This is a genomic window from Streptomyces sp. S.PNR 29 (assembly GCF_030386795.1).
GTDB lineage: Bacteria > Actinomycetota > Actinomycetes > Streptomycetales > Streptomycetaceae > Streptomyces.
Genome location: NZ_JANUQM010000001.1, coordinates 1 through 55825, shown reverse-complemented (window position 1 = coordinate 55825; position 55825 = coordinate 1). Strand labels below are relative to the sequence as shown.

General features: G+C 71.3%; 56 protein-coding genes, 1 rRNA gene and 1 pseudogene (1 of these 58 cut by a window edge). 17 read left to right on the top strand and 41 right to left on the bottom strand.

The genetic code is table 11. From position 1 onward, the window contains the following. The 8 genes from NW895_RS00295 to NW895_RS00260 all read right to left on the bottom strand — a co-directional run. Positions 1 to 855: the 5' portion of an FAD-binding protein gene (locus tag NW895_RS00295; RefSeq protein WP_289932922.1), read on the bottom strand. The gene continues 582 nt to the left of window position 1, outside the view; 855 of the gene's 1437 nt are visible here — the first part of the coding sequence; it begins with the start codon at positions 853 to 855; its stop codon lies off the left edge, out of view. Positions 856 to 925: 70 nt separating this feature from the next. Continuing rightward, complete coding sequence (locus NW895_RS00290; protein WP_289932920.1) at positions 926 to 1516, bottom strand: YciI family protein; 591 nt, start codon at positions 1514 to 1516, stop codon at positions 926 to 928. 262 nt (positions 1517 to 1778) lie between these two features. After that, positions 1779 to 2759 carry a nitronate monooxygenase gene (locus NW895_RS00285; protein ID WP_289932919.1) on the bottom strand — a complete coding sequence of 327 codons (981 nt, stop codon included), beginning with the start codon at positions 2757 to 2759 and terminating at the stop codon, positions 1779 to 1781. 320 nt (positions 2760 to 3079) lie between these two features. Then, on the bottom strand, positions 3080 to 4108 hold the full coding sequence (locus tag NW895_RS00280) for a LysR family transcriptional regulator (RefSeq protein ID WP_289932918.1): 1029 nt from the start codon (positions 4106 to 4108) through the stop codon (positions 3080 to 3082). A gap of 145 nt (positions 4109 to 4253) precedes the next feature. Beyond that, positions 4254 to 4865, bottom strand: a complete 612-nt coding sequence (locus NW895_RS00275) for a TetR/AcrR family transcriptional regulator (protein WP_289932917.1) — start codon at positions 4863 to 4865, stop codon at positions 4254 to 4256. Between the two features lie 83 nt (positions 4866 to 4948). Further along, the gene (locus NW895_RS00270) at positions 4949 to 5779 is read right to left on the bottom strand and encodes an HAD-IB family phosphatase (RefSeq protein ID WP_289932916.1); all 831 of its coding nucleotides are present in this window, start codon (positions 5777 to 5779) and stop codon (positions 4949 to 4951) included. Beyond that, positions 5776 to 6906: an oxidoreductase gene (locus NW895_RS00265; RefSeq protein WP_289932914.1), complete on the bottom strand. Its 1131-nt coding sequence runs from the start codon at positions 6904 to 6906 to the stop codon at positions 5776 to 5778. The genes NW895_RS00270 and NW895_RS00265 overlap by 4 nt, the downstream gene beginning before the upstream one ends. Further along, positions 6900 to 7904, bottom strand: coding sequence for a ScbA/BarX family gamma-butyrolactone biosynthesis protein (locus tag NW895_RS00260; protein WP_289932913.1), 1005 nt, complete (start codon positions 7902 to 7904; stop codon positions 6900 to 6902). The genes NW895_RS00265 and NW895_RS00260 overlap by 7 nt, the downstream gene beginning before the upstream one ends. 208 nt (positions 7905 to 8112) lie before the next feature. On the opposite strand from NW895_RS00260, the gene NW895_RS00255 reads away from it, so the two are divergent. Continuing rightward, entirely contained in the window at positions 8113 to 8766 is a 654-nt protein-coding gene (locus NW895_RS00255; RefSeq protein ID WP_289932912.1) for a ScbR family autoregulator-binding transcription factor, read from the top strand. Between the two features lie 375 nt (positions 8767 to 9141). Here NW895_RS00255 and NW895_RS00250 read toward each other — a convergent pair whose 3' ends face one another. Continuing rightward, on the bottom strand, positions 9142 to 10419 hold the full coding sequence (locus NW895_RS00250) for an MFS transporter (protein WP_289932911.1): 1278 nt from the start codon (positions 10417 to 10419) through the stop codon (positions 9142 to 9144). A gap of 97 nt (positions 10420 to 10516) precedes the next feature. Between NW895_RS00250 and NW895_RS00245 the strand changes: the two genes are divergently transcribed. Continuing rightward, positions 10517 to 10897, top strand: coding sequence for an ArsR family transcriptional regulator (locus NW895_RS00245; protein WP_289932910.1), 381 nt, complete (start codon positions 10517 to 10519; stop codon positions 10895 to 10897). 323 nt (positions 10898 to 11220) lie between these two features. On the opposite strand, the gene NW895_RS00235 is transcribed toward NW895_RS00245, so the two are convergent. The 7 genes from NW895_RS00235 to NW895_RS00205 form a co-directional block, all read right to left on the bottom strand. Then, on the bottom strand, positions 11221 to 11562 hold the full coding sequence (locus tag NW895_RS00235; RefSeq protein WP_289932909.1) for a hypothetical protein: 342 nt from the start codon (positions 11560 to 11562) through the stop codon (positions 11221 to 11223). Continuing rightward, positions 11549 to 12988, bottom strand: coding sequence for a HAMP domain-containing sensor histidine kinase (locus NW895_RS00230; protein ID WP_289933893.1), 1440 nt, complete (start codon positions 12986 to 12988; stop codon positions 11549 to 11551). Before NW895_RS00230 ends, NW895_RS00235 begins: the two co-directional genes overlap by 14 nt. Positions 12989 to 12994: 6 nt before the next feature. Beyond that, complete coding sequence (locus tag NW895_RS00225) at positions 12995 to 13720, bottom strand: response regulator transcription factor (protein WP_289932908.1); 726 nt, start codon at positions 13718 to 13720, stop codon at positions 12995 to 12997. A gap of 359 nt (positions 13721 to 14079) precedes the next feature. Next, positions 14080 to 15168, bottom strand: a complete 1089-nt coding sequence (locus NW895_RS00220) for an LLM class flavin-dependent oxidoreductase (protein WP_289932907.1) — start codon at positions 15166 to 15168, stop codon at positions 14080 to 14082. Positions 15169 to 15231: 63 nt separating this feature from the next. Beyond that, complete coding sequence (locus tag NW895_RS00215; RefSeq protein WP_289932906.1) at positions 15232 to 15450, bottom strand: hypothetical protein; 219 nt, start codon at positions 15448 to 15450, stop codon at positions 15232 to 15234. Next, positions 15420 to 16388: an MFS transporter gene (locus NW895_RS00210; RefSeq protein WP_289933890.1), complete on the bottom strand. Its 969-nt coding sequence runs from the start codon at positions 16386 to 16388 to the stop codon at positions 15420 to 15422. Before NW895_RS00210 ends, NW895_RS00215 begins: the two co-directional genes overlap by 31 nt. A 255-nt stretch (positions 16389 to 16643) precedes the next feature. After that, positions 16644 to 17117, bottom strand: coding sequence for a MarR family winged helix-turn-helix transcriptional regulator (locus tag NW895_RS00205; protein WP_289932905.1), 474 nt, complete (start codon positions 17115 to 17117; stop codon positions 16644 to 16646). Between the two features lie 189 nt (positions 17118 to 17306). Between NW895_RS00205 and NW895_RS00200 the strand changes: the two genes are divergently transcribed. Beyond that, complete coding sequence (locus tag NW895_RS00200; RefSeq protein WP_289932904.1) at positions 17307 to 17642, top strand: YnfA family protein; 336 nt, start codon at positions 17307 to 17309, stop codon at positions 17640 to 17642. 129 nt (positions 17643 to 17771) lie between these two features. On the opposite strand, the gene NW895_RS00195 is transcribed toward NW895_RS00200, so the two are convergent. After that, positions 17772 to 18209, bottom strand: a complete 438-nt coding sequence (locus NW895_RS00195; protein WP_289932903.1) for an SgcJ/EcaC family oxidoreductase — start codon at positions 18207 to 18209, stop codon at positions 17772 to 17774. A 139-nt stretch (positions 18210 to 18348) separates the two neighbouring features. Between NW895_RS00195 and NW895_RS00190 the strand changes: the two genes are divergently transcribed. Continuing rightward, positions 18349 to 19116 carry an SDR family NAD(P)-dependent oxidoreductase gene (locus NW895_RS00190; RefSeq protein ID WP_289932902.1) on the top strand — a complete coding sequence of 256 codons (768 nt, stop codon included), beginning with the start codon at positions 18349 to 18351 and terminating at the stop codon, positions 19114 to 19116. Beyond that, on the top strand, positions 19116 to 19259 hold the full coding sequence (locus tag NW895_RS00185) for a hypothetical protein (protein WP_289932901.1): 144 nt from the start codon (positions 19116 to 19118) through the stop codon (positions 19257 to 19259). The genes NW895_RS00190 and NW895_RS00185 overlap by 1 nt, the downstream gene beginning before the upstream one ends. Positions 19260 to 19320: 61 nt before the next feature. Here the strand turns inward: NW895_RS00185 and NW895_RS00180 are convergent, their stop codons facing one another. After that, positions 19321 to 20514 carry an RtcB family protein gene (locus NW895_RS00180; protein WP_289932900.1) on the bottom strand — a complete coding sequence of 398 codons (1194 nt, stop codon included), beginning with the start codon at positions 20512 to 20514 and terminating at the stop codon, positions 19321 to 19323. A gap of 171 nt (positions 20515 to 20685) precedes the next feature. Between NW895_RS00180 and NW895_RS00175 the strand changes: the two genes are divergently transcribed. The 3 genes from NW895_RS00175 (at position 20686) to NW895_RS00165 (ending at position 23961) form a co-directional block, all read left to right on the top strand. Further along, a complete protein-coding gene (locus NW895_RS00175; protein WP_289932899.1) occupies positions 20686 to 21516 on the top strand; it encodes a DUF3558 domain-containing protein in 831 nt (276 codons plus the stop codon). A 107-nt stretch (positions 21517 to 21623) separates the two neighbouring features. Beyond that, on the top strand, positions 21624 to 22538 hold the full coding sequence (locus tag NW895_RS00170; protein ID WP_289932898.1) for a DUF3558 family protein: 915 nt from the start codon (positions 21624 to 21626) through the stop codon (positions 22536 to 22538). Positions 22539 to 22668: 130 nt separating this feature from the next. Continuing rightward, complete coding sequence (locus NW895_RS00165) at positions 22669 to 23961, top strand: DUF2637 domain-containing protein (RefSeq protein ID WP_289932897.1); 1293 nt, start codon at positions 22669 to 22671, stop codon at positions 23959 to 23961. Positions 23962 to 24014: 53 nt separating this feature from the next. Here the strand turns inward: NW895_RS00165 and lysS are convergent, their stop codons facing one another. Beyond that, entirely contained in the window at positions 24015 to 25769 is a 1755-nt protein-coding gene (gene lysS / locus NW895_RS00160; RefSeq protein WP_289932896.1) for a lysine--tRNA ligase, read from the bottom strand. A gap of 129 nt (positions 25770 to 25898) precedes the next feature. Between lysS and argS the strand changes: the two genes are divergently transcribed. Continuing rightward, entirely contained in the window at positions 25899 to 27671 is a 1773-nt protein-coding gene (argS, locus tag NW895_RS00155) for an arginine--tRNA ligase (protein ID WP_289932894.1), read from the top strand. Positions 27672 to 27745: 74 nt separating this feature from the next. On the opposite strand, the gene NW895_RS00150 is transcribed toward argS, so the two are convergent. The 4 genes and pseudogenes from NW895_RS00150 to NW895_RS00135 form a co-directional block, all read right to left on the bottom strand. Then, positions 27746 to 28318: an isochorismatase family cysteine hydrolase gene (locus NW895_RS00150; protein WP_289932893.1), complete on the bottom strand. Its 573-nt coding sequence runs from the start codon at positions 28316 to 28318 to the stop codon at positions 27746 to 27748. A gap of 125 nt (positions 28319 to 28443) precedes the next feature. Beyond that, entirely contained in the window at positions 28444 to 29553 is a 1110-nt protein-coding gene (locus tag NW895_RS00145; RefSeq protein ID WP_289932892.1) for a serine hydrolase domain-containing protein, read from the bottom strand. Between the two features lie 146 nt (positions 29554 to 29699). After that, positions 29700 to 30326 carry an NAD(P)-binding domain-containing protein gene (locus tag NW895_RS00140; protein ID WP_289932891.1) on the bottom strand — a complete coding sequence of 209 codons (627 nt, stop codon included), beginning with the start codon at positions 30324 to 30326 and terminating at the stop codon, positions 29700 to 29702. 94 nt (positions 30327 to 30420) lie between these two features. Further along, positions 30421 to 30580, bottom strand: a pseudogene (locus NW895_RS00135) (ATP-binding protein); the annotation flags it as partial. A 127-nt stretch (positions 30581 to 30707) separates the two neighbouring features. Between NW895_RS00135 and NW895_RS00130 the strand changes: the two are divergent. Next, positions 30708 to 30908 carry a DUF397 domain-containing protein gene (locus NW895_RS00130; RefSeq protein ID WP_289932890.1) on the top strand — a complete coding sequence of 67 codons (201 nt, stop codon included), beginning with the start codon at positions 30708 to 30710 and terminating at the stop codon, positions 30906 to 30908. Here NW895_RS00130 and NW895_RS00125 read toward each other — a convergent pair. After that, entirely contained in the window at positions 30899 to 31849 is a 951-nt protein-coding gene (locus NW895_RS00125; RefSeq protein ID WP_289932889.1) for a hypothetical protein, read from the bottom strand. The two genes, NW895_RS00130 and NW895_RS00125, sit on opposite strands and share 10 nt — an antisense overlap. A gap of 120 nt (positions 31850 to 31969) precedes the next feature. On the opposite strand from NW895_RS00125, the gene NW895_RS00120 reads away from it, so the two are divergent. Beyond that, positions 31970 to 32758 carry a DUF4253 domain-containing protein gene (locus tag NW895_RS00120; protein ID WP_289932888.1) on the top strand — a complete coding sequence of 263 codons (789 nt, stop codon included), beginning with the start codon at positions 31970 to 31972 and terminating at the stop codon, positions 32756 to 32758. 12 nt (positions 32759 to 32770) lie between these two features. Here NW895_RS00120 and NW895_RS00115 read toward each other — a convergent pair whose 3' ends face one another. Together NW895_RS00115 and NW895_RS00110 are read right to left on the bottom strand one after the other, a co-directional pair. After that, complete coding sequence (locus NW895_RS00115) at positions 32771 to 33610, bottom strand: arylamine N-acetyltransferase (RefSeq protein ID WP_289932886.1); 840 nt, start codon at positions 33608 to 33610, stop codon at positions 32771 to 32773. A gap of 92 nt (positions 33611 to 33702) precedes the next feature. Next, a complete protein-coding gene (locus NW895_RS00110) occupies positions 33703 to 34908 on the bottom strand; it encodes a PLP-dependent aminotransferase family protein (protein ID WP_289932885.1) in 1206 nt (401 codons plus the stop codon). Positions 34909 to 35223: 315 nt separating this feature from the next. Here NW895_RS00110 and NW895_RS00105 point away from each other — a divergent pair, with 315 nt between their 5' ends. Next, positions 35224 to 35886 (top strand): YceI family protein, encoded by a 663-nt coding sequence (locus tag NW895_RS00105; protein ID WP_289932884.1) that lies wholly within the window; start codon positions 35224 to 35226, stop codon positions 35884 to 35886. 21 nt (positions 35887 to 35907) lie between these two features. Here the strand turns inward: NW895_RS00105 and hemB are convergent, their stop codons facing one another. Beyond that, complete coding sequence (gene hemB, locus NW895_RS00100) at positions 35908 to 36900, bottom strand: porphobilinogen synthase (protein ID WP_289932882.1); 993 nt, start codon at positions 36898 to 36900, stop codon at positions 35908 to 35910. A 222-nt stretch (positions 36901 to 37122) separates the two neighbouring features. Here hemB and NW895_RS00095 point away from each other — a divergent pair, with 222 nt between their 5' ends. Further along, entirely contained in the window at positions 37123 to 38508 is a 1386-nt protein-coding gene (locus NW895_RS00095) for an FAD-binding oxidoreductase (protein WP_289932881.1), read from the top strand. 70 nt (positions 38509 to 38578) lie between these two features. Here NW895_RS00095 and NW895_RS00090 read toward each other — a convergent pair whose 3' ends face one another. The 5 genes from NW895_RS00090 to NW895_RS00070 all read right to left on the bottom strand — a co-directional run bounded on the left by NW895_RS00090 (position 38579) and on the right by NW895_RS00070 (position 44253). Beyond that, a complete protein-coding gene (locus NW895_RS00090; protein WP_289932880.1) occupies positions 38579 to 40276 on the bottom strand; it encodes a bifunctional uroporphyrinogen-III C-methyltransferase/uroporphyrinogen-III synthase in 1698 nt (565 codons plus the stop codon). Continuing rightward, complete coding sequence (gene hemC / locus NW895_RS00085) at positions 40273 to 41247, bottom strand: hydroxymethylbilane synthase (protein WP_289932879.1); 975 nt, start codon at positions 41245 to 41247, stop codon at positions 40273 to 40275. The genes NW895_RS00090 and hemC overlap by 4 nt, the downstream gene beginning before the upstream one ends. Next, a complete protein-coding gene (locus NW895_RS00080) occupies positions 41244 to 42956 on the bottom strand; it encodes a glutamyl-tRNA reductase (protein WP_289932878.1) in 1713 nt (570 codons plus the stop codon). The genes hemC and NW895_RS00080 overlap by 4 nt, the downstream gene beginning before the upstream one ends. Beyond that, positions 42953 to 43711, bottom strand: a complete 759-nt coding sequence (locus NW895_RS00075) for a redox-sensing transcriptional repressor Rex (RefSeq protein WP_289932876.1) — start codon at positions 43709 to 43711, stop codon at positions 42953 to 42955. The genes NW895_RS00080 and NW895_RS00075 overlap by 4 nt, the downstream gene beginning before the upstream one ends. 257 nt (positions 43712 to 43968) lie before the next feature. Beyond that, on the bottom strand, positions 43969 to 44253 hold the full coding sequence (locus NW895_RS00070; protein WP_289932875.1) for a glutaredoxin family protein: 285 nt from the start codon (positions 44251 to 44253) through the stop codon (positions 43969 to 43971). Between the two features lie 185 nt (positions 44254 to 44438). On the opposite strand from NW895_RS00070, the gene NW895_RS00065 reads away from it, so the two are divergent. The 3 genes from NW895_RS00065 to NW895_RS00055 all read left to right on the top strand — a co-directional run bounded on the left by NW895_RS00065 (position 44439) and on the right by NW895_RS00055 (position 48010). After that, positions 44439 to 45368 carry an HAD-IB family hydrolase gene (locus tag NW895_RS00065; protein ID WP_289932874.1) on the top strand — a complete coding sequence of 310 codons (930 nt, stop codon included), beginning with the start codon at positions 44439 to 44441 and terminating at the stop codon, positions 45366 to 45368. A gap of 409 nt (positions 45369 to 45777) precedes the next feature. After that, a complete protein-coding gene (locus NW895_RS00060) occupies positions 45778 to 46551 on the top strand; it encodes an ECF subfamily RNA polymerase sigma factor, BldN family (protein WP_289932872.1) in 774 nt (257 codons plus the stop codon). Positions 46552 to 46786: 235 nt separating this feature from the next. Then, on the top strand, positions 46787 to 48010 hold the full coding sequence (locus NW895_RS00055) for a DUF5667 domain-containing protein (protein ID WP_289932871.1): 1224 nt from the start codon (positions 46787 to 46789) through the stop codon (positions 48008 to 48010). A gap of 69 nt (positions 48011 to 48079) precedes the next feature. On the opposite strand, the gene NW895_RS00050 is transcribed toward NW895_RS00055, so the two are convergent. The 5 genes from NW895_RS00050 to NW895_RS00030 all read right to left on the bottom strand — a co-directional run bounded on the left by NW895_RS00050 (position 48080) and on the right by NW895_RS00030 (position 51863). Next, positions 48080 to 49132 (bottom strand): lysophospholipid acyltransferase family protein, encoded by a 1053-nt coding sequence (locus NW895_RS00050; protein WP_289932870.1) that lies wholly within the window; start codon positions 49130 to 49132, stop codon positions 48080 to 48082. 13 nt (positions 49133 to 49145) lie between these two features. After that, positions 49146 to 50207 carry an NAD-dependent epimerase/dehydratase family protein gene (locus NW895_RS00045; RefSeq protein ID WP_289932869.1) on the bottom strand — a complete coding sequence of 354 codons (1062 nt, stop codon included), beginning with the start codon at positions 50205 to 50207 and terminating at the stop codon, positions 49146 to 49148. Between the two features lie 245 nt (positions 50208 to 50452). Continuing rightward, positions 50453 to 50551, bottom strand: coding sequence for an AURKAIP1/COX24 domain-containing protein (locus NW895_RS00040; protein ID WP_003948845.1), 99 nt, complete (start codon positions 50549 to 50551; stop codon positions 50453 to 50455). Between the two features lie 154 nt (positions 50552 to 50705). Continuing rightward, the gene (locus tag NW895_RS00035; RefSeq protein WP_004984898.1) at positions 50706 to 50918 is read right to left on the bottom strand and encodes a helix-turn-helix domain-containing protein; all 213 of its coding nucleotides are present in this window, start codon (positions 50916 to 50918) and stop codon (positions 50706 to 50708) included. A 129-nt stretch (positions 50919 to 51047) separates the two neighbouring features. Next, positions 51048 to 51863 carry a phosphatase gene (locus tag NW895_RS00030; RefSeq protein ID WP_289932868.1) on the bottom strand — a complete coding sequence of 272 codons (816 nt, stop codon included), beginning with the start codon at positions 51861 to 51863 and terminating at the stop codon, positions 51048 to 51050. Between the two features lie 230 nt (positions 51864 to 52093). On the opposite strand from NW895_RS00030, the gene NW895_RS00025 reads away from it, so the two are divergent. Beyond that, positions 52094 to 52519, top strand: coding sequence for a spore-associated protein A (locus NW895_RS00025; protein WP_289932867.1), 426 nt, complete (start codon positions 52094 to 52096; stop codon positions 52517 to 52519). 88 nt (positions 52520 to 52607) lie between these two features. Here the strand turns inward: NW895_RS00025 and NW895_RS00020 are convergent, their stop codons facing one another. The 4 genes from NW895_RS00020 to rrf form a co-directional block, all read right to left on the bottom strand. After that, positions 52608 to 53789, bottom strand: coding sequence for an acetoin utilization protein AcuC (locus NW895_RS00020; RefSeq protein WP_289932866.1), 1182 nt, complete (start codon positions 53787 to 53789; stop codon positions 52608 to 52610). Further along, positions 53740 to 54954, bottom strand: coding sequence for an MFS transporter (locus tag NW895_RS00015; protein ID WP_289932865.1), 1215 nt, complete (start codon positions 54952 to 54954; stop codon positions 53740 to 53742). The genes NW895_RS00020 and NW895_RS00015 overlap by 50 nt, the downstream gene beginning before the upstream one ends. An 80-nt stretch (positions 54955 to 55034) precedes the next feature. Continuing rightward, positions 55035 to 55679: an HAD family hydrolase gene (locus NW895_RS00010; RefSeq protein WP_289932864.1), complete on the bottom strand. Its 645-nt coding sequence runs from the start codon at positions 55677 to 55679 to the stop codon at positions 55035 to 55037. 61 nt (positions 55680 to 55740) lie between these two features. Beyond that, positions 55741 to 55825 (bottom strand): 5S ribosomal RNA (gene rrf, locus NW895_RS00005); the annotation flags it as partial.

The window sequence follows — 55825 nt, the reverse complement described above, 5'->3', positions numbered from 1 at the left end:
CCGCTGCATGCGGCCGTTGACGAAGATGCCGCAGCTGAAGCCGTACAGCACCGCGTCGGCCTTGCGCGTGCGGCGGTCGACCGGCTCGGCGTGGATGCCGTCGAACTGGCCGGACGTGTCCGCGCCGAGTTCGAGGGCCATGCGCAGGGCGTCGCCGCGGTTGTTGGCGATGCCCGGCGCGATCAGCGGCAGGTCGCAGGCGCGGTCGCCGACGTACCGGGTGAGCATCTCGGTGTTGCCCTGGAAACCGCCGCAGGCCAGCACCACCGCGCGGCCGTTCAGCCGCCGGGTGCGGCCGTCGGGGCCGCGGACCACGACGCCGTCGACGGCACCGTCCTCGCCGGTGGTCAGGCGCAGCGCCTCCGTCTCGTAGTGGATGTCGACGCGGGGGTCCTGCTCCAGGGCCGCGCCCAGGTGCTCGACGATCGAGGCACCGCCGCCCTGCGGGCTGGCGGGCGGGGTCATGGAGGGGACGCCGCCGTCGAAGGTGTGCGGCAGCGGGAAGTCCGCGTAGGCGATCTCGACGCCGTGCTTCTCCACGAAGGCGAGCGTCTGCGGGGCCTCCCGCTCCACCGTGCGGCAGTACTCGACGTCGGCGAGTCCGCCCGAGACGCGGCTGACGTGCTCGGCCCAGTCGGTGTCGAGCCTGCGGTCCTGGTCGACGCGGAGGAAGGCGCCGGTCCAGCGGGTGGCGCCGCCGCGCTCCTCCTCGGTGGACCGTTCGAGGATCGCTATCCGGGTGGGCGTGTCGCGTCCTTCGGTGGCCTCGGCGAAGGACAGGGCGGCCGACAGGCCTGCGGCGCCGAATCCTACGACGACGAGGTCGTACTCGGCCGGCGTGGTCGAGACGGACATGGTTGCTCCTTACGGGTGTTGCGGGGTGTGGCGGTGGGTGCGGCGTGCGGCGTGCGGGGCGGGGCTGGGGTCAGCGGTTCGGGGTGATGACCCGGCTGGTGCGGTAGAGGCGGTACTTGGCGCCGGTCACGGTCTGCGCGAAGGCCTGGTAGCGGCTGGTGAACCCGGGGTCGTCGAAGATGGCGTTGAACCGCTTCTCGTCGGTCCAGGCCGCGAGGTTGATCACCGCGTCGCCGTCGACGCTGGTGAGCAGGCGGGAGCCGCGGAAGCCGTCCGCGGTGGCGGCGACGTGCTCGACGGCGGAGGCCAGCGCGTCCACCGTGGCGGGCGCGTCCTCGGTGGTGGCCACGTTGATGAGCAGGACGCTGTCGTCCGGTTCGGCCGCGGTGACGACGCCGGGGCTGGCGTTCTTCCCTTCGAAGGCGATCCGCTCGTACGCCGCGATGCCGAGCTTGTGCCACGGGTCGCTCTCGATGAGTTCGGCGACCGTGGCCTCGTCGAGGTCGGCCGTGACGATGACCGCTCCGCCGTCCGGCCGGGGCCCGCTCAGCAGGATGCGGCCCTGGTCGGCGTGCTCGCGCAGCCATGCCTTGTGCTCGGGCAGGTGCGCGGTGACGGTCTCGCGCGGCTGGAGGTAGGTGAGGGTGAGGATGTGGATCACGAGTGTTCTCCGGTTGTACGCAGGGGATACGGCTGAGGGTGCTCAGCTCGGACAGGGGGGTTGGGGGCGGAAACCCCAGCGGGGAGCGGGACACCGGGGACACCGGAGGCTCCAGCGACTCCGGGGACACCGGAGGCTCCAGCGACTCCGGGAGGCCCCAGCAACTCCGGGGGCTTCAGCGACTCCGGGGGGCCGGAGCTCCGGGGCTTCAGCGACTCCGGGGGTCCGGGGCTCCGGGAATCCCGGAAAATGCTCCGCGGGCTCAGGGCGTGACGCGTCCCGCCAGGCCGCGCAGGATCGCCTCGGCCTCGGCAACCGTGTCGCGCACGACGCTCGCCGCGGGCCGGACGTCCTGTACCAGGTCGAGGACCTCGCCGGCGAACAGCGCGCGCCGGCTCGTGTCGTCGCGGGCGACCGCCGCGGCCCACTCGGGCTCGATCTCGGCGCGCCGGGCCGCGAGTTCGGCGTCGCGGCCGGTCCAGGCGCGGGTGAAGGCGTTGCTCACCGACCGCGCCTGGTAGACCTCGTCCCAGGGGATGCCCCGGACGACGTCGAAGGCCCGGGTGTCGACCAGGTCCGCCGTGGACCCGGACACCAGCGAGGTCTTGAAGCCTGGCGTGCCCATCGACTCCTCGGTGACGGCGAAGCGGGTGCCCATCATCACGCCGTCGGCGCCGAGGGCCAGCGCGGCCGCCAGGCCCCGCCCGTCCGCGAAGCCGCCCGCGGCGACCACGGGCACCGCGCCCTGGGTGATGTCGAGCACGGCCGGGATCAGCGGCAGCGTCGCCTGGGTCTTGTGGTGGCCGCCGGCCTCGGCCCCCTGGGCCACCAGCACGGAGGCTCCGGCCTGCACGGCCACGGCGGCCTGTTCGCGGTCGTGTACCTGGACCACCACATGGGCCCCGCTCTGCGCGGCGGAGTCGACGTACCGGCGTACCTGGTCCTCGTCGCCGAACGACAGGGCGATCACCGGCGGGGCGTAGCCGAGCACCTTGTCCCACAGGCCGGGGCGCTCGTCGAAGGTGAACATCACGCAGCCGACGCCCCAGACGCCGCCCGCCTGCGCGGCCTGCGCCACGTGTTCGTCGATGAAGGCGGCGTCGCCGTAGCTGACGCCGACGAGTCCCAGCCCGCCGGCGCGGGTGACGGCGGTGGTGAGCCGTCCTCCGGACACGGACCCCATGGGTGCGCAGATGACCGGATGGTCGATGCCGAGCAGCTCCGTCAGCTTGGTCGAGATCACGCTTCTCCCCTGTTTTCCCGGCCGCAGCCGAATGGATCAGGAATGGATCGGATATCAATGGGAAATCGGTCTGAAATTCCCGTGTGACCGAATGACCGAATCGGGTCCGTGTCACATACACGAGACTAGGTTCGACCGATCGCGCCTGTCCAAGACGGAAACCGCGTAGTAGCTATAGGCACCCAACTATGGGGAATGTGACTCACCAGTAAGCTGACTGCTCGGTAAGTTTACTTTTGCCTTTCCTGCGGGAAACAAAAAACGGCCGGCCCGGAACCGTGAAGTTCCGGGCCGGCCGTTCGATGAGGCCGGAAAGAAGGTCAGGCGTGATAGGGCCAACCGCGCTGCGCGGCCACCTTGCCCAGGTAGCGGGCGGCACGGCTGCCGGACAGAGCGGTCACGGCCAGCCGTTCGCGCGGTGCGGCGGCGGTGGGCAGCGGGCGCCAGACGAGTTGCGGATCATCCGTCACGGCCGCGCTCGGACGCAGGGCCACCAGATCGCGGGTGGTCTGCAGCGCATGGACGAACAGGGCCTGCTGGTCCTGGTCGACGGGGTGCAGCACGGCGTTCCAGCCCAGCGCCGTCAGCTGGGCCGGCACGGCGTCGGCGTAGCCGGGCGCGCAGCCCTCGTCGTACCAGAGGAGTCGTTGCGTGGAGAGGTCTTCCCAGGTCAGCCGGGGGCGGTCGGCCAGCGGGTGGGTTGCGGGCAGGACAACGCCGAGCGGCTCGTCCCAGACGACGGCCCGGGCGAGGCGGGGCGTGGTGACCGGCAGTCGTACGATCCCGAACACGATCTCGCCGTGCTCCAGCAGCTCGGGCTGGTCCGCCGCGCCGACCGAGCGCATGCGCAGCTGGGGTCCGGGACGGCCTCTGATCGGGTGCGGGCCCTGCCCGCCGAGGCCGTTCTGCACCTTGGTCAGCACCTCGGCCGGTACGCCGCCGCACACGCCGACCGGCCAGACCGTGGGGGTCGGCGCGGCGGCCGCGATGGCCGACCGGAGCTGGCCCGGGATGCCCTGGATTTCCCGGAGAAAGGCCCGGCCGCCCGCCGTCAGTTCGACGCCGCGGGGGCTTCGGACGAAAAGGGCGGCCCCTATGCGCTGCTCCAGGCGTTTGATCTGCTGACTCAGGCTCGGTTGCGATATGCGCAATTCCTTGGCGGCCGCGGAAACCGTGCCGGAGCGGACCACTGTCAGGAAATACCGAAGGTGTCGCATGTCGAAGTCGTCAACATGCTCGGCATGGGTGACAGCGCACTGAATCCCCTCCTGGTTCGGCTCCTCGGGGACGGCGCCGGAGGCCGTCTGCCCCAGCGAGAAGGGGCCGATCCTCTCGTCCAGCACACTCATCCTGCTTCCCTCCGTCATTTCATGGCGACCGCGGCCGCGGACCGGCTGGCGGCCGTGCGGCGAGCGGCCCGGCGGACCGGGACAGCACCATCATGACAGAAAATTCCTTCGGGATGGTATTTTTTACGGGCCTGAAACGACATCCTCATCGCCCGGCCATGTCACCGTCGCCTCCGCGCTCGCCGGCGAGCGCGTCGAGCAGCAGCCGCCACACCGCCTCCCCGGTGGGTGCGCTGCCGTGCTTGTCGTCGCACTGCGAGGCGTGCAGGGCGCCGTGCATCGAGGTCAGCAGCAGCTCTGCCACCAGCTCCGGCGGGTAGGGGGCCATGCCGCCCTCCTCCTGCGCCCGCCGGACGAGGTGGACGAGGTAGCGCCGTACGTCGTCGAAGAGATCCGGCGTCGCCCGCGCCAGGCACGGCAGGTCGGTCGCCAGCCGCAGGGCCGCCCTGAGCCTGATGTCCGACCTCAGGCGCCGGGCGAGCTCCAGGACCAGCCCCTCCAGCACCGTCCGCGCCGCGGCACCCGGCACGTCCCGGGCGAGCCGCATCTCCTCCCACACCTCCCGCGACTGGGCCAGCAGGGTGGCGGCGAGGATCTCCTTGGACGGGAAGTGTCCGTAGAGGGCCCCTTTGGTCATCCCCGTCCGCCTCGCCACGTCGTTCAGCGTGGCCCTGTCGTATCCCTGCGCGGCGAACTCCTCGGCAGCGGCGTCCAGCACCTTCTCGCGTGTGCGCCGTGCCCTTTCCTGTTTGGCCATGCGGGGTGCCCTCCGGTCTTGATCGAGAGCACAAACATACCCTTGGGAAGGATTGCTCCGAGGAGGGGAAAGTCGGCCGTACATCACCGCTCTCTTCCGGCCGGATCATGCCCCCTGCCTGGGGCGGGACGGGGTCGTCGGCCGGCCGCGAGCGACGGGTGGGGGCCGCGGTGCGCGGGGAGGACCGGCCAGCCCAGCCGGGTCGCCTCGCGCAGCAGCGCGGGCGAGCCGCCCACCACGACCGGGTGCCCGACCGAGCGGAGCATGGGCAGGTCGCTGTCGTGGTCGCCGTACGCGTGACAGTCCGGGCCGTGTGCCCCGCGCTCCGCGAGGAAGGCCTCGACCGCGTCGGCCTTGGCCCGCCCGATCATGGGGCGGTCGATCTCACCGGTCAGCAACCCGTCCGGCGTGACGGCCTGTTCGGCGCACCGCACGGCGGTGGCGCCGAGGTCCGCGGCCACTGCGTCCAGGACGGGGCGCAGGGAGCCGGAGACCAGCACCACCTCGTGCCCGAGCGCCCGGTGCCGTGCGAGGGCGCCGAGCCCGGCGGTCAGGAACGCCCGCCCACCCGTGCGGTACGCGTCGTACCAGCGGCGCGCGACGGCCCGCAGATCGGCGAGCGGCACGCCCGTGAACCGGCGGTAGTACTCCCGGTTCAGCACGGACCGGTCGGCCGGTACGCCACCACCGTCCAGGGCGGGGCCCGCGGCCGTCGCCGGTGCCGGCCGCCCGGCCCGGTGCGCGGTCTCCAGGCCCTTCGCCGGCCCCTCCCCCGGTTCGGATGGGTGCGCGGGGATCCGGCGGGCCTCCGGCGAAGCCGACCAGAAGTCCCAGAAGGCAAGCATGCTCTTCGCGGCGATGAGGGTCTCGTCGACGTCGAAGAACGCGACCGGAACGGGGGCCGTCCCGGTCATGCCCCGTGGCCGTCCGCCGGGAACAGCACCGCTTCCGCGTACGCCCGGGCCGCGGCGTCGGCGTCCAGGGCGGCGTGACCCGCGATGGCCGTGGCGTCCCGCCAGGCACGCTGCACGGTGTTGTCCGGGGACTGGGCCCGCAGGCCGGACGCGTGGAACAGGGCGTCGACCGCCTCGCGGCACAGTGTGGCCGCGGTGGTGGCGTCCCGGCGGTTCTCGGCCACCGAGAGCGGCGTGATCTCGCCCCGGTCGGCGCGCTCGGCCGCGCCGTCGAGGAGCAGACCGGCGCTGTGGATCCGCGCCGAGGCCTGGGCCAGCACGGTGTGCGTCGCCGGATGCGGGTGCTTCGCCGCGACGCGTTCGCCGGTCCAGGCGCGCAGGGCGCCACGGGCGACGCCGAGCAGCGGAGCGGCGAAGATCAGCGCGGCGACCATCGGATACGGCACGGCGTGGCACCGGGCGGCACCGGACTGCGGGCGCAGCAGCGCGTCCAGCGTGTACGTCCGGTGCTCCGGCACCACCACCCCCTCGCACCGCACCGTGTTGCTGCCGGTGCCCCGCAGCCCCGAGGAGTGCCAGGTGTCCACCACGGTCACCGCCGACCGGGGAACGGCGAAGACGCGGTGCTCCGGTTCTCCGTCCCGGTGCGTCCACGAGGCGAGCAGGATCCAGTCCGCGTGGTCGACCCCGCTGGCCGGCCGCCACTCGCCGTCGAGGCGCCATCCGCCGTCGACCGCCACCGCGTCGCCCTGGGGCGGTACGACCGCGGCGGCGATCCGGACGTCCGGGCCCTCGGCCCACAGCTCGTGCTGTCCCTCGGGCGGGAGATAGGCGGCCAGCCGACCGTGCGCGGCGAACAGCGCGGCGCACCAGGCCGTGGACGCGCAGGCTTCCCCGACGGCCGCCGCGCCGGCCACGAGGGGAGCGAACTCCCCCGCGCCGCCGCCCTGTCGGCGTGGCACGAAGTGGCGCGGAAAGCCCGCGCGGGTCAGCGCACCGGCGACATCGGCGGTGAGCGCGCGCCGCGCCTCGGCGACGGCGGCGTCCCGGCGGGCGGTCTCCGTCAGGGCCGACAGGCCGCGGACCGATGTGCGCCGTGCCGGGCGCGTCCGCTCCCCGGTCAGCACGCGGCCCCCGTACGGCAGCCGGTGCGCTCGGGCGCCGCCCACCGTACGCGTGCACGGGCGAGCGCGCGGTCCCCCTGTGTGGCGGCCAGCTGGAAGGCGGCAGCCCCCTCGTGGGCTTCGGCGGACTCGGCCGAGACGGCCACCGGCAGGTCGTGCTCGCCGAACGAGGTGAACTCGACGGCGAGCGCGGCGACGTCCCGCACGGACTCGGGGCGGATGGTGCCGCCGGCGACCGCCGCGGCGCCGGACGCCTGGCGGAAGGCCTCCACGAGGGCCATGCCCGGGATGTGGTCCGACGGGTGGTCGAACAGGACGGGGTGGCCGGGATCCAGTCGCAGCCACCACCGGTCGGGCCGCCCCGCGTCGGCGGCGACGAGCACGTCCCGGTCGAGCCGCAGCCCCGCCCGGGCCGGAGGCAGGGGAACGGCATCCGCGTCCGCCGCCCCGGCCCCCGCGGGCGGCTGCGCCGCGCCCCGCTTGCGGAGCACCGCGTACCGGCGTGGCTCCATGGCCTCCCAGCGCACGCGTGCGCGCCCGACGGGCCGGCCCTCCGCCCACACCCTCGCGTTCAGTTCCAGGCAGGCGCGGCGAGGATGCCCGGCGGTGCGCCGGCACCGCACGTCCAGCACCGCGTCGCGCAGGGGCGGCAGCGCCCCGTCCAGCTGGGCAGCGATCTCGCCGAGGACGAAGGGCTGCTCGAAGGGGATGCCGAGGAAGCGGTGGGACACGTGAATGGCCGCCTGCCGTGCCGTCTCGGCCAGCAGCACGGGGTCGAAGGACCGTCCGTCGAGAGGGCCGATGAAATGGTCCCGGTGCCACCGGGCCGCCACGGCGAACCGGTCGCCGCCCAGGTGCTTCGCGTCGGTCAGCAGCACTTCCGCGGTGGCGGACTTGTGCACGGTCTCGCGCGGAACGCGCCGGTCCGAGCGGAGTTCGCCGCACGGGGGTCGCAGGGTTTCGAGGTCCGGCGGAGCAGCGGGGGACGGTACGAAGTGCAAGTTCTCTGTTCCCTTTCCGGGTCGCGGAAGCGGGAGTGAGCCCGCTATGGTCCCGTCGTTCACGGGAAGCGACGCGAGAAAAGATACCTTCCAGAAGGTATCGTGCCGAGGATTGTTTTGAGCCAATGCGGCCGGAATGATTCCGCCTGTCCCGGCCGAACAGTCCCGCCCGCGCCGGCCGAGGCCGCCGTACCCAGAGGAACCGAGCATGTCCGAGTCGCAGCCAGCCATCGCCGCGTTCACCCCGAAGAAGTTCGTCACCAGGAGAGGACCGGATCCCAAGCAGGAGCGGTCCGCGCGCACCCGGCTGCTGGTGCTGACCGCGGCGTCCGAGCTGTTCGCCGAGCAGGGTTTCCGCCACACGTCGGTGAAGGACGTGGCTGACCGCATGAACATGACCAAGGGGGCGGTCTACTTCCACTACCCGTCCAAGGAAGCGCTCGCCGTGGCGGTGGTGGAGGAGCACTACGCCCGGTGGCCACAGCTCCTCGAGGAGGTTCTGGCGGAGGGCTTCGGACCACTGAGGACCGCGGAGCAACTGCTGGCGCGTACGGCGACGGCGTTCCGGGACGACATCGTCGTACAGGCGGGCGCACGTCTGCAGATAGAGCGTCCGCACATCGACGCCGAACTGCCGACCCCGTACGTCGACTGGACCGAACTCCTGGCCTCCCTGCTCGTCGCGGCACGGGAGGAGGGCGAGCTGCGGGCGGGCGTCTCGCCCGAGGCGGCGGCACGCTCACTGGTAGCCGCGTTCTTCGGGGCACAGCACATCTCGGACGTACTGCGGGGAAGGGCCGACGTCGTGGAGCGCTGGGCGGAGACGAGCGAGTTGCTCTTCCACGCCATCCGCGCACACTGAGGCACGTCGCTCCACACCGGATACTCCCGCCCGCGCCGGCCCCCGGCGCGAAGGGCCCGCCTCCGTCTCCGGGGCCCGCCCCGCGCCGCCTCGGGGGACCGCCCGCAGCTACGCGGATTGGCGCGTACCCCCACCCACCCGCACCCGCCCACGGCGAGAAGGGGCCGTGCCGGGGGGTGTCCGCCCGCAGCGGCCGGCGTCCATCACCCTCCACCTCCGTAGGAGACAGCCCCGCCGGACCGAGGACGGACACCCCCCGGCGCGGCCCCGGCCCACCCCCACCCGCAGGCGCGACGCGCGCGGCGACGCTCCTCGGCCGAAACCGGAGAGCGCCGCCACGCAGTCGCACAGGGGAACGGCACACGCGCCGCACGCTCACGCCGGCTCGGACACCCGGCGGTGACCGGCGAGCACCACGAGTCCGCCGACGACGGCCAGCCCCATCAGGACGGTGCCGAAGATGGTCGCCCCGGTGGGCAGTCCCACCGCGTCCATGAGGTACCCCGTGGACACCGGCAGGAGCCCCGCCGGAATGTAACCGCCCACGTTCAGCGCGGCGTTGGCCTCGGCGAGCCGCTGCGGCGGGACGGTCGAGTTGAGCAGGGAGAGGCCGCCGAGCTGTCCCATGCCCTGGCCGGCCCCGGCCAGCAGGGCGGAGGCGACGAGCAGAGGAACCGACGAGGCGTGCACGGCGGCGATCAGCGCGGCCATGCTGAACGTGGTGCTGATCGCACCGGCGGTCAGGATGGTGCGCCGGCGCAGCTTCTGCACGGCGAACTGGACACCGGTGGCGGCGATGAACATCGCGAACGCCATGGCCCCGGAGACGATCCGGCTGGTGGTGCCGAGCAGTTCGGTCAGCAGCGTCGGGCCGAGCGACAGCACGAAGGACGTGGCGGTGATGCCGGGCGCGAACACCGCGATGCCCAGCGTGAGATGGATGCCGTTGCCCTGCGGTACGCCGGGCACCCGCACCCAGGCGCCCTTGGCGGGCGCGGCGGGGCGGCGTACGGGCATGCGCAGGACGGCGAGGACCGCCGTGGCCAGCAGGACCGCCTCGACGACGAAGACGGTGACGGTGGGCGCGGGAAGCGTCTCGGACAGCAGCCCGGCGAGCAGCGGCCCCAGCCCGGCGCCGAAGACCATCGCGCACGAGGCCAGCAGCGCGGCCAGCCGCTTGCGCTCAGGGCCCGCCACGTCCGTCACGGCGGCCATGCCGGCGGAGACGACGGCGCCGACAGCGATCCCGGTGAACAGCCGGGCGACGATCAGCGCGGCCACCGTCGTGGCCGTCGCGAAGATCACGCAGGCGGCCAGGCCGAGGGCCAGGGCGGGCAGCAGCACGGGTTTGCGTCCCAGCCGGTCGGAGACGACACCCGAGACGAGCAGCGAGCCGAGCAGGCCGACGATGTAGAGCGCGAAGACGACGGTCAGGGTGCCCTTGGAGAACCCGATGTCGCGCTGCCACAGCACGTAGAGCGGCGTCGCCGCGTTGGACAGGACGAAGACGGCGGTGACCGGCCATGCCGCCAGCCACACCCACCAGGTGGGTGTGCGGGCCGCGGTCCGCTCCGGCTGTTCGTGGGCCACGGGGGCCGCGGCGCCTTGCTGTTCGTCCACCGCCTCGGCGGACATGGTCCGACTCTCCGACATGGGTGCTCCCTCCGGCAAGCTCAGTACGAGTCCATTCGAACTTAGCATGCAGTACGATTGAACTCGTACATAGGATTCGGGTTATAGGGAGCTGCCTATGTCTTCGACGGCTCAAGAGGTGCCGGTCATCAAGGTGTTGCCGGAGCCGGAGGGCCTGCCGGAACCGCTGCCCGAGCCGGCGGTCGAGGACCTGCGGCTGGAGACGGTGCTGGGGGCGCTGAGCGACCCGCTGCGGCTGCGGATCGTGCGCAAACTCCTCCTGGAGTCGGAGTCGTTCGACCACTCCTGCGGCTGGTTCGGCCTGGACCGCCCCAAGTCCTCCCTCACCCACCACTTCAAGGCCCTGCGTGAGGCCGGCATCACCCGCCAGCGCCAGTACGGCCTGGAGCGCCGCAGCCACGTCCGCGTCGCCGACCTCAACGCCCGCTTCCCGGGACTCCTGGACCTGGTGGCGGCATGGACGCCGGACACGCCGTGAGCTGACGGAGACCAGGGCGGGACCGGGAGCCCCGCCCTGGTCTCCGTCAGCCCTCACGGCACCCCGCTCACCGAACCGCCGTAGCCGCCCCGAAGGCATACCGCGCATCCCGGCCCGCTCGTACGCGGCGATCGCCGGCCCGTTGCCGACGTCCACCATCAGCGCGGCCCGCCCGTGATCCCGTACGAGAGCGTCCACGACGAACCGGGACACCGCCGCCCCCGGCCCGCGGCCCCGCGCCGCCGGATGGACCACCACCCGTACGAGTAGGGACAGCACAGGGCGAACAGCCCCTGTGCCTTCCTCTCCGCATCGGCGTCCAGTCAGCCCACACCCGGCGGCACGGGCCCGGGGGAGGTCTGCGTCTCCATCCAGAGGAAGGGCGGCCCACCAGGCGCCGGCCCGGGGATCCGCCGTACCAGCGCGTCGATCAGCCCGGCCGCCCCGAAGGGACGGTACGCCGGCCCGACCTCCCGCGGCACCTCCCGTACGAGGGCGACCGCGTCCCCCTCCTCCCCCGCCACCGCACTCCGGTCCCGCCCGGACAGCGCGGGACTCGCGGCAGCGATGGCGCCGCCCTGCCGAACGGTCCGCACGCCGGAGCCGGGGCGGCCGTCGGGGCGGATCCGGGCGGCCCAGAGGAGGTGTCCCTCAGGCGTCTCCATGGCCGCTCTCGGCAGGCCCCCCGCCCACCGTGAACCCGATCACCGAGCCACCCCCGTCCCGTCGGCGCGCGAACGGCGCCCCGCCGTGCGCGAGCGCCACCTCCCGCACGATGGACAGGCCGAGACCCGACCCCGGCAGGGAGCGGGCGTCGGCGGCGCGGTAGAAGCGGTCGAAGACGCGGATCAGGTCGCCGTCGGCGATACCGGGGCCGCGGTCGCGGACCTCGACGCGAACCGTGCCGGGGCGCGCGGGCCCGGTGATGTCGATCTCGATGGGCCCGCCCGCGGTGCGGTCGAACTTCGCGGCGTTCTCCACCAGGTTCGACACCGCCCGCTGCAGCATGCCCGGACGGCCGTCGGTGGTGGTGTCGCCGCTCGCGCGGACGACGATCTCCCGTCCGGTGCGGCGCCGGGCCAGGCCCGCGACGTCCTCGGCGATCTCGGCGAGGTCGACCCGTTGCGGAGGCTCGGCGTCGGACTGGCCGGCCGCGAGATCGACCAGCTCGTTGACCAGGTCGGTCAGCTCGCGGGCCTCCTGCGTCAGATCCGCCACGAGGTCCTCCCGGGTGGCCGGGGACAGCTCGTCGATCCTGCGCAGCAAGGAGATGTTCGTACGGAGGGAGGTCAGCGGCGTACGGAGCTCATGGCCGGCGTCCTGGACCAGGCGGCGATGGTCCTCCTCGGACTGGGCGAGGCGGCCCAGCATGCGGTCGAAGGCGCGGCCGAGGCGGCCCACCTCGTCCTTGCCGGCGACCGGCACCTGGATGCCGAGCCGGCGGGTGCGGGCGACGTCCTCGGCGGCGGAGGTGAGGATCACCAGGCGGCGGGTGATGCGCCGGGCCAGCCACCAGCCGAACAGACCGGCGGCGGTCACGACGGCGGCCATGAGGATCAGCGTGCGCTGCTGCAGGGTCCGCAGCAGGTCCTCGGTGTCGCTGAACTCCTGCGCGACCTGCACCGCGCCCCGGCCGCCGCCCAGGGAGACGGTCGCGACGCGGTAGACGTCGCTGCCCACGCCGACGTCCTTGTGCTCGATCATCCGCCCGGCCCTGACGGCGGTCGCGATCCTCCGGTCGGCGTCGGCGACCGGCAGCCCCGGGCTGCCCGGGTCGGACACCTTGCCGTTCGCCCCGAGCACCTGCACGTCCGTGCGGGCCGGGCGCACGATGTCATGACCCGGCGCGGAGGAGGAGAAGTCGCCGGGCGTCATCCGGTGCTGCCGCACCTCCTCGCGCAGGTCCTGTACGACCTGGTCGAACACCGACTCCTGGTCCACGCGGACCAGCCGGGCGGCGGCGCTGTAGGACAGCACGCCGACGAGGACGGTGACGGCGGCGGTGACGGCCGCGAACGACACGGCGAAGGTGGTGCGCAGGGAGACCAGCCGGGGCCGCCTCAGCGCCGGCAGCCGACCGATGCGGCCCAGGCCCACTCAGTCCTCCCGCAGCACGTAACCCACCCCGCGCACCGTGTGGATCAGCTGGGGAGCGCCCGGCTCGTCCAGCTTGCGCCGTAGGTAGCCGACGTAGACGGCGAGGTTCTTGGAGCCCGGACCGAAGTCGTAGCCCCAGATGCGGTCGTAGATCGTGGAGTGGTCGAGGACGATGCCCGCGTTGCGGACCAGCAGCTCCAGCAGCTCGAACTCGGTGCGGGTCAGCTCCAGCTCCCGCTGCCCCCGCCAGGCCCGGCGCGCCTGCGGGTCCATGCGCAGGCCGGCGGCCTGAATGGACCGCTCGTGCAGCTGCGGCTTCGGCACGTCGGCGGGGGCGCCGCCCGCGCCCGCGGTGACCGGGGCGGTGCGGCGCAGCAGGGCGCGCAGCCGGGCGAAGACCTCCTCGACGTCGAAGGGCTTGACGACGTAGTCGTCGGCGCCGGCGTCCAGGCCCGCGATCCGGTCCGCGGTCTCCACCAGCGCCGTCAGCATCAGGATGGGTGTGCGGTCGCCCTCGGCGCGCAGTACCCGGCACACCTGGAGCCCGTCGATGCCGGGCATCATCACGTCCAGCACGAGGACGTCCGGCCGGTTGCGGTGAGCCTGCGCCAGCGCCTCGACGCCGTCGGCGACCGCGGTGACCTGGTAGCCCTCCAGGGTCAGGGCACGCTCCAGCGCGTGGCGGATGGCGCGGTCGTCTTCGGCGAGGAGCACAGTGTGGGGCACGGACCCAGTGTGCCAAGGCCTCCGGCGATTGAGCCGAGGTGAGCGCTCTTACGGTCACCCTTCTTACTGGCCTCTCACCCTGCCGCAGCCGCGCCTGCGGGGGCTTCGCCCCAGACCCCCGCCGGCCTGAACGACCCGGCGAGGTCACGCGCGACCTGCCCCTACCACCGGCCCCCACAGCACCCCGACCCGGCCGAAGCCCAGCCACACCTCCCCGACACCGGCCGAGCACCGCCCACCACCGCCGCCCACCACCGGCCCCCGCCGACGGCATGCAGAGCGGCCTCGGCCGACCGGTCGGCGGGCGGCGGACGGCAGACGGCAGACGGGCATGCCCAGCCCGTCGCAGGCGACGAGCCTCAGACGGCGGCTTCCTCCTTCGCCGCGGCGAGCAGGGACCGGTGGGTGGGCGCGTCCGGCACACCGGCGGGCCGGACCTTGGCGAACTCCTCCCGCAGCACCGGCACGACCTCCTCGCCGAGCATGTCGATCTGTTCGAGGACCGTCTTCAGCGGCAGCCCGGCGTGGTCCATCAGGAACAGCTGGCGCTGGTAGTCCCCGGCGTACTCACGGAACGACAGGGTCTTCTCGATCACCTGCTGCGGGGAACCGACGGTCAGCGGAGTCTGCTCCGTGAACTCCTCCAGCGACGGCCCGTGCCCGTACACGGGCGCGACATCGAAGTAGGGCCGGAACTCGCGCACCGCGTCCTGGGAGTTCCGCCGCATGAACACCTGCCCGCCGAGCCCGACGATGGCCTGCTCGGGGGTACCGTGCCCGTAGTGGGCGTACCGGCTCCGGTACAGCTCCACCATCCGCTTGGTGTGGTCGGCCGGCCAGAAGATGTTGTTGTGGAAGAACCCGTCGCCGTAGTACGCGGCCTGCTCGGCGATCTCCGGCGACCGGATCGACCCGTGCCAGACGAACGGCGGCACGCCGTCCAGCGGGCGGGGCGTGGCCGTGAAACCCTGCAGGGGCGTACGGAACTTCCCCTCCCAGTCCACCACGTCCTCGCGCCACAGCCGGTGCAGCAGGGCGTAGTTCTCGATGGCGAGCGGAATGCCCTGCCGGATGTCCTGGCCGAACCACGGGTACACCGGCCCGGTGTTGCCGCGCCCCATCATCAGGTCCACCCGACCGTCGGCCAGGTGCTGGAGCATCGCGAAGTCCTCGGCGATCTTCACCGGGTCGTTGGTGGTGATGAGCGTGGTGGCGGTGGACAGGATCAGCCGTTCCGTCCGCGCCGCGATATAGCCGAGCATGGTCGTCGGCGAGGAGGGCACGAACGGCGGATTGTGGTGCTCGCCGGTCGCGAAGACGTCGAGCCCGGCCTCCTCGGCCTTCAGCGCGATGGCGACCATGGCCTTGATGCGCTCGCGCTCGGTCGGCGTCCGCCCGGTGGTCGGGTCCGGGGTGACGTCCCCGACGCTGAAGATCCCGAACTGCATGGTCGCTCACCCTCCAGGTTGTTGACCGTTCAACTATAGCCTCGAACGGTCCACCCTCCGACGTTATTCCTCCGCGCGGCCGGGTGACGCGTGATCGCGCACGACCCCCGTGACACCGACCGCCACCACGGCCAGCCCGGCGCTGACCCAGGCGGCGTACCGGTAGTCGCCCGTGCTCTCGGTGGCGACGCCGGCGAGCAGCGGGCCCACCAACGCGCCGGCGTTCAGGGCCGCGGTGGCGAACGACCCGCTCAGCGCGGGAGCGTGGGACGCGACGTGCATGACACGGCTGACGAGTGCCGAACCGATACCGAAGGACAGCCCGCCCTGCACGACCGCCAGCGTGCACAGCGAGGCAGCATCAGGGCTGGCCATGGCCAGCGCCGCCCACCCTGCGGGCAGCACGCACACAGAGCCGTGACCAGCCCCTTCCGGAGCCGTCCGTCGCCCGTGCGGCCGGCCACGGTCACTCCGGCGAAGGCACCCGCACCGAACGCCGCGAGCAGCCCGGGAACCCAGCCCCCGGGCAGGCGGGCGACATCCGTGGCGATGACGGCCAGGTAGGCGAAGGTCGCGAAGGTCGCCCCGTTGACCACGGCCGCGAGCACCAGCGCCAGCTGCACGGGCCGCGACCTCAGCGCCCGAGCTTCCTGCCGCAGCGACACCCCGCGCCCACCGTCCGCGTCGGCCGGCGCGGACCGGAACACGAGCGCCAGGGCGGGCAGGCACAGCACGGCCACCGCCCAGAAGGCCGATCGCCAGCCGAACCGGTCTCCGAGCAACGCACCCGCGGGCACCCCGGCCACGCACGACAGCGTCACCCCCGCCAGCAGGACGGCGGTCGCCCTGGCCTGCCCGGCCGGGACGACCAGCGCCGTCGCCACGGACATCGCGACCGCGAGGAAGCCCGCGTTGACGACCGCGGCGACCACCCGCGTCGCGAACAGCACGGCGAAGTCCGTCGTGACCGCGCCGACGCCATGCACGACGACGAACGCGGCCAGAAACCCCGCCAGCGCCCGGCGACGCGGCCACCGCGCGCTCAGCGCCGCCATCACCGGCGCACCGACGACCATCCCGACGGCGTACGCGGACGTCAGGCTCGCGGCGGCCGCCACCGGCACGGACAGGTCACGGGCGATGCCCGGTACGAGACCGGACAGCATGAACTCGGAGGTGCCCTGCGCGAAGACGGCAAGGGCGAGGACATGGATGAACACAGGCAACGGATCGACTCCAGCGTGGGCCTACGCGGTCAGGAACATCCGCGTGCCGCGCGCCGAGGGGCAGCGGACACACGGAGCGCGTGTCCGGTCGCCGGAAGCGAGAGCGATCGAGGAACCGGTCGGTCACCGGTCAGACGGCCCGCCGCCGGGCGACCGGCGGCTCCGTTCTGTCCGACTCGGGGCTCATCACCCGAGGAACGGTACGCACGTCCGCACCGGCCCTCAACCGAATTCCAGAGCCGTTGCGCGTCAGACGTCCCCGGCACGCAACCGCGCCACCTGCCCAGCGCAGAAATCCGCCGTCCGCCTCATATGGTCGACGATCAAGGCCAGTTGGGCATCGTCCAGGTCGTCGAAGAGGGCGGAGAAGCCGTCACCCAGCTGCTCCCACAGCCGCCCGAACTCCGCGGCCTTCTCCGGCACCGTCACCACCAGCACCCGCCGCCGGTCGGCCGTGTCCCGGTCCCGGACGACGTACCCCGCCTTCTCCAGCCGGTCCACCAGCCGCGTCGCCGACCCGGTCGTCAGCCCCGTCAGCTCGGCGATCCGGCCCGTCGTCACCGGGCCGCCCTCCAGCGTGAGCAGGTTCAGACACTGCAGATCCGTGGGGTGCAGGCCGAGGTGGTCGGCGACGGCCTGGTTGAACAGGGCGTACGAGGCCATGGTGCGCCGGGAGACCGTGGACAGCTCGTCCAGCAGCCGCGCCCGCGTTGTCCCGGCCATATCCCGTGCTCCCCTTCGCTCCCCTTCGCTCCTTTTCGCTCTCCCTCGCTCCCCCTCGCTCCCCTTCACTCCTGCTCGCCTGGGCCGCGCGGAGATCGTATGACGCGCCGACCGGGCCCGCCCGCCGGGCTCCGTCCATCAGGTGACGCCGGGCGTCAGGGCTCTCGGCGGCCATGCGAAGCTGCGGGCATGCTGATCCTGCGCTCCGCGGCCCTGTTCGTCCTCGCCGCCCTGCTGGAGATCGGCGGGGCCTGGCTGGTCTGGCAGGGAGTGCGGGAGCACCGCGGCTGGCTCTGGGCCGCCGGCGGTGTCCTCGCCCTCGGCGCGTACGGTTTCGTCGCCACCTTCCAGCCCGACGCCCACTTCGGCCGCGTCCTCGCCGCGTACGGCGGGATCTTCGTCGCCGGCTCGATCCTGTGGGGCGTGGTCGCGGACGGCTATCGCCCCGACCGCTGGGACGTGACGGGCGCGCTGATCTGCCTCGCGGGCATGGCGGTGATCATGTGGGCGCCGCGGGGCAGCTGAGGGAGCGCACTCAGGGGTCCTTTCACTATGAGCGTCCGATCAGGTCGCGTGGTCTGGTGCCGTGCATGGCAACGCGGCGAGGTGCGGTGCCAGGCCGCGCGACCCGGACGGGCACAGTGAAAGGACCCCTCAGGCCGGCTCTTCGGGCAGCAGCCCCAGCTGACCCAGGAACTCCATCTCGTCGAAGTAGAGCCGGTAGTCGACGATCCGTCCGTCCTCGTCGACGGTGGCGAAGTCCACTCCTCGAATCCTGACCTCCTTCTGCGTCGCCGGCAGCGACTCCCCGGAGGGCAGCTGGATCGGCCCGGTGTTACGGCCGCTGAAGAACCCTTCGTCGATGGCCGTGTCGCCGACCTCGTACGCGTGCACCGACTCGTACGTGCCCTCGGGAATCATCTCCGTCATCTGCTGCCAGTACGCGGCGATGTTGTCGCGCCCGTGGATCTCCCCGCCGTCCGGGGTGACGGCGACCGCGTCCTCCGCGTACAGCTCCGCGATGCGCTGAGGCCCCGCATTCGTGGTGATGGCCTCGGTGAGCCGGTCCATGACCTCGCGCGCCTGTCCCATGATCCACCTCCGTCGGCACAGGGGATCACCTTCTTCATTGTCCCACCGCACCCCGGGCGAGCCGACCGCACAACGAGACCACCAACCGCCCTGCCTATCCTGGCCGGGCAGCCTTCCGCCCACGCCCGAGGAGCAGCCCATGGCCACCGCCGCACCGTCCCGCATCGCCGTCGTCACCGGTGCGAGCAGCGGAATCGGCGCCGCCACGGCCCGGCAGCTCGCCGCCGCCGGATACCGCGTCGTCCTCACCGCCCGCCGCAAGGACCGTATCGAGGCGCTCGCCGAGGAGATCAACGCGGCCGGCCACTCGGCGACGGCATACGCGCTCGACGTGACCGACCGCGCCGCCGTGGACGAGTTCGCGACGGCGTTCAGGACGATCGGCGTCCTCGTCAACAACGCGGGCGGCGCGCTCGGCGCCGACCCGGTCGCGACCGGCGACCCGGCCGACTGGCGCCAGATGTACGAGACGAACGTCATCGGCACCCTGAACCTCACCCAGGCCCTGCTCCCGAAGCTGGTCGCGAGCGGCGACGGCACGGTCGTCGTCGTCTCCTCCACGGCCGGCCACGGCACCTACGAGGGCGGCGCGGGCTACGTCGCCGCCAAGCACGGCGCCCACGTCCTCGCCGAGACCCTCCGCCTGGAGATCGTCGGCCAGCCGGTCCGCGTCATCGAGATCGCCCCCGGCATGGTCAGGACCGACGAGTTCGCCCTGACCCGCTTCGGCGGCGACGCCGAGAAGGCGGCCAAGGTCTACGAGGGCGTCGCCGAACCCCTCACCGCCGACGACGTCGCCGACACCATCACCTGGGCGGTCACCCGCCCCAGCCACGTCAACGTGGACCTCCTGATCCTCCGCCCACGCGCCCAGGCCTCGAACACCAAGGTCCACCGGGAACTGTGATGCCGGACGCCGAACGGGAACGGCAGCGCCGCGCCCTGGAAACGAAGAACGAACGCCACATGTGGTGGTGGCTCGCCTACTTCCTCTTCGGCATCCACATCGTGGCGTTCGTCATGATCTACGCGGTGCTGCACGCGAAGTGACGGCACAGCGACCACTGACCCTATGAGCGAGGCCCCCGGTTGCCGCCGGGGGCCTCATGCGTCAGCCCTTCACGCAGACGACCTGCTTCAGCTTCGCCACGACCTCCACCAGGTCCCGCTGCTGGTCGATGACCTGCTCGATCGGCTTGTAGGCGCCCGGGATCTCGTCCACGACGCCGGAGTCCTTGCGGCACTCCACGCCCCGCGTCTGCTCCTCCAGGTCCTTCGTCGAGAAGCGGCGCTTCGCCGCGTTGCGGCTCATCCGCCGGCCGGCGCCGTGCGACGCCGAGTTGAAGGACTTGTCGTTGCCGAGGCCCTTCACGATGTACGAACCCGTGCCCATGGAGCCCGGGATGATCCCGTACTCGCCGGAGCCGGCCCGGATCGCGCCCTTGCGGGTGACGAGCAGGTCCATGCCCTCATACCGTTCCTCCGCCACATAGTTGTGGTGGCAGGAGATCTCCGGCTCGAAGGCGGGCCTGGCCTTCTTGAACTCCTTGCGGATCACGTCCTTCAGGAGCGCCATCATGATCGTGCGGTTGTACTTGGCGTACTCCTGCGCCCAGAACAGGTCGTTGCGGTAGGCCGCCATCTGCGGGGTGTCCGCGACGAACACGGCCAGGTCGCGGTCGACCAGCCCCTGGTTGTGCGGGAGCTTCTGAGCGACGCCGATGTGGAACTCGGCCAGTTCCTTGCCGATGTTCCTGGATCCGGAGTGCAGCATGAGCCACACCGAATCAGACGTATCTACACAGACTTCGACAAAGTGGTTGCCGGATCCGAGCGTCCCCATCTGCAAGGCCGCCCGCTCCCGCCGGAACCTGACGGCCTCGGCAACCCCCTCGAACCGCCCCCAGAAGTCGTCCCATCCGGCAGTCGCCACCCCGTGGAACCGCCCCGGATCCACGGGGCTGTCGTGCATTCCCCGCCCCACCGGAACAACCTGCTCGATCCTCGACCGCAGCCGCGACAAATCCCCCGGCAGGTCATTGGCCGTCAGCGACGTCCTCACCGCCGACATCCCGCAGCCGATGTCGACGCCCACCGCCGCGGGGCACACCGCACCCCGCATCGCGATGACCGACCCGACCGTCGCGCCCTTGCCGTAGTGCACGTCGGGCATGACCGCGAGCCCCTCGATCCACGGCAGGGTCGCGACGTTCTGCAGCTGCTGCATCGCCGCGCCCTCGATGGTCGCCGGGTCGGCCCACAGACGGATGGGAACCTTGGCACCCGGCAGCTCCACGTATGACATATCGCCCTCAAATCCCCCGGAAACAAACAGAAGTCCTGAAACGCAAAACCGGCGCCAAGGTCGATGAAAGGGACAAGGGACCGGCGTCCACGGCAGTGCGTGCGATACACATTGTGTTCATCGGCCGCCCAGGGGCGGCAACCCAATATCCGCGCCGAGAGGAGCCCCCACGTGCAACGGAAGGCGTACGTAACCGGCGCCGCCGCCCTCCTCGCGGCGCTGCTGGCCGGCTGTACCAGCGGCTCGGGCGGTGACGAGGAGGCGGACAGCTCCAACCCGGGTGCCGCAGGTACGGCGTCCGCGGCGGCCGAGCCCGGCCGGTACCGCACGCTCCCGGAGCCCTGCGGCGCGGTCGGTCACGAGACCCTCGCCTCCCTGCTGCCCGGCATCAGGCAGATCACGGACGCGGAGCAGCGCCAGAAGGCCTACGAGGGCGAGGCGACGCCCACGTTCGACACCGACCGCAAGGTCGGCTGCCGCTGGAAGGTGGAGTCGACGGACGCCACCGACCACCTGCTCATCGACTTCGAGCGGGTGGTGTCGTACGACAACACCGTCAGCGACGACAGTCAGGCCGAGCAGCTCTTCGCGACGAAGGAGACGGCGGCCGACCTCCCGGCGCCCGTCAGCTCCAGTCCGAGCAGCGCCGAAGAGGTCACCTCCGCCGACGCCGGCCCGAGTACCTCGCCCTCCCCCTCCGCCTCGGCCTCGGCTTCCGCCGGCTCCTCCGTGTCCCCCTCCCCCAGCACCACCCCGGCCGACCTCCAGCCCCGCCTCCTCGACGGGCTCGGCGACGAGGCCTTCCTGGACGACGAGCTGAGCAGCTCCGGTTCGACGGCCAAGCAGCGCACGGTGACTGTGGCGTTCCGCACGTCGAATGTGATCGTGACGATCGAGTACGCGGAGCAGCCGGCGACCATCGGCGTGGTCCCGGACAGCAAGGAAATGCAGGACAGGGCACAGAAACTGGCGTCCCAACTGGCGGATTCGCTGGCCGGTTAGGGCGCCTTCGGGCACGCGTGGAAAGCATGCGAAGCAGAACCGCACAGGTTCTTCACCGCGTACCGTGGCCCCTCGGACCCGTTCCGACCGCAGGAATCACGAGCGTCATGAGTGAAGGAACCATGCAGCGACGAGCACAGCGAGATCAGGGTGACCAGCGTGACCAGCGAGCGAAGCGCCTCAACCGCGTCCTTGTCTGCGCGGCCGCCGTCCCCGTGATGCTGGTTGCCGCCGGCTGCTCCTCGGACTCCGGCTCCAGCAAGGCCGGGGGCGACGCCTCGGCCGCCGCGGCCTCGGCGTCCGCGAGCGCGTCGCCGACGGTGGAGGCGGCGGCGTACAGCAAGCTTCCGGAGCCGTGTGCGGTGCTGTCCAAGAAGACGTTGGGCGACCTCGTACCGGAGGGCAAGAAGTCCGGCAAGGAGGGCAAGTCGGACGACACGGCGACGCGCGGCAGCTGCTCCTGGAGCAGCCTGGACAACAACGGCGTCAAGGGCTCGCAGTTCCGCTGGCTGAACGTCTCCCTGCTGCGCTTCGACTCGGACGTCTCGCGCGGCCCGGGCGACAAGCTGGCGCAGGAGTACTACGAGAAGCAGGTTCAGGACGCCCGGTCGGCCGAGGGCGCGAAGAACGCGAAGTCGGAGCCGGTCACCGGGACGGGCGACGAGGCGACGCTGGTGCGCTACGACCTGAAGAAGAAGGAAGGCACCTTCAAGCAGCAGACGGTCGTGGCGCGCGTCGAGAACGTCGTCGTCACCGTCGACTACAACGGCGCGGGCCTGGCCGGTGAGAAGACGCCGGACGCCGGTGACCTGTCGAAGGACGCGAAGAAGGCGGCCAAGGAAGCGGTGGCCGCGGTGGCTTCGGCCAACGGCGACGGTGGCGGCAGCGGCGGATCGGCGAGCCCCTCGCCGTCCAAGTCGGCGTCGAAGTCGGCGTCCCCGTCGGCGTCTGCCTCCAAGTCGGCGTCGAAATCGGCTTCTCCGTCGGCGTCTGCGTCCGAGTCCGCCGCGAAGAAGAGCTGACCGACCCGGCGGTAACCGGAAGCAACCGGAACCGGCCACCCGTGCGCCGCACACATGTGCCACCCTGTTGCGCGCAACAACACGCACTGGGGAGGGAGTACGGGTGGCCGCGCCACTTCAGCTGACACGGATGCACCGCGTTCTCATCGGCGTGGTCGTCACCGGTGCCGTGATCATCGCCGGGATCGGCTTCGCGGGTTCGTACGCGGCCGTCCGTGAACTGGCCCTCAAAAAGGGCTTCGGGAACTTCTCCTACGTCTTCCCGATCGGCATCGACGCGGGCATCTGTGTCCTGCTCGCCCTGGATCTGCTCCTGACGTGGATCCGTATCCCCTTCCCCCTGCTGCGTCAGACGGCGTGGCTGCTGACGGCCGCGACCATCGCCTTCAACGGCGCCGCGGCCTGGCCGGATCCGCTCGGTGTCGGCATGCACGCGGTGATCCCGGTCCTGTTCGTGGTCGCCGTCGAGGCGGCCCGGCACGCCATCGGCCGCATAGCCGACATCACCGCCGACAAGCACATGGAGGGCGTCCGCCTCACCCGCTGGCTGCTCTCCCCCGTGCCGACCTTCCTCCTCTGGCGCCGTATGAAGCTGTGGGAGCTCCGCTCCTACGACCAGGTCATCAAGCTGGAGCAGGAACGTCTCGTCTACCAGGCCCGCCTCCGTTCCCGCTTCGGCCGGGCATGGCGCAGGAAGGCCCCGGTGGAGTCCCTGATGCCGCTGCGCCTGGCCCGCTACGGGGTTCCTCTGGCGGAGACGGCCCCGGCGGGGCTGGCGGCGGCGGGGATCGAGCCGGCGCTCATCCCCCCGGCACCGCAGCCGGAGCCGGCCTCCGGTGCCGTAGCTGCGGGCAGTCGTGCCGCTGGGGCGATGGGGGTCCCCGCTGGACCGGAGCTTCGGCGCCCCGAACTGGTCGGCCACCCCGACGCGCAGCAACCGGCATACGCACCCGAGCCGGAGGCAAGCCCTTGGTTCCAGGCCCCCCAGCAGGTCGAGTACCAGGGTGACTACGACCCCACGTTCGAGCCGGACTACGACCAGTGGTACGCCCACCAGCAGGCCGAGCAGCCCTACGAGGAACCTCCCGCCGAGGCCGCTGAGGCCGCTGAGGCCGCTGAGGCCACCGTGGCTCCCTCCGCGGAGGACACCGGCTCCTTCCAGGTCCCCGTGAACGACAACCGCACCCGCCAGCTCGGCGAAGGCGGCGGCACCCCCGAGCGTCCGGAGCCGGCCGAGGAGGACTACTACCAGATCTTCCGTGAGTCGATAAAGGGCGGGAACGGAGCGCCCACCCCGCGCGGGTTCATCGCCGACGTCGAGGCGACCTACGGCGTCACCCTCGACGAGGCCGAGTCCAAGCGCATGGTGAACCGCTTCTCCAACCGCCTCAACGCAGAGCTGACGGACGAGCACATCGCCTGACCGGCACAAGGAGAGGGGGCCCTCGATCCGAGGGCCCCCTCTCCCGTCACCGCTTATTCGCCGAGCAGGCGCCGCACCCGCTCCTGCCCCACCGCCAACAGCAGCGTGGGCAGCCGGGGCCCGGTGTCCCGGCCCACGAGCAGGTGGTACAGCAGTGCGAAGAAGGACCGCTGGGCGGTCTTGATCTCCGGCGGCAGTTCCTTGGGCGTCGCGTCCGCCGGGAAACCGGCCTGCACCTTGGGCACGCCGTACACGAGGTGGGTGAGCCCGTCCAGGGACCAGTGCCCGGCGAGCCCGTCGAGCAGCAGCCGCAGCGACTCCTGCCCCTGCTCGTCGAGGGACTTCAGCAGGTCGTGGTCGGGCTCGTCGCGCACGATGGTCCGCTGGTCGGCGGGCACGTGCGTGTTGATCCACGCCTCGGCCTTGTCGTACCGCGGGCGTGCCTCGTCCAGGGAGCCGAGCGGGTTCGCGGGATCGAGTTCGCTCAGGATCCGCAGCGCCTGGTCCTCGTGACCGGCGGTGATGTCGGCCACCGACGCCAGGGTCCGGTACGGCAGCGGCCGGGGCGTCTTCGGCAGCTCACCGGCGGCCGTGCGCACCGCACGCGAGTGCGCGGCGACGTCCGCCGGCAGAGCCGTCCCGTCGGCGACCTTGGCGTCGAGCCGGTCCCACTCGTCGTACAGCCGCTGGATCTCCTGGTCGAAGGCGATCTTGAAGGACTGGTTGGGCTTGCGGCGGGCGTACAGCCACCGCAGCAGCTGCGGCTCCATGATCTTCAGCGCGTCGGCAGGGGTCGGCACCCCGCCGCGCGAGGACGACATCTTGGCCATGCCGGAGATGCCCACGAAGGCGTACATGGGCCCGATCGGCTGCTTGCCGCCGAAGATCCCGACGATCTGGCCGCCGACCTGGAAGCTCGACCCGGGCGAGGAGTGGTCGACGCCGCTCGGCTCGAAGACGACGCCCTCGTACGCCCACCGCATCGGCCAGTCCACCTTCCAGACCAGCTTGCCGCGGTTGAACTCGCTCAGCCGGACCGTCTCGGAGAAGCCGCAGGCCGTGCAGGCGTACGTCATCTCGGTGGAGTCGTCGTCGTAGGCGGTGACGGTGGTGAGGTCCTTCTCGCAGTTGCCGCAGTACGGCTTGTACGGGAAGTACCCGGCGGAGCCGGAGCCGTCGTCCTCGGCGGCCGCGCCGGAGCCCTCCGCGGCCTCCAGCTCGGCCTCGTCGACGGGCTTCTGCTTGGCCTGCTGCTTCTTCTGGTCGGCGGGCTTCGGCTTGGTCCGGTACTGGGCGAGCACGGCGTCGATCTCGCCGCGGTGCTTCATGGCGTGCAGGATCTGCTCGCGGTACACGCCGGAGGTGTACTGCTCGGTCTGGCTGATGCCGTCGAACTCCACACCCAGCTCGGCGAGCGACTCGATCATCGCGGCCTTGAAGTGCTCGGCCCAGTTGGGGTACGGCGAGCCCTGCGGCGCGGGCACCGAGGTCAGCGGCTTGCCGATGTGCTCCTTGAAGCTGTCCTCATCGACGCCGTCGATGCCCTTGGGCACCTTCCGGTACCGGTCGTAGTCGTCCCAGGAGATCAGGTGGCGCACCTCGTACCCCCGGCGCCGGATCTCGTCGGCGACGAGGTGCGGGGTCATGACCTCGCGGAGGTTGCCCAGGTGGATCGGGCCCGAGGGCGACAGGCCGGACGCGACGACGACCGGTTTGCCCGGGGCCCGACGCTCCGACTCCTCGATGACCTCATCCGCGAAACGGGAGACCCAGTCGGTGGTCTCGGTGCTCTGAGCCACGATCGGCACGTCCTCTTTGTCTGAAGGTACTGACCGCCCCATTCTCCCAGACCGCAACGCACCCCGGAAAACCGCTTTACCCCCCATGGGATACTGGCCGTGTCTATCCATCCCACGAGGAGAACGGCACCCATTCCTATGGCTTCGGTCACGTCCCTCAGCGACTCCGTCCAGCAGCGCCTCGCTGCGGCTCTCTCGGCAGCCCTGCCGGATGCCGGTTCCACGGACCCGCTGCTGCGACGAAGCGACCGGGCCGACTTCCAGGCCAACGGCATCCTGGCGCTCGCGAAGAAGGCGAAGGCCAACCCGCGGGAGCTGGCGACGCAGGTCGTGGCCCACGTCGAGTCGGGTGACGTGATCAGGGACATCGAGGTCTCCGGGCCGGGCTTCCTGAACATCACGATCGGGGACCGGGCGATCACCGAGAACCTCGCCGCGCGGTACGCGGACGACACGGGCCGCCTGGGCGTGCCCCACTCCGAGCAGCCGGGCACGACGGTCGTCGACTACGCCCAGCCGAACGTGGCGAAGGAGATGCACGTCGGTCACCTGCGCTCGGCGGTGATCGGTGACTCGGTGGTCCAGCTGCTGGAGTTCACCGGGGAGAACGTGGTCCGGCGGCACCACATCGGCGACTGGGGCACCCAGTTCGGCATGCTCATCCAGTACCTGGAGGAGCACCCGCACGAGCTGGACCACAGGGAGGGTGAGGACCTCCAGGCGTCCGGCGAGGCCGCGATGTCGAACCTGGACCGCCTGTACAAGGCGGCGCGGAAGAAGTTCGACTCGGACGAGGAGTTCAAGACCAGGGCCCGGCGCAGGGTGGTCGACCTCCAGGCCGGGGACCCGCAGACCCTCGCCATGTGGCAGAAGTTCGTCGACGAGTCGAAGATCTACTTCTTCTCCGTCTTCGAGAAGCTGGACATGGAGGTCCGGGACCCGGACATCGTCGGCGAGTCGGGCTACAACGACATGCTGGAGGAGACCTGCCGGCTCCTGGAGGAGTCGGGGGTCGCGGTCCGCTCCGAGGGCGCCCTGTGTGTCTTCTTCGACGACATCAAGGGACCGGACGGCAAGCCGGTCCCGCTGATCGTGCAGAAGTCGGACGGCGGCTACGGCTACGCGGCCACCGACCTGTCGGCGATCAGGGACCGTGTCTTCAACCTGAAGGCGAACACGCTGCTGTACGTGGTGGACGCCCGTCAGTCGCTGCACTTCAAGATGGTCTTCGAGACCGCGCGGAGGGCCGGCTGGCTGAACGACGACGTCCACGCGGTGCAGCTCGCCTTCGGCACGGTGCTGGGCAAGGACGGCAAGCCGTTCAAGACCCGTGAGGGCGAGACGGTCCGCCTGGTCGACCTCCTGGACGAGGCGATCGAGCGCGCCTCGGCGGTGGTCCGCGAAAAGGCCCAGGACCTGTCCGAGGAGGAGATCGCCGAGCGGGGCGCCCAGGTGGGCATCGGCGCGGTGAAGTACGCGGACCTGTCGACGTCGGCGAACCGGGACTACAAGTTCGACCTGGACCAGATGGTCTCGCTGAACGGCGACACGTCCGTCTACCTCCAGTACGCCTACGCCCGTATCCAGTCGATTCTGCGCAAGGCCGGCGACGTACGCCCGTCCGCGCACCCCGAGCTGGAGCTGGCGGCCGCCGAGCGCGCCCTCGGTCTGCACGTGGACGCGTTCGCCGAGACGGTCGCGGAGGCGGCGGCGGAGTACGCCCCGCACAAGCTGGCGGCGTATCTGTACCAGCTGGCGTCGCTGTACACGTCGTTCTACGACAAGTGCCCGGTGCTGAAGGCGGAGTCGCCCGAGCAGGTGGAGAACCGCCTGTTCCTGTGCGACGTGACGGCCCGGACCCTGCACCGGGGTATGGCCCTGCTGGGGATCAGGACGCCCGAGCGGCTCTGAGTGCCGGACGAAACGCGCGCGGCCCGTCCTCTCCCCGCGGGGAGGACGGGCCGCGGTCGTTCAGCTGGCACGCCTTACTGTGCGGGGTGGCCGACGGGGATCGTCTTGAGCCAGTCGTCGACGGTGACGACATCCGCCCATTGCGGGAACAGTCGCTCGATGAGGACCCGGTGCAGCTCTGGGTCGGTGTCCAGACAGGCGTCGGAGAGGACGGTCAGGCCGAAGTCCAGGTCGTTCGCCTGGCACAGGGTGGACAGCACCACAGCGCTGGTGGCGATGCCGGTGAGCACGAGGCTGTCGATATCGCGTGCCCTCAGCACTACGTCGAGATCGCTGCCCGAGAACGCGCTCGCTCGTCTCTTGGTGACCACCACCTCACCCGGCCGGGGCGCGACCTCGGGGTGGATCTCGGTGCCCGGGGCGCCCTCGACGAAGAGGCCGGCCCTTGCGATGGCAGTGAGAGCCCTGGTGCGCGTGCCGACTTCGGGGAAGCCGGGACGTAACGCGATGACCACGTAGATCACGGGAATGTTCGCCGCCCGGGCCCCGTCGATCGCTCCGCGCAGGCGTGGCAGGTATCCGGAGCCGTCGTCGGCGATGTCCACGATGGCCCGTTGGACGTCCATCACGAGAAGGGCGCTGCTCATGTGGTCTCCAGGAACGAAGGCGGTTTGGGATCCTGCGCGACTCGGGCACGGTGGCGGTGCGCCCGTCGGCCACGATACGACGTGCGTCAGCACCGATCCGCTCACACGGAGGCCGCGCCGGCGGCCTAGCGGCCCCTGGCGCACAGGGCCGCGTCCACCGCGCCCTGGAGATGGCGCAGGCTGTCGCCCTCGGCCGCCCAGGTCGTGGTGTAGACGGTCACGGTGCCGCGACCGGCCGTGGCCCGGCCGCCGCCCACCGAGTCGCCGGGCAGATCACCGCCGTGGCCCCAGTAGACGCCGCCGCAGCTCAGCGGGATCGAGGCGACGCCGTAGCCGTAACGGCTGCCCGCCGGGTAGACGTCGCGGCCGCTGACGTCGGTGGTGTCCCGGGTCATCAGGCGCACCGCCCAGCCGGGCAGGAGCCGGCCGCCGAACAGACCGTCCCAGAAGGCGTTGAGGTCCCCGGGCGTGGAGACGAGCCCGCCGGACGCGCCGAACTCGTACCCGGGAAGCTCGGTCACGTCCACCCGGCCGGCCTCCGGACGGGCCGGGTGGATGCCGTAGTTGCGGGCGTGCGGTCCGCGCAGGCCCAGCTCGCCGGGTGCGGGCCAGTAGGTGTCGTCCAGGCGCAGCGGTCGCAGGATGGTGCGCTCGATGTACGTGCGGAAGTCGGTCCCCGTCACCTGGTCGATCAGCATGCCGAGCACCAGGTAGTTGGTGTTGGAGTAGGACCAGTCGGTGCCTGGCTCGAAGACGGGCTTCTCCTTGAGCGCGAGGGCCAGACAGTCCTGGTCCGTGCCAGGCCTGCTCCAGTCGACCAACCGGGTGTACTCCGGCAGACCGCTGGTCTGCTTGAGCAACTGCCGTACGGTGATGTTGCGTTCGGCGAGCTGTGGCACGTAGGCGCCCGCGCGGTCGTCGAGCCGTATCCGCCCGTCCGCCACCAGGCGCATCACGGCCGCCGCGGTGAACGCCTTGGTGTTGCTGGCGATCCGGAACCGCCCCTCCTCATCGACCATCGGGCGGCCCGACTCCAGGTCCGCGACCCCGGCGGTACGCGTCGCCCTGCCGTCGTACGCGAGGGCGCCCGGGACCCCGTCCCGGTGGACGAGCAGATCCAGCTTGCGCTGCACCGGGTCGGGCCGGTGGGACGCCTGGGCCGCCGCCACCGGGGCGAACACCCCGGTGAGCGTTGCGGCGAGCAGGACCGCGGCGGCAAAGCGCTTGCGCTGCATGGTTGTTCCCCCCTGGTCGTGGCCCGGCTTGCGCGGGCCGATCGTTGTCGCTCACCGACGACCCTGCCAGGCGGCCGGGGCGAGATCAGTACGACCGGCCCCCGCATCGGGGATGTATCCACACCCCTTGACAGCTCCCAGATTCTCTAGGCAGCGGGGCGGGGAACCACGTTGATGTTGAAGATATGAGAACCCAGGCCGCCCGCGATGCCCATGAAGAGCAGGGCGAAGTGCTCTTGTCCGCGTGCGGTGGTGATGCCGCCGATGTCCAGCTGGGACGACTCGGGCCAGCCGAGGTCGGTGAGCAGCCGGCCGGTGGTCCGTTTGGCCTCGGCGTCGTCGCCGGAGAGGAAGACGGTGCTCGGGCCGTCCAGACCGCCCGGGTCGATCATCACGGTGGAGTCCATGGTGCACAGCGTCTTCACCACGGGGGTCAGGGGGAAGGCTTCCTGGATCTGCTCACCCAGGCTGCTGTTGGGGTGCGAAAGCTCGGTGAAGTCGTCGGAGAGGCCGACCGCGACATCGATCAGCGGGGTGCCGGCCAGCGCCGGCGCCCCGATGGAGTGCAGCAGTTCCACAGAGACGGTCCCCGGGGTGGCGTTGACGAGTACCTCCGCGTGAGCGGCTGTCTCGTTCAGGCTTGCCACGGGGAGACCGAGGTCCGTCCGGTCCTCGGGGTGACGTGAACCGAGGAGCACGTCGTGCCCTGCGGCGCTCCAACCGTGGGCCAGTGCTCGGGCGACGTTGCCGGTGCCAAGTAGTCCTAAGCGCATGCCTGGACGCTAGCTGCCGGTCGGGACGTGGCGAATCGGCCCTCGGGCCCGGCTGGACCCGTACCGAAGACCTAGTCCGGTGGTCGCCCACCACTCACCAGTGGCCGAACTCGGCCCACACCAGTTTCCCGGGGTCCCGTTCCCCCACGCCCCGCGGCCCCGCTGTCGTGCACCTCCACGCGCAGTACGTCGCCGTCGTACCGCAGGAACAACCGGAAGCCCCGCCCCGGCGGCACGCCGTGCACCAGCGCGTTGCGCGGTTCTGTGCGAGCGGGTACCGGCGTATGACGAGGACGAGATCGGGACCAATGCGATGCTGCGGTCACAGGCCCTGACACCCCAGGAGTCGAGGCGCCTGCTCGACCGTCTGCCAGGAGACAAATGAGCACCGCACTTGAGTGGTTCAAGTCGAGCTACAGCGGTAGCGAGGGCGGCCAGTGCCTCGAAGTCGCCACCTGCCCCCACACCATCCACATCCGCGACTCCGAGAACGCGGAAGACGGCGGCCCCACCCTCCAGGTGACCCCGGCCACCTGGAGGGCGTTCACGGAGTTCGCCTCACGCCGGTGCCGTCAGGCGTAGTAGTGGATCGTGCCGCGCAGCGCCGCGTCACCGCCCTCGCAGTGCTGCACGAACTTCGCCGCGATCGCCTTGATCGTGCCGTCGTCGTCGCGGGCGAGCTTGGTGATGGTGAATTCGCCGGTGACCGTGTTGCAGCCGTGGCTGTTGGCGTCGACGTCCAGGCCGGCCATACCGGCGCCGTTGAAGCGCTGGGCCTGGTAGGTCCGGCCGACCTCGAACTGCTCGCCGGTGGGCGGGGTCAGCGTGGCCGACCAGTACTCACGCTTGCCGGAGGCTCTGTAGGTGACACCGTCGCCGGAGCGGCTGAGTGAGAACGTGCTGGTGGCTCCGGTGAAGGTCTGGCTCCGGCCCTGGCCCACCCAGTCGCCGGCGTCGCTGGTGTAGGCGTAGGACAGCGGGTAGGCGCGGTACTTGACGACACCCTTGAGGGCCGGGGCGTCGGCGCTCTCGCAGTGCTGGGTGTAGGTGGCGTCGAGGACGGTGATCGCGCCGGAGGCGTCCGTCTCGATCTGGTTGACCGAGAACTGGCCGTAGACCTGGTTGCAGCCCCGGCCGTCGCCGGAGACGTCGAGGCCCGGGGAGCGGCCGGTGCGGAAGGCCGCACGCTCGGCGTTGCGGTAGATGCCGGGGTGCAGTTTCTCGCCCTCGGGCGCGGCGAGGTCGACATCCCACCAGGTGTGGTCGGTGGAGAGAACACGGAAGCGTACGTAGGCCGCGTCGCCGCCGGCCGTGATGGTCGCCGTCGCGGGTGTGTAGGCGGTGCTGCCGCCCTGGCCGATGTAGTCACCGGCCTCGCTGGTATGGCTGTACTTGGTCACGGCCACCGGCGTGCCGGTGGCAGCCGTGGCGGGCTCGGCAAGGGCGGTGGTGACACCTAACGCGGCGGTCAGGCTCGCGAGCGCGCCGAGCAGAGCGCGCCCCCATCCGGTGCGTGTACGCACGAATACTTCCCCTCCGTTGCGGTCGGCACCCCCGGTGGGCACCTGCGCACCCTTTGTAACAAGCGCCACTGACACCCACCAGAAGACCCGTTGTCAGTGCCGCCCCCTACAGTCGGCGGCATGGCGACACTTCCGAACCCGCTGCCCAAGCTGGCGGCCGACCCGAGCGGTGGTGTGCTCGGGCTCGAACTCCCGGCCGGGAGACTGATCGACGCGACCGACGAGGGGCCGTGGCACGAGCCGTTGCTGTGGTGCGCGGACGAACCGGCGGTGCCCGGCGGCTGGACGGCGCTGGCGTCCGCGCGGCGTGCCGGTCTGCTGCCGGTGCTCGTCGACGTCGGTGGCGGCCATGGCGGGCCGGAGGACTGGGAGTTGACGCCCGGGGCGATGTCGTACCCGGGCGATCACGACGCCGAGGAGGTGCTGGCCGAGTTCTGGGAGGCGTGCGCGGCGGAGGGCGAGGAATGGCCCGGACCGGCCGACGCCGCCGCCGACCAGGGCAAGGACCCGGACTCCGTCGCCGCCGGCTTCGCGGACGTCCTCCTGGACGGCGGCGGCCCGCTCAAGGACCCGCGTCCGGCCCTGGTCCCCGCCCGCCGCAGCGCCGACCTCCCGGCCGCGATCGGCTGGATGGTCCCCGCGAACCACGAGAACGACACGGCCCGCCTCGGCGCGGTCCTCCGCTCCTGGGAGGACCGGTTCGGCATACGGGTCGTGGCGCTCGGCTTCGACCGCCTGCTGGTGTCCGTCGCGGCCCCGCCCACGACCCTGGCCCAGGCGGAGGCCGTCGCCGCCGAGCACTTCGCGTTCTGCCCGGACAACATCCGGCAGGGCGGCGACACGACCCTGCGCGCCTACGCCGAACGGCAGGTCCTCGGCCAGCCGGTCTGGCACTTCTGGTGGGACTGACCGTCAGGGGCGTCACCCGAGGAGAGTGAGCCCCTCCGGAGCGGTGATGGCGAACTCCTCGTCCAGGAGCCGCCGCACCTCCGCCTCGTCCGTGAGCTCCCGCTCGGTGACGGTGCCGTCGGCGCGGGTCTCGGTGAGGAGACGGCCGTTGAGGAGGAGGTGGCGCTCCGCGGTGACGCGCTGCACGTAAGGGCGCTGGGTGAACGGGGAGCGCGGGTTCGTACCGATGTGCCAGTTGATGACCTCGAAGTCGGGCTTCTCGAACGGCTCCAGGGTGAAGGCGTACTGACGCTCCCAGTCGCCCTTCCCGGGGACGTACGCCTCCAGCACCCACAGCTCCAGCGGCCCGCCGTGCGGTGCGTGCGTCAGCCGGTGCCGACGGCCGGCGTCGTGGAACTCGGTGCCGGCCGTCAGCGGCACCGGCTCCAGCAGCGCGCCGATCGCTCCGAAGCCGACATCGGTCAGGTACGGCTGCGGGTCGCCCGGCGCCTCGACCAGCAGCGCCATATGGGTGCGCGGGCGGCTCTCGACGCGGTCCGCGCCGACGACGACCCGCGCGGCCAGCCGGGTCACCCGGAAGCCCAGCGCCTCCAGGGCGAGCGACAGCAGCGTGTTGTGCTCGTAGCAGTAGCCGCCGCGCCGGCTGTGGACCAGCTTGGCCAGGAGGTCGTCGGGGTCGAGGGAGGGCGCCGTACCGCCCAGGGCGTCCAGGTTCTCGAACGGGATGCCCCGGATGTGCGCGAGGTGCACCCCCCGCAGCGTCGCCGCGTCCGGCCGCCGCTCCCCCTCCCAACCGATCCGCCTGAAATACGCGTCGAGGTCTGACTGCCTGATCTCCACGGTGTCGGACATGCCTTCACCCTAGGTATCCCCGGCCCACCTCGTCCGCGGCCTCCCGCCGGATGTCGGCCTCCGCCTTTCGGCCTACGCCATGACGGCAGGGCTCAGGCCCGCAGCCCCTCCCCCAGCCTGCGCAGCCCCTCCCCGATCTCCTCCGGCGTCTGCGTCACGAAGCACAGCCGCAGTGTCGAGCGGTCGGGGTCGCCGGCGTAGAAGGGCGCGCCGGGGACGTAGGCCACGTCCTGCCGCACCACCGTGGGCAGCAGGGCTGTGGTGTCGTACGACTCCGGCAGGCGGGCCCACAGGAACATGCCGCCCTCGGGACGGTTCCAACGGGAGCCCGCGGGGAGGGCGTCCGCCAGTCCGGCGAGCATGGCGTCGCGCCGCTCCCGGTAGGCGCCGGCCACCCGCGCCACGTGCGCGTCCAGGTCCCGGTCCGCCAGGTACCGCGCGGCGGCGAGCTGGTTGACGGTCGGGGTGTGCAGGTCGGCGGCCTGCTTGGCCACCGCGCAGGCGCGGCGCAGCCCGGCGGGCGCCCGCAGCCAGCCGAGCCGCAGGCCGGGCGCCATGACCTTGGAGAAGGAGCCCAGCAGTGCGGTCCGGTCCCGGGCGTCCTCGTAGGAGGCGATCCACGGCACCCGCTCGCCCTCGAAGCGCAGTTCGCCGTACGGGTCGTCCTCGACGATCCACAGCCCGTGCCGGGCGGCGACGGAGGCTATGGCGGCGCGGCGGTCGGCGGGCAGGGTGCGGCCGGTGGGGTTCTGGAAGGTCGGCACGGTGTAGAGCAGCTTGGGGCGTTCACGCACCACCAGTTCCTCCAGCGCCTCCGGGTCGATCCCGTGCGCGTCCGAGGGCACGGCGACCACGCGGGCGCCGGCGAAGCCGAAGGCCTGAAGGGCCGCCAGGTAGCAGGGGTTCTCGACGAGGACGGTCTCGCCGGGTTCGACCAGCGCGGTGGTGAGCAGGGACAGCGCCTGCTGAGAGCCGCTGGTGACGAGCAGGTCGTCGGGGTGGGTGGGCAGACCGCGGGCGGCCGTACGGGCGGCGAGCGCGGCCCGCAGCCCCGGCTCACCCTCCGTCGTGGAGTACTGCAGCGCCTGGGCGGGCATCTCCTCCAGCACGGCCCGGTAGGCGGCGGCGATGCCCTCCGCGTCGAACAGCTCCGGCGCGGGCAGCCCGCCCGCGAAGTTGATGACCTCGGGGCGGGCGGTCACGGCCAGGATGTCCCGTACCGGCGAACCGCCGATCGACCGGGCCCGCGCGGCGAGCGGCGGCACGGGGGTGGCGGGGGCGGGCTCGGTGACGGTCATGAAACGGCTCCTTCGGCTGCGTGACGAGGTGATGCTCGTGCCCGCAGCCTAGAGAAGTACGTGCCGCCTACAGATAGATTTCCGGGATCCGGACACCGGCCGCCCAAGGACGCGGGAGGTGCGGCAGCGCCCCGGGAACCGATCGCCGACGCGGGTCTTTGTCGCCGATATCCCGAAATGAAAAACAACCGGGTCGTCATGGGAAATGGCGGGACAGACCGCCGTACGCCACGGTGAATAGCCGGTGCGGATTTCGAGGAGTCTCATTCCGGTGAGGTTGCAGCGAATAACCGTCGTGCAGTAACCAGATGAATCATGAACTTGTTCAGCCGCGGCGTGCTGTCCCGCCGCCAGGCGACGTCCGCCGCCCCAGAGGGCACCGCGGGCTCGCCGACCTCCCCCACAGCCGTCCTGCCGGACCCCGCCCTGGCGGATCTGACCGGCGAATGGATGATCGACCCCGCGCACAGCCGGATCGGCTTCTCCGTCCGGCACGCCATGGTGACCACCGTGCGCGGCTGCTTCACGGAATACGAGAGCCGGCTCTACTTCGACGGCCGCGACCCCGCCCGGTCGCGGGCCGAGATCATGCTGTCCACCGCCAGCGTCGACACGGGTGTGGAGCAGCGCGACGCCCACCTGGTCCACCGTGACTTCCTGGACGCCGCGAGGTACCCCCACATGCGGTTCACCAGCACGTCCGTGCAGCTCGCGGGCGACGACCTGTACCGCATGAACGGCGACCTCACCATCAAGGCCGTCACCCGCCCCGTCGTACTGGAGCTGGCCTACATAGGCCATGTCACCGACCCCTTCGGCTACGAACGGGTCGGCTTCGACGGCACCACCACCATCAACCGGTCGGAATGGGGCCTGACCTACGACAACAGGCTGGCCTCGGGCGGCGCGATGGTGAGTGAGAAGGTCCGCCTGCAGTTCGACATCGCCGCGATCCGCGCCCTGCCCTCGGCAGGCTGAGCGCGGTCGGCACGGCGGTTTTCAGCCGAGCTTCTGGGCCGCCTCGGTGGCCCAGTAGGTGAGGATGTTCCGCGCCCCCGCCCGCTTGATCCCGGTCAGCGTCTCCAGGATCGCCCGGTCCCGGTCGATCCAGCCCTTCTCGGCGGCGGCCTCGATCATCGAGTACTCGCCGGAGATCTGGTAGGCGGCGACCGGCACGTCGACGGCGTCCGCGACCCGCGCGAGGATGTCGAGGTAGGGCCCGGCAGGCTTGACCATCACCATGTCGGCGCCTTCCTCCAGGTCCAGCGCCAGCTCCCGCAGCGACTCCCGGACGTTCGCCGGGTCCTGCTGGTAGGTCTTCCGGTCGCCCTTCAGCGAGGAGGCCACGGCCTCCCGGAACGGCCCGTAGAAGGCGGAGGCGTACTTGGCGGTGTAGGCGAGGATGGCGACGTCCTCGCGCCCGATCTGGTCGAGGGCGTCACGGACGACCCCGATCTGCCCGTCCATCATCCCGCTGGGGCCCACCACATGGGCCCCGGCGTCGGCCTGCACCTGCGCCATCTCGGCGTACCGCTCCAAAGTCGCGTCGTTGTCGACCCGCCCCTGCTCATCGAGCACCCCGCAGTGCCCGTGATCCGTCGTCTCGTCGAGGCACAGATCGGACATGACGAGCAGATCGTCCCCGACCTCGGCCCGTACGTCCCGGATGGCGACCTGCAGAATCCCGTCCGGATCGGTCCCCGGCGTACCGAGCGCGTCCTTCTTCGACTCCTCCGGCACACCGAACAGCATGATCCCGGAGACCCCCGCCGCCACCGCCTCCGCGGCCGCCTTCTTCAGGCTGTCCCGGGTGTGCTGCACGACCCCCGGCATCGCCTCGATCGGCACCGGTTCGCTGACGCCCTCGCGCACGAAGGCCGGGAGGATGAAATCGGCGGGGTGCAGCCTCGTCTCGGCGACCATCCGACGCATGGCGGGGGTGGTCCGCAGACGCCGCGGCCGCGTGCCGGGAAAAGATCCGTACGTCGTCATGCCACCTACGCTACGCCCGCCCCGGCACCCCCTTTGCCGACGCTGCGTCGGCGCGGACGGCCCCCGCATGCGGGCCGCACAGCGCAGGGCGAAGCTGAAAAGAGAACGCGAAGGACCGACGGCCCGCCCCGCTCTTCCGCCGGCCGCTCACCGACGCCTGAACGCCCACCGCCGCCGTCCCTCCCCGCGCAGCCCCGTACGCACGCGCTCCAGGAGGACGCGATGACCGCCCCCCACCACACCCCCGACCTCTTCGCCCTCTCCGAGATCCGCGGCCCCGTCCTGCGCCCCGGCGACGACGGCTACGCCGAGGAGGTCGCCGGCTTCAACCTGGCCGCGCTGCACACCCCCGACGTGGTGGTCGCGGCGGCCGGCGCCGACGACGTCGTGACCGCGATGCGCTGGGCGTCCGCCACCGGCACCCCGGTCGCCGTCCAGGCCACCGGCCACGGCGCCAACTTCCCCATCGACCACGGGCTGCTGATCAGCACCGCCCGCATGACCGACGTACGGATCGACCCGGCCGAGCGCACCGCGACGGTCGCCGCGGGCGCGAAGTGGAGCCACGTCATGGCGGCGGGCGCGCCGCACGGTCTCGCCGGGCTCAGCGGCACCTCCACGGACGCGGGCGTGGTCGGCTACACGCTGGGCGGCGGGCTGCCGGTCCTCGGCCGCGCCTACGGCTACACGGCCGACCGCGTCCGCTCCTTCCAGGTCGTCACGCCGGACGGAGTCCTCCACGAGACGGACGCCCTGCACGAGCCGGAACTCTTCTGGGCGCTGCGCGGCGGCAAGGGCAACGTAGGGGTGGTCACCTCCCTCGTCACCGACCTGCTCCCCCTGCCCCGCCTCCTCGGCGGCGGCATCTACTGCCCCGGCGAGCACGCCGAGGCGCTGCTGCGCGCCTGGGTCGACTGGACGCGGACGGTGCCGGACGAGATGTGCAGCGCCTTCACCATCCTCCGTCTGCCGCCCATCCCGCAGATCCCCGAACCGCTGCGCGGCGGCTTCTGGGCCCGCGTCGCGCTCGCCTGGCCCGGCGATCCGGCCGAGGGCGAGGCCCTGATCGCACCGCTCCGCACGGTCGCGCCGGTCGCCGTCGACACGGTGGAGGAGATGGACCACGCGGCCCTGGACCGCATCCACATCGAACCGCAGGACCCGCTCCCCGCGAGGGAGTCCAGCCTCCTGCTCCGCGACCTGCCTCCCGAGGCCCTCAGCACCCTCCTGGACCAGGCGGGCCCCACGGCCGCCGACTGCCCGCTGCTGATGGTCGAGGTGCGCCACATGGGCGGCGCACTGGCCCGCCCGTCCGCAGTCGAGGACGCCATCTGCGCCCGCGACGCGCTGTACATCATGGAGACCGTCGGTGTCCTGGCCACCCCACCGGCCGCCGAGGCCATCGAGCAGGCGACGGCGGCACTCCACACCACGATGGCCCCGTGGAGCACGGGCCGCACCATGGTCAACATCCACGGCACCCCGGGCGACGAGAGCGACCGTGCCCGAGCCTGGACTCCGGAGGTCTACGAACGCCTCCGCCACGACAAGGCGACGTACGACCCGAGAAACCTGCTGCGCCACGGCCACACGGTGAGCCCCGCGTAGAACTCCGGGGTACGCCGCGCGGCACTGAGCGGGGCTTGTACGGCGGAGCGCACCCGCGCTCCGCCTCAGCTCACGTCGTCGAACGCCGCCGCCGCGCCCCGGGCCGCCGCTCGCTGGGCCGCGTGACCGGGTCCCCGGCCTCGACCGCCGCGGCTCTCCGCTTCATCCCGAAGTCGGCGAGCGCCTCCGCCAGCTTGTGCACGGACGGCTCCGGCGCCATGACGTCCACCCGCAGCCCGTGCTCCTCGGCGGTCTTGGCCGTGGCCGGCCCGATACACGCGATCACGGTGACGTTGTGCGGCTTCCCGGCGATGCCCACCAGGTTCCGCACGGTGGACGACGACGTGAAGAGCACGGCGTCGAACCCACCGCCCTTGATCGCCTCCCGCGTCTCCGCGGGCGGTGGCGAGGCACGCACGGTCCGGTAGGCGGTGACGTCGTCGACCTCCCAGCCGAGCTCGATCAGCCCGGCGACCAGCGTCTCGGTGGCGATGTCGGCCCGCGGCAGGAACACCCGGTCGATCGGGTCGAAGACCGGGTCGTACGGCGGCCAGTCCTCCAGCAGCCCGGCCGCGCTCTGCTCCCCGCTCGGCACCAGGTCCGGCTTCACACCGAAGGCGATCAGCGCCTTGGCCGTCTGCTCCCCCACGGCCGCGACCTTGATGCCCGCGAAAGCACGCGCGTCGAGCCCGTACTCCTCGAACTTCTCCCGGACCGCCTTGACCGCGTTCACCGACGTGAAGGCGATCCACTCGTAGCGGCCCGTCACCAGCCCCTTGACCGCCCGCTCCATCTGCTGAGGCGTCCGCGGCGGCTCGACGGCGATCGTCGGCACCTCGTGCGGCACGGCCCCGTACGACCGCAGCTGGTCGGAGAGCGACGCCGCCTGCTCCTTCGTCCGCGGCACGAGCACCTTCCAGCCGAACAGCGGCTTGGACTCGAACCACGCGAGCTGCTCGCGCTGGGCGGCGGCGGAACGCTCACCGACCACGGCTATCACCGGCCGCCCGCCCTCCGGGGAGGGCAGCACCTTGGCCTGCTTCAGCGTCTGCGCGATCGTGCCGAGCGTGGCGGTCCACGTCCGCTGCCGGGTCGTCGTACCGGCGACGGTGACGGTCAGCGGGGTGTCCGGCTTGCGCCCGGCGGACACCAGCTCACCGGCGGCCACGGCCACGGAGTCGAGCGTCGTCGACACGACGACCGTCCCGTCCGACGCCCCCACCTCCGTCCAGCACCGGTCCGTGGCCGTCCGCGCGTCCACGAACCGCACGTCGGCGCCCTGCGCGTCGCGCAGCGGCACACCGGCGTACGCGGGCACGCCGACAGCCGTGGCGATGCCCGGAACGACCTCGAACGGCACGCCCGCGGCGGCGCAGGCCAGCATCTCCTCGGCGGCGTACGTGTCGAGCCCGGGGTCCCCGGACACCGCACGCACGACCCGCCTGCCGCCCCGCGCGGCCTCCATGACAAGATGTGCGGCATCCCGCACAGCGGGGGGTCCAGCAGTTGTTGACGTGCCGTCAACAACGGTCAGCTGGGGCGTGCCCGGAATCGGATCCGCGGAAGGATCGTCCGTGTGCACTTCGGCAACGCCCTGCCTGGCGTGCTGGCGTACGACGTCGAGCACCTCGTGCTCGGCGACGAGAACGTCCGCGTTCGCCAGCGCCTCCACGGCGCGCAGTGTCAGTAGTCCCGGATCTCCGGGTCCGGCACCGAGGAAGGTGACGTGCCCGTGTTCCGGACCGGCGGGAAGGGTGGTGGGGCTCAATGTGCTCGCTCCCCCATCAGACCGGCCGCGCCCGCGGCGAGCATCTCGGCGGCGAGTTCGCGACCGAGCGCCGTTGCCTGGTCGTGCGTCTCGGGCACGGGACCGGTGGTGGACAGCTGCACCAGCGTGGTGCCGTCGGTCGTCCCGACGACGCCCCGCAGGCGCATTTCCTTGACAATCTGCCCGTCGGCCAACAGGTCGGCCAGCGCGCCCACAGGGGCGCTGCAACCGGCCTCCAGGGCGGCGAGCAGTGACCGCTCGGCCGTTACGGCGGCCCGCGTGAACGGGTCGTCGAGTACGGCGAGCGCAGCGATGAGGTCCGCGTTGTCCGCGGCACACTCGATCGCGAGTGCCCCCTGGCCGGGGGCGGGCAAAACCGTGTCGACCGACAGGAAGTCGGTCACTTCATCACTACGGCCGATCCGGTTCAGTCCGGCAGCGGCGAGCACGACGGCATCGAGCTCACCCTTCCGTACAAAACCGATCCGGGTGTCGACGTTCCCACGGATCGGAACCGTCTCGATGTCCAGCCCGTGGCCGCGTGCGTACGCGTTCAGCTGGGCCATCCGGCGCGGCGAGCCCGTACCGATGCGGGCTGTCCCCTTCGGGGAGGACGCGGCCAGGTCGGTGAACTTCAGCGCGTCCCGGGCGACGATCACATCGCGCGGGTCCTCACGCTCGGGTACGGCGGCCAGGACCAGGTCCTCGGGCTGCGTGGTCGGCAGGTCCTTGAGCGAATGAACCGCGAAGTCGACCTCGCCCCTGAGCAGCGCGTCGCGCAGCGCGGTGACGAACACGCCCGTGCCGCCGATCTGCGCGAGGTGTTCGCGCGAGGTGTCGCCGTACGTGGTGATCTCGACGAGTTCGACGGGCCGTCCGGTCGCCCGGCGCACGGCGTCCGCCACCTGCCCGGACTGTGCCATGGCGAGCTTGCTCCGCCTGGTCCCGAGCCTCAGCGCCCTGGTACTCATGCCGGCCCTCGGTTCTTCTCGGTGCTGTCCTCGGCCCGGGAGACGGAGGCCACCGTCTCCTGGTCGAGGTCGAACAGGGTGCGCAGCGCGTCCGCGTACCCGGCGCCGCCGGGCTCGGCCGCGAGCTGCTTGACCCGTACGGTCGGCGCGTGCAGCAGCTTGTCGACGACCCGCCGCACGGTCTGGGTGATCTCCGCGCGGTGCTTGTCGTCGAGGCCGGGCAGGCGCCCTTCCAGGCGGGCGATCTCGCTCGCCACGACGTCGGCGGCCATGGTGCGCAGGGCGACCACGGTCGGCGTAATGTGCGCCGCCCGCTGCGCCGCCCCGAAGGCCGCGACCTCGTCGGAGACGATACGCCGAACTTGGTCGACGTCGGCAACCATCGGGGCGTCCGCCGATGCCTCGGCGAGCGACTCGATGTCCACCAGGCGCACCCCGGCCAGCCGGTGCACGGCCGCGTCGATGTCCCGCGGCATGGCGAGGTCGAGGAGGAACAGCACGGGCTGTGGGCGGGGTATCTCCGCGACCGGCTCGGGCCGGCGCCGCTCGGGGATCCGGCCGACGGTCGCCACGGTCGCGGCGAGCGCGCCGATCAGCTCGGCGTCCGCCTCGGGACTGCGCCGCGCGGCCTCCCGGCGGTCCACCGCGCTGCCCGCGGCCCAGGCCGCGTGCTGCTCCAGCGTCGCCGCGTCCATGCCGGCCACGGCGGCCTCCCCCATCACGGAGAAACCTGCCTGCACGGCGGTCAGATCGAGCGGGCACCCCTCTTCGGCCCCCACGCTCGTGGGCGGCAGCGGGGTTTCCGGTACGTCCGTGCCGTGCGCGGTCGTACGAGGGTCGTCGCCCAGGCCCGCGGTGGGCTCGCCGGTGCGGCCCTCGACCGCCGTCGCCACCGCCTCGGCGGAGAGGACGAGTCCGGTCGCGCCGGTGCAGGAGACCACGACATCGGCACGTGTCAGCTCGACCGGCACCGACTCCATCGGTACCGCGCGGGCCAGCACGTCCGTGTCGTCGCCCTCGCTCAGGATCCCGGCGAGCCGCTCGGCGCGGTCGTAGGTGCGGTTGGCGATCACGACCTCGGCGACCCCGGCCCGCGCCAGCGTGGCGGCGGCCAGCGAGGACATGGAACCGGCGCCGATGACCAGGGCCTTCTTGCCCCGCACCCACTGCTCGACCGCCGCACCGGCCGCCAGCTGCTCCAGCCCGAAGGTGACCAGGGACTGCCCGGCGCGGTCGATGCCGGTCTCGGAGTGGGCGCGCTTGCCGACCCGCAGGGACTGCTGGAACAGGTCGTTCAGCAGGCGGCCGGCGGTGTGCAGCTCCTGCGCCTGCGCCAGGGCGTCCTTGATCTGGCCGAGGATCTGCCCCTCGCCGACGACCATCGAGTCCAGCCCGCAGGCCACCGAGAACAGATGGTGGACGGCCCGGTCCTCGTAGTGCACGTACAGGTAGGGGGTGAGCTCCTCCAGCCCGACCCCGCTGTGCTGGGCGAGCAGCGTGGACAGCTCGGCGACACCGGCGTGGAACTTGTCCACGTCGGCGTACAGCTCGATGCGGTTGCAGGTGGCCAGCACCGCGGCCTCGGCGGCCGGTTCGGCGGCGACCGTGTCCTGCAGCAGCTTGATCTGGGCGTCCGCGCTCAGCGCGGCCCGCTCCAGCACGCTGACCGGGGCGCTGCGGTGGCTCAGCCCGACGACGAGGAGACTCATGCCGGCATCACGGCGGGTACGTCCCCGTCGGGTCCCTGCTCGGCGGACTCCTTGCGGGTGGCGGCCGGTATGGCGGCCTCGGCCGCGGCCTCCTCGCCGGCCTTGCGCTGCTCGTGGAAGGCGAGGATCTGCAGCTCGATGGAGAGGTCGACCTTGCGCACGTCGACGCCGTCCGGCACCGACAGCACGGTCGGCGCGAAGTTCAGGATGGAGGTGACCCCGGCGGACACGAGCCGGTCGCAGACCTGCTGGGCGGCGCCGGCGGGGGTGGCGATCACGCCGATCGACACACCGTTGTCCTGGATGATCTTCTCCAGGTCGTCGCTGTGCTGGACGGGGATGCCCGCGACGGCCTTGCCGGTGAGCGCGGGGTCGGCGTCGATCAGCGCGGCGACCCGGAAACCGCGGGAGGCGAAACCGCCGTAGTTGGCGAGCGCGGCGCCGAGGTTACCGATACCGACGATCACAACCGGCCAGTCCTGGGTCAGGCCGAGTTCACGGGAGATCTGGTAGACGAGATACTCGACGTCGTAGCCGACACCCCGGGTGCCGTAGGAACCGAGGTACGAGAAGTCCTTGCGCAGCTTCGCGGAGTTGACCCCCGCCGCAGCCGCCAGCTCCTCGGAGGAGACCGTGGGCACCGAGCGCTCCGACAGCGCGGTCAGAGCTCGGAGGTACAGCGGAAGCCGGGCGACGGTGGCCTCGGGAATCCCTCGGCTGCGGGTCGCCGGTCGGTGTGTTCGGCCAGTTGCCACGGTGCTCCTGCGGGTAGAGCGGGGCTGTAGGCGGTCATACGTCCCTACATGACCGCCCCGTCGAAAGCAGGCTATGTCTTTGTGAACGCGTGCACAAAGATGGTGTCCGATTTGCCCGGCCAACGTGACCGGGGTCACGCGCCCCCGGCGCGCGGGCGGGGAACCGGCGCATTCGCACCTGCGTTCCTCTCTCATTGGGGGCAAAATCGCACACTCTCCTCACGATCTACGCCCCCGAGACCACATCACCATCGATTCTAATGGGTGAGCGCCTTGCGAAGGCGGTCCTCGTTCACGCGCCAGAAGGTGTGCTGGGCGCCGTCGATGAGGACGACGGGGATCTGCTCCCAGTACTGGTCGTGCAGACGGCGGTCCTGGGTGATGTCCTTCCGCTCCCAGGGCACGCCGAGGTCGGCACACACCTTCTCGACGACGAGTTCCGCGTCCTCGCACAGATGGCAGTCCGGCTTGCCGATGAGGGTGACGAGGTGGTCCTGGGGGGCCGGGGTCTTGCGGCGAAAGAGTGGACTCATGTCGGTCATTCTCGCGCTCCGGCGACCGAGGGGAACCCTTGCGGGACCGCCAGGGAAACACGCCGGTTCGATCAACTCTCTGCCGTTCTCGACTGATATCCGCCGACATCTTTAACGACACGGTCGCGGAGAGTTCACAGCCTTCAAACCTCTCGACTCCGGAACCACCGAACAAACTGGCTATGCTCACGGGCATGGCCGCTCTAGGATGGCTCACTCCCCGTAGGCGCTCCGCCACGGCGCGGAGCGTGTTGGCAGGCGAGGCCTCGGCGGAGGCCGCCCGCAAGTCCACTCAGGACGTTCCCGTCTCCGCCCCCGCCGCGGGTGAGGAGCCGGAGTTCCCGGTCCACGGTGACGACCGGGCCGCCGCCTTCTTCGACCTGGACAACACCGTGATGCAGGGCGCCGCGCTGTTCCACTTCGGGCGGGGCCTGTACAAGCGGAAGTTCTTCGAGACCCGCGACCTCGCCCGGTTCGCCTGGCAGCAGGCGTGGTTCAGGCTGGCCGGCGTCGAGGACCCGGAACACATGCAGGAGGCGCGGGACTCCGCGCTGTCCATCGTGAAGGGCCATCGCGTCGCCGAGCTGCAGTCGATCGGCGAGGAGATCTACGACGAGTACATGGCCGAGCGCATCTGGCCGGGGACGCGGGCGCTGGCGCAGGCGCACCTGGACGCGGGCCAGAAGGTGTGGCTGGTCACGGCGGCGCCAGTGGAGATCGCCCAGGTGATCGCACGCCGACTGGGCCTGACCGGCGCGCTGGGCACGGTGGCCGAGTCGGTCGACGGCGTCTACACGGGCAAGCTCGTCGGGGAGCCGTTGCACGGGCCGGCCAAGGCCGAGGCGGTGCGGGCGCTGGCGGCCGCGGAGGGGTTGGACCTGTCCCGGTGCGCCGCGTACAGCGACTCGCACAACGACATTCCGATGCTGTCCCTGGTCGGGCACCCCTACGCGATCAATCCCGACTCGAAACTGCGCAAACACGCCCGCCGGCTGGACTGGCGCCTGCGCGATTACCGCACGGGACGGAAGGCGGCGAAGGTCGGCATCCCGGCGGCGGCCGGGGTGGGCGCGGTGGCCGGGGGGACTGCGGCGGCGATCGCATTGCACCGGCGGAGGCGGTAGGGGGACGGGTACGCGCCGCGCCTGCGGGTGGTGGGTGGGTCGGGGCCGTGGCGGGTGCGGGTGCGTGGGGGTGCGCGCGCCGGGCTGCAGCGCACCGCGGCCCACCGGCCAATCCAACTGACGTACCCCCGCGACCCCCCGCCCAGTCCCCCCAGCCTGCACCCGGCCACAACACGCCCGCACCCACCCGAAACACGAACCCTTCCGCTCAATAACCGATCAAAGAACGGCACTTGATCGAGCGCCAATCGGTTACGTAAGCGACGTAATCGATGATTTGAGCAACTGGGTGTAGCAGCGCCTGCACGAAGCGTTATTCTCCTCAGACGCAAACCGGTACCCCTCCGTCGCCACGACGGGTGAACGGTCCCGCACTGCACGTGATGGAAGCTCTGCCTCTGGGAGTCCCGTGTACCCACACGTCGGGGTTGACGCCTCGGGCCTGGCTACGCTGCGCGCAACGGTCCTCGACCTGTTGCGCGGCTTCGTCCCCACCGCGTACGCCGTCCCCGCCCTCGCCGTAGCCACCGGCCCCGTCGGCCCGTGCTACGCGCTCGCCGACGGCAGCGCCGCCGTCGGCAGACGAGGGCGCCCGGCCGGTGCCGCCACCGCTCGCCGCCCCGCCGCGGACAGCGACAGCGCCCGGATGATGGACCTCGTCGAGCGCGCCCAGGCCGGTGAGGCCGAGGCCTTCGGCCGGCTCTACGACCAGTACAGCGACACCGTGTACCGGTACATCTACTACCGGGTGGGCGGCAAGGCGACCGCCGAGGACCTGACGAGCGAGACCTTTCTGCGGGCGCTGCGCCGCATCGGGACGTTCACCTGGCAGGGGCGCGACTTCGGCGCCTGGCTGGTCACCATCGCCCGCAATCTGGTCGCCGACCACTTCAAGTCGAGCCGGTTCCGGCTCGAAGTGACCACCGGCGAGATGCTCGACGCGAACGAGGTGGAGCGGTCCCCGGAGGACTCCGTCCTGGAGTCCCTTTCCAACGCCACCCTCCTCGACGCCGTGCGGCGCCTCAACCCCCAGCAGCAGGAGTGCGTGACGCTCCGCTTCCTCCAGGGCCTCTCCGTCGCCGAGACCGCCCGAGTGATGGGCAAGAACGAGGGCGCCATCAAGACCCTCCAGTACCGGGCCGTCCGCACCCTCGCCCGGCTCCTGCCCGACGACGCGCGCTGAGTTCGCACACACTGCGCAATCCTCAACTCACCATCGGTGAGGGTCCGTTGCTTTCGCGGTCCGTTCATCCGTCGTCCGTAACCCATGTGCCGCGCCGCTCGTTGTGCGGGATGCAGGCTCCCTGTGGTCACCCCCTGGCCGACACCGATCACTCGACGGTGTGGCTGTGGTCAGGGTGTGCAACCCTCAGAACCCTCCGGGGAGTCGACCGTCATGACGAGAGGAGGTGCCGCCAGTGATCGCGAACGTATCGGCGCACCGGCGGGCGAGCGCCTTCGCCCAAGCTCTGGAGGAGCAGTCCGGTCGGAGCACGGCGGCCGAACAGTCCGAAGGACCGGCACCGGCCGAGCCCGCTGCGGAGCAGACCGGGCAGGGGCGTCTGGTGGCCCTCGCCGCCGGTCTCGACGCGCTGCCCAAACCCGAGCTGGACCCCGAGGTCAAGGTCGTTCAGCGGGCCCAGCTGGTGGCCGCGTTCGAGGCCATGCTGCAGGAGGGCGCGGGAGGCGAGGCAGCGGACCCTTCGGTGCCCGCACAGCGCCGGACCCGCGGCGCCCACCGGGCGTCCCCACTGGGCAAGCTCCGCCCGCGTTCGCGGCTGGCCAAGGGCCTCACCGCGGGCGGGCTCAGCGTCGGTGTGGCCGCCGGAGCCCTCGGCGGAGTCGCCGCTGCCAGTTCCGACGCGCTGCCCGGTGACTCGCTCTACGGGCTCAAGCGCAGCATCGAGGACGTCAAACTCGGCCTCGCCGACGGAGACGGCGAGCGCGGCCGGGTCTACCTCGACCAGGCATCCACACGACTGAGCGAGGCACGCCGGCTCATGGAGCGCGGCCGCGGCGGCCCCCTCGACCACGAGTCCCTCGGCGAGATCCGCCGCGCCCTGTCCGGCATGCAGCACGACGCCTCCGAGGGCCACCGTCTGCTCGCCGCGGCCTACGAGCGCGACCCCGGCTCCCTGGCCCCCATCCAGGCCCTCTCCGCCTTCTCACGCTCCCACCGCGAGGCCTGGGGGGCACTGCGCAAGAAGCTGCCCGTCCAGCTCGGGGACGTCAGTGAGCAGGTGTCGTCGGTCTTCGCCGCCATAGACCAAGAGGTCGCCCCGCTGCAGTCCCTGCTCCCCAAGCCCCCGGCCAAGGGCGGCGGCGACGGCAAGCGCAAGGGCGGTTCCGGCTCCGCGTCCACCGGCACATCCGGCTCCGACCGCCCGGCGGCACCCAGCACCGGCAGCTCGTCCGACACCGGCCGCACCGGCAGCCCCAGCAAGTCCGCCGACTCCGGCCACCAGAGCGACGGCCTGCTCGGCGGCAGCACCGGCGGCCTGCTCGACCCCCCGAAGGACAGCGCCAGCGCGTCACCGTCCGCGGGCGACAAGACGCCCACCACCCAGCCCGACGTCACCGTCCCCCCGCTGCTCCCGGGTCTGCTCCCCGGCCTGGGCATCGACGGCGAGGACACCGACTGAAGCCCGCACACCGACGGGGGCGCCCTTCCAGGAAGGGCGCCCCCGTTGTCGTACCGCCTGTCGTCCAGGTCAGAAGAACACCGACCTACGCTGCACCAGCAGCTTGTACAGCGTGTGCTGGATCTGTTCCCTGACCTGGTCCGTCAGGTTGAACATCAGCATCGGGTCCTCCGCCGCCTCCGGCGGATAACCATCCGTGGGAATCGGCTCACCGAACTGGATCGTCCACTTGGTCGGCAACGGAATCGCACCGAGCGGGCCCAGCCACGGGAACGTCGGCGTGATCGGGAAGTACGGAAAGCCCAGCAGGCGCGCCAGCGTCTTGGCGTTGCCGATCATCGGGTAGATCTCCTCGGCCCCGACGATCGAGCACGGCACGATCGGCGCGCCCTGTCGCAGGGCCGTGGACACGAAACCGCCGCGGCCGAAGCGCTGCAGCTTGTAGCGCTCGCTGAAGGGCTTGCCGATGCCCTTGAAACCCTCCGGCATCACCCCGACCAGCTCACCCTGCCCGAGGAGCCGTTCGGCGTCCTCCGCGCACGCCAGGGTGTGGCCCAGCTTGCGGGCGAGCTCGTTGACGACCGGCAGGACGAAGACCAGGTCGGCCGCGAGGAGGCGCAGATGACGGCCGTCCGGGTGATGGTCGTGGACGGCGACCTGCATCATCAGGCCGTCCAGCGGAAGCGTCCCGGAGTGGTTGGCGACGATCAGGGCGCCGCCCTCGGACGGGATGTTCTCGATGCCCTTGACCTCGACCCGGAAGTAGTTGTCGTACACCGGGCGCAGCAGGGACATCAGCACCTGGTCGGTGAGATCGGCGTCGTAGCCGAAGTCGTCGACCTCGTAGTCGCCGGTGAGGCGGCGGCGCAGGAAGGCCAGGCCGCTCGCGATGCGCCGCTCCAGGCCGCCCTCGTCCCGCGGCTGATCGAGCGGCTTCTCCTCAGGCGTCACATGGACATCATCCTGCGAAACGCCCCTGGTGGGCAGGGGCTGGACCTCACGTACCCGCGCGGACTCCGTGTCCTGACGCCGGCTCCCCGCGCTCCGGCGGCGCTGCGGACGCTGTACGGCGCTCCCGCGGGGCCGATCGTCGTCGAACGGAATGACCTTGGCATCCGCCATCGTGATGCGCTCCTCAGTTGGCGCTCTGCGTCGGAGGGTGGCCGCTGTCGCGGAAGGACAGCGCGGCGATCCGGTCGACGGCCCCCGCAAGGGCCTCCGGCGGAAGCAGTCCCGGTCCGCGGCTGCGCGCGAAGTCCGCGAACGTTTCTGCCGTGGTGTATTTCGGCTGAAAACCCAGCGTCTCGCGCATCTGGTCCGTCGCCACGACCCGGCCGTGGGTGAGCAGCCGGATCTGCTCCGGAGAGAAGTCCGTCATACCCAGCGTACGCACCAGTGAGCCGGCCCAGGTGACCGCGGGCAGCAGCAGCGGCACCGTGGGGCGGCCCAGCCGCCTGGAGCACTGGGAGAGCAGCAGGACGCCGTCGCCGGCGATGTTGAAGGTGCCGCTGTTGAGCGTGCCCCGCCGTGGCTCGTGCGAGGCGATCCGCAGCACCTCGATCACGTCGTCCTCGTGCACGAACTGCAACCGCGGGTCGTAACCGAACACGGTCGGCAGGACCGGCAGCGAGAAGTACGAGGCGAGCGGCGTGTCCGCGGACGGGCCCAGGATGTTGGCGAACCGCAGCACACACACCGCCACGTCGGGCCGGCGGCGCGCGAAGCCGCGGACGTACCCCTCGACCTCGACCGTGTCCTTCGCGAAGCCGCCGCTGGGCAGCGACTTGGGCGGGGTCGTCTCGGTGAAGACGGCCGGGTCGCGGGGCGCCGACCCGTACACGTTCGTACTGGACTTGACCACGAGCCGCTTCACGGACGGGGACTTCTGGCAGGCACCGAGCAGCTGCATGGTGCCGATGACGTTGGTCTCCTTGACCGAGGCCCGGTTACCGCCGCCCAGCGGCGTCCCCGTCACGTCCAGGTGGACGATCGTGTCCGCGCCCGTCTCGGCGAGCACCCGCCCGATGGTGGGCTGCCGGATGTCGGCCTGTATGAAGTCGGCGCCGCCCAGGTGGTGCTCGGGCGGAACCGCGTCGACGGCGACGACCCGGTCGACGTCGGGGTCACGCTGGATGCGTCGTACGAACCGGCCCCCCAGCTGACGGGCCACTCCGGTGACGAGCACGACCTTCCCCAAGATCAGCGCCTTCCTTCCGCACTCGTCGCTTCGCTGCTCGTACCCTGCCGCGTTCCCCCGCTGCGGGCCAACTTAGCGGGTTGATGTTGCGCTGTGATGACCGCCCGAGGCCCGAAGGGACGAGAATGCGCGGTCGTACGACCGGACGGAGCCAAGCCGCCGGCTGCCGCCGGCTGTCCCGCAGACGCGTGTGGCCCCCCACCGGGTGCGGTGGGGGGCCACGGAACACGCTCTCGCGGCGTCGCCTACTTCTTGTTGCGACGCTGAACGCGCGTGCGCTTGAGCAGCTTGCGGTGCTTCTTCTTGGCCATCCGCTTGCGCCGCTTCTTGATAACAGAGCCCACGACTACCCTCGCTCACTTCTCATCACTCGGTGTTTGGGCGCCATGGGCCCACACGACCTACGAGGGGCTAGCCTACCCGCCCGAGTGCTGAGGTCATAAATCGAGAGGTCGGGAGAGATCCGAGAGTGCCCTGAGGACCTCTCCCCCAGTCGCCTCAGGCCGTTTCCACCCCCACATAGCTCTCGCGGAGGTACTCGTGAACCGCTTGCTCCGGGACACGGAACGACCGTCCGACCCGGATCGCGGGCAGATGACCGCTGTGCACCAGCCGGTACACGGTCATCTTGGACACTCGCATCACCGAGGCGACTTCCGCCACGGTAAGGAACTGAACCTCGTTCAGAGGCCTTTCGCCAGCTGCAGCCATGACACACCTGAACCTTCCGCACTCGACGGCCACCGGCTTCCCCTTCCGGTGACTCTTCGTCGCTGCGTGCTCACTCCCCAATGTAGGGGCGGGTGATGCAAGTGGGGAAGAGGTGCACCCATCGACGGACTACTGTGACAGACACGCCCGATTGAGTACGTAGCGGGTAAGCGGACGGTAGTAAGCAGACCGCACAGCGTCATCAAGTGGAACGACGACGGACACGGACCCCTCGGCCTCACCGACGAACGGAGCCGGATCGTCGGTATCGGCCAGCCCGATGGCCTCAAACCCCAGCTGACCTGCTCCGCAGACCCATCCGTGGTCTCCGATCACCAGCTCCGGAAGCGGCCCGCCGGCCTCCGCCGCCGCGGCCAGCGCGGTACGAACCGGGAGGGGGCTGTGGGTGTGTGCGCCGGGCTCACAACCGGGGCGGGAAGCGCCGGGTGCCCGCACCAGCGCGACTCCTCGTACGTAGGCGAGGTTGTACGTACGTAGGCCGAACCGGGTCGTTATGTCGACACAGCGACCCTGCGCGGGTGTGAGGACGGCACATCCCGCCGCCGACAGCGCGTCCGCCAAGGCGGCGTAGAAGCCGAGCAGTCGGTGCGGATGGCCGGTGCCGAGGAGGACCGGGCCGCCACGCCGTGCAACCGCGGTGAGCCGCTCGGCGAACGCGTCCAGGGCGGCCACGGTCCGCTCCGGATCGATCACATCCTGACCTGAAATATGCCATGGATCGGCCGAAACTCCACACCTGTCCGCCATCAACGCGATCAGGTCCCGCTGCCCCCACTCACCTTCGGGATCGACCCCGATCACGACACGGGGGTCCCGGGCGGCGAACAACCGATAGCTCCGCAGGCTCTCCTCCCGCGTGGTCGCCACGACCCCGGCGAGACGGGCGGCCAGGAGGTGCGCGCGAAGAGCTGCGGGGGTCAGCACGGGAGTGATGGTGGCGGACGGAGAGGGGACGACGGAGGGGGAACAGGCAAACACCGCACAGTCGGCGTAACAGCGACGGTGACAGCGGTGACAGAACGGCGACACAACGGCCCACAACTGTCCTGCGGACTGCCTGGTCTCACAACACGTGTACGCCGAACGCCAGTTGACCGGGCGTCCGCAGAGCCACGCACATCGACCATCACCACAGGGGGAACACCGTGAAGACCATGAAGCTGTCCCGTCGGGCCTCGGCCGCCACCGCCCTCGCCGCCCTGACCATCGGCGGCACGGTCGCCGCCACCGCCCCGGCATCCGCGGCCCCCAGCGCGCCGGCCGCCGCGTACAACGGCGTCTGCGGCACCGGCTACAAGGTCATCGACTCCACGCCGGTCGGCAACGTCGGCACCGTCTACCTGACCTGGAACGAGTCCACCGGCAAGAACTGCGCCGTGACCATCCGCAACACGCCGGGCGCGAAAATCCTCATGAGCGTCAAGCTGGAGATCCCCGAGCTGGAGGACACCTGGGCCTCCGACGCGGACCAGTACACGACCTATGCCGGCCCGGTCTACCTCAGCTCCCGCGGCTACTGCGTCCAGTGGACCGGCCAGATCGGCACGGCGTCGGGGAGCGACTACGGGCACTGCGGCTGACGGGTACGGAGAACGGGGTGCCGTGCCGCCGGGGCGGCACCCCCCGCCCGGCGCCGGACCTCGCGCCCCACTCCCACAGCGCAGCCCCTCAGATCCCGTCGGCCAGCAACCCCCGCAACGGAAACACCGCCCGCCGAGCCGCCACCACAGCCTGATCCAAGCGATCAGCGGGGTCGTACCCCGCCTCCCAGCCAACCCACGACACCGGCCACCGCCCATCTGTCATCCGCACCGGCGCCAACTGCCGCGTCCGAGCGAACACCTCCTGCCGCCACCCCTCCGGGATCATCGCCTCGGGCTCCACGGGCCGCCCCGCGGCGATCCCCACCAGATGGGTCCAGGACCGCGGCACGACATCGACCACCGCGTAACCGCCCCCGCCCAGCGCCACCCACCGCCCGTCGGCGTACTCGTGCGCCAGGTCATGGCACGCCACCTGCACAGCCCGCTGCGCATCCAGCGACACGGCCAGATGCGCCAACGGATCCTCGAAGTGCGTGTCGGCACCGTGCTGAGTCACCAGCACCTGCGGCCGGAAGTCGGCGATCAGCTCCGGTACGACGGCGTGAAACGCCCGCAGCCACCCCGCGTCCCCGGTCCCCGCCGGCAACGCCACATTCGCGGCCGACCCCTCCGCCGAGTCCGCCCCCGTCTCCTCCGGCCACCCGGTCTGCGGAAACAAGGTCCGCGGATGCTCGTGCAGCGAGATCGTCAGAACCCGCGGATCCTCCCAGAACGCCGCCTGCACGCCATCCCCGTGATGCACGTCGACGTCGACGTACGCCACCCGCTCGGCCCCCAACTCCAGCAACCGCGCGATCGCCAGCGAGGCGTCGTTGTAGATGCAGAACCCCGACGCCCCGGCCGGCATCGCATGATGCAGCCCGCCCGCGAAGTTCACCGCATGCAGCGCCTCCCCGCGCCACACCGCCTCAGCCGCCCCCACCGACTGCCCGGCGATCAGCGAGGACACCTCGTGCATTCCCGCGAACGCCGGATCGTCCATGGTCCCCAGCCCGTACGACTGGTCCGCCACCCGGGGGTCCGCTGAAGCCGCCTTCACGGCCTCGATGTAGTCCTCCCGGTGGACCAGCCGCAGCGTCGACTCCCCGGCCGCCTTCGCCGCGACCACCTCCACCTCGCGGTCGAGCCCGAAGGCGCCGACCAGTCTCCGGGTCAGGGCGAGCCGGACCGGGTCCATCGGATGCCCCGGACCGAAGTCATAGCCCGTTACTGCCTCGTCCCACATCAGCTGTGCGCGGCCGCTCATGCCCGCCACCGTATCGGTCCTGTTGAGCACCGAACGACCTGGCATACACCAACGTCACCAGCACCAACACCATCGGTACGAGCATGGCCCCGCGGTAGTTCCACGCGTCCCCCAACGCCCCCACCAACGGAGAACCGATCAGGAACCCCACATAGTTGAAGACATTCAGCCGGGCGATGGCCGCGTCGGAGGCCCCCGGAAACAACCGTCCGGCCGCTGCGAAAGTCTGCGGCACCAGCACACACAACCCCAGCCCCAACAGGGTGAACCCGAGCATCCCCACCCACGCCCCGGGCGCCCCGGCCACCACCGCGAACCCGGCCGCGGCCACCAGCGCCCCACCGCGCACGACCCCCGCGGCCCCGAACCGCCGCACCCCGAAGTCCCCGATGGCCCGCCCCAGCAGCGTGGTCACCATGTACACGTTGTACGGAACCGTGGCCAGCTGCTCCGAACTCCCCAGCACGTCCTGCAGATACTTCGCGCTCCAGTTGGAGACCGTCGAGTCCCCGATGTACGCGAAGGTCATGACCAGACACAGCGGCAACAGCGCTTTGAAGACGACGGTGCCGGCCTCGCCCCCGTCCACCTCCTCCACAGCCCCGGCATCCCCGTCGACATACCCCCGGCTCCCGGCCAGGACGGCCGGCAACAGCACCACCACGACCGGCAGATACGACACCCACAGCGCCAGCTGCCAGTGCGCCCCCACCCAGGCCAGCGAGGCCCCCACAATGCCGCCCAGGCTGTAGGCCGCGTGGAAGCTGAGCATGATGCTGCGCCCGTACGACCGCTGCAGACTCACCCCGAGCATGTTCATCGACGCGTCCAAGGCCCCCACCGCGAGCCCGAACGCGGCGAGCGCGATCCCCAGCTCGACCATCCGCTCACCCGCCCCGACACCGAGCAGCGCCAGGAGCACCACCGGCTGGGACCAGCGCAACAGCCGACTGGGCGGAACCCTCCTCACCAGCCGTTCGGTCGCCACACTCCCGACACCGGCGAGAATCGGCACCGCGGCCAGGAAGGCGGGCAGCAGCGCATCGGATACGCCGTACCGGTCCTGGATGGCCGGGATCCGCGTCACGAGCAGAGCAAAGGCAACCCCCTGCGCGAAGAAGCTCAACGCCAGCGAGGCCCTGCCGCGCCGCAGCACATCAGTCATGGCGGCGAGCGTAAGGCCCCGGCGTACTCGTGGGTAGATCCAGCCAAAGGTGAATCTCGCTCAGCTTCAGCTGCGCCCGGTCACGCCAGCAGGTCGGCCAACTCTCCCATGGCACCGAAGAGTCCGGTGGCCCCCGCGAGCTTGGCGGCAGGTGTCATGGCCGTGAACCCGTAGACGTCCATCCCGGCCGCGACCGCCGCCCGCACCCCGAGCGGGCTGTCCTCGACCACGACACACCGTTCCGGCGCGACTCCCATCCGTTCGGCGGCGTGCAGGAACAGATCCGGCGCCGGCTTCCCGCGCCCCACATCCTCCGAGCTGAAGATCCGCCCGTCGTCGAACCACCGATCGAGCCCGGTCTTCCGATGCCCCACCCGAATCCGCTCATGGCTCCCGGAGGACGCCACACAGTACGGCGTCTCGTCCGCCGCCAGCTTCTCCAGCACCCCGACGACGCCGTCCACCGGCTCCAACTCCCGCGCGAACGCCGCGAATACCCGCCCGTGAAAGACGTCGTCGAAGTCCTCCGGCAACCGCTGCCCCGTCCGCTCCCGGATGAGGTCATGGATCCGGTGCATCGCTGACCCCATGTAGTCCCGGATGGAGTCCTCGTACGACGTCGGGTGCCCGAGCTCGGTCAGATGGGCGGCGAGCAGCCGGTTCGAGATCGGTTCGCTGTCGACGAGAACACCGTCGTTGTCGAAGATGACAAGGTCATAGCGCATGCCTACGAGCCTAAACGCGAAAAACCCCGCACCGGTACGGTGCGGGGTTTTCCCAATATTTGTTCGGCGGCGTCCTACTCTCCCACAGGGTCCCCCCTGCAGTACCATCGGCGCTGTAAGGCTTAGCTTCCGGGTTCGGAATGTAA

Excerpts from the sequence above, each read along its gene's own strand:
- NW895_RS00070 (WP_289932875.1), bottom strand. The coding sequence starts at position 44,253 with ATGACCGACATGAGTCCACTCTTTCGCCGCAAGACCCCGGCCCCCCAG.
- NW895_RS00220 (WP_289932907.1), bottom strand. The coding sequence starts at position 15,168 with ATGCAGTTCGGGATCTTCAGCGTCGGGGACGTCACCCCGGACCCGACC.
- NW895_RS00080 (WP_289932878.1), bottom strand. The coding sequence starts at position 42,956 with ATGAGTCTCCTCGTCGTCGGGCTGAGCCACCGCAGCGCCCCGGTCAGC.
- hemC (WP_289932879.1), bottom strand. The coding sequence starts at position 41,247 with ATGAGTACCAGGGCGCTGAGGCTCGGGACCAGGCGGAGCAAGCTCGCC.
- argS (WP_289932894.1), top strand. The coding sequence starts at position 25,899 with ATGGCTTCGGTCACGTCCCTCAGCGACTCCGTCCAGCAGCGCCTCGCT.
- NW895_RS00130 (WP_289932890.1), top strand. The coding sequence starts at position 30,708 with ATGAGCACCGCACTTGAGTGGTTCAAGTCGAGCTACAGCGGTAGCGAG.
- NW895_RS00215 (WP_289932906.1), bottom strand. The coding sequence starts at position 15,450 with ATGCACGTCGCGTCCCACGCTCCCGCGCTGAGCGGGTCGTTCGCCACC.
- NW895_RS00245 (WP_289932910.1), top strand. The coding sequence starts at position 10,517 with ATGTCTTCGACGGCTCAAGAGGTGCCGGTCATCAAGGTGTTGCCGGAG.
- NW895_RS00035 (WP_004984898.1), bottom strand. The coding sequence starts at position 50,918 with ATGGCTGCAGCTGGCGAAAGGCCTCTGAACGAGGTTCAGTTCCTTACC.
- NW895_RS00150 (WP_289932893.1), bottom strand. The coding sequence starts at position 28,318 with ATGAGCAGCGCCCTTCTCGTGATGGACGTCCAACGGGCCATCGTGGAC.
- NW895_RS00010 (WP_289932864.1), bottom strand. The coding sequence starts at position 55,679 with ATGCGCTATGACCTTGTCATCTTCGACAACGACGGTGTTCTCGTCGAC.
- NW895_RS00020 (WP_289932866.1), bottom strand. The coding sequence starts at position 53,789 with ATGAGCGGCCGCGCACAGCTGATGTGGGACGAGGCAGTAACGGGCTAT.
- NW895_RS00250 (WP_289932911.1), bottom strand. The coding sequence starts at position 10,419 with ATGTCGGAGAGTCGGACCATGTCCGCCGAGGCGGTGGACGAACAGCAA.
- NW895_RS00110 (WP_289932885.1), bottom strand. The coding sequence starts at position 34,908 with ATGACCGTCACCGAGCCCGCCCCCGCCACCCCCGTGCCGCCGCTCGCC.
- NW895_RS00025 (WP_289932867.1), top strand. The coding sequence starts at position 52,094 with ATGAAGCTGTCCCGTCGGGCCTCGGCCGCCACCGCCCTCGCCGCCCTG.
- NW895_RS00120 (WP_289932888.1), top strand. The coding sequence starts at position 31,970 with ATGGCGACACTTCCGAACCCGCTGCCCAAGCTGGCGGCCGACCCGAGC.
- NW895_RS00180 (WP_289932900.1), bottom strand. The coding sequence starts at position 20,514 with ATGTCATACGTGGAGCTGCCGGGTGCCAAGGTTCCCATCCGTCTGTGG.
- NW895_RS00065 (WP_289932874.1), top strand. The coding sequence starts at position 44,439 with ATGGCCGCTCTAGGATGGCTCACTCCCCGTAGGCGCTCCGCCACGGCG.
- NW895_RS00105 (WP_289932884.1), top strand. The coding sequence starts at position 35,224 with ATGAACTTGTTCAGCCGCGGCGTGCTGTCCCGCCGCCAGGCGACGTCC.
- NW895_RS00255 (WP_289932912.1), top strand. The coding sequence starts at position 8,113 with ATGTCCGAGTCGCAGCCAGCCATCGCCGCGTTCACCCCGAAGAAGTTC.
- NW895_RS00280 (WP_289932918.1), bottom strand. The coding sequence starts at position 4,108 with ATGAGTGTGCTGGACGAGAGGATCGGCCCCTTCTCGCTGGGGCAGACG.
- NW895_RS00235 (WP_289932909.1), bottom strand. The coding sequence starts at position 11,562 with ATGGAGACGCCTGAGGGACACCTCCTCTGGGCCGCCCGGATCCGCCCC.
- NW895_RS00095 (WP_289932881.1), top strand. The coding sequence starts at position 37,123 with ATGACCGCCCCCCACCACACCCCCGACCTCTTCGCCCTCTCCGAGATC.
- hemB (WP_289932882.1), bottom strand. The coding sequence starts at position 36,900 with ATGACGACGTACGGATCTTTTCCCGGCACGCGGCCGCGGCGTCTGCGG.
- NW895_RS00145 (WP_289932892.1), bottom strand. The coding sequence starts at position 29,553 with ATGCAGCGCAAGCGCTTTGCCGCCGCGGTCCTGCTCGCCGCAACGCTC.
- NW895_RS00165 (WP_289932897.1), top strand. The coding sequence starts at position 22,669 with ATGCACCGCGTTCTCATCGGCGTGGTCGTCACCGGTGCCGTGATCATC.
- NW895_RS00140 (WP_289932891.1), bottom strand. The coding sequence starts at position 30,326 with ATGCGCTTAGGACTACTTGGCACCGGCAACGTCGCCCGAGCACTGGCC.
- NW895_RS00275 (WP_289932917.1), bottom strand. The coding sequence starts at position 4,865 with ATGGCCAAACAGGAAAGGGCACGGCGCACACGCGAGAAGGTGCTGGAC.
- NW895_RS00050 (WP_289932870.1), bottom strand. The coding sequence starts at position 49,132 with ATGGCGGATGCCAAGGTCATTCCGTTCGACGACGATCGGCCCCGCGGG.
- NW895_RS00195 (WP_289932903.1), bottom strand. The coding sequence starts at position 18,209 with ATGGGACAGGCGCGCGAGGTCATGGACCGGCTCACCGAGGCCATCACC.
- NW895_RS00190 (WP_289932902.1), top strand. The coding sequence starts at position 18,349 with ATGGCCACCGCCGCACCGTCCCGCATCGCCGTCGTCACCGGTGCGAGC.
- NW895_RS00205 (WP_289932905.1), bottom strand. The coding sequence starts at position 17,117 with ATGGCCGGGACAACGCGGGCGCGGCTGCTGGACGAGCTGTCCACGGTC.
- NW895_RS00115 (WP_289932886.1), bottom strand. The coding sequence starts at position 33,610 with ATGTCCGACACCGTGGAGATCAGGCAGTCAGACCTCGACGCGTATTTC.
- NW895_RS00170 (WP_289932898.1), top strand. The coding sequence starts at position 21,624 with ATGAGTGAAGGAACCATGCAGCGACGAGCACAGCGAGATCAGGGTGAC.
- NW895_RS00185 (WP_289932901.1), top strand. The coding sequence starts at position 19,116 with ATGCCGGACGCCGAACGGGAACGGCAGCGCCGCGCCCTGGAAACGAAG.
- NW895_RS00015 (WP_289932865.1), bottom strand. The coding sequence starts at position 54,954 with ATGACTGATGTGCTGCGGCGCGGCAGGGCCTCGCTGGCGTTGAGCTTC.
- NW895_RS00200 (WP_289932904.1), top strand. The coding sequence starts at position 17,307 with ATGCTGATCCTGCGCTCCGCGGCCCTGTTCGTCCTCGCCGCCCTGCTG.
- NW895_RS00270 (WP_289932916.1), bottom strand. The coding sequence starts at position 5,779 with ATGACCGGGACGGCCCCCGTTCCGGTCGCGTTCTTCGACGTCGACGAG.